Below are 54,608 nucleotides of genomic sequence, written 5' to 3' on the forward strand. Positions count from 1 at the left end.
AGCGGCGGACTCATCACTCTGTTGGCGCTCATCGCGGCCTTCGCCCTCGCCTTCACCGAGCGCTATCCGCGCGACCTGTTCGTCCTGATCGTCGGACTGAACCGCTGGGTCCTGCGCGTCGCCGCCTACGCGAGCCTCATGACGGACGCCTACCCGCCCTTCCGCCTCGACCAGGGCGGTACGGAGACCGCCGGGACCGAACGCGCCGCGGACAGCAGCTGACGGTCACGTCGCCCGGCGTCGGGTCACTGGGGTCGCAGGGACATGTACGGGCCCGGGCCGGCGGACGTTCTCGGGTTGTTCCCCCACCGCGGGTGCGAGGGACTGCGGGTTCGCGCCGTACCGGGCGGCGACGGACGGTTCCTGGGCCGGCCCGGTGGTGGTGGCCCGGACCTGGTGACGGTGGGCGTCGAGATCGTTGGGGGTGGCCGGCCGATGGATCCACGACACCGGTCAGCGGGCGGCGCCGAGTTCCGTTCCGATGTGGTGCGCCCATTCCCGGATACGTTCCGGATTGCGGAAGTCGCCGCCCTTTCCACGACTCACCAGGTGCCGGACGACCGGGTCCGACGTCTCGGCGGACATGGATCCACCGAAGGTCATGTGCCCGCGAGCACCGAGCTTCCTCATCCGCCGGGCCACTCCTCGTACGGGCGGGACGACCGCGTCGAAGCCGTCCTCCCGGAGCGTCCGGCCGATCTCTTCGGCGATTCCGGCGGTCGCGCCGGCCTTGCTGCCGTAGGCGACCAGGACGCGCTTGGGGTTCATGATCGGGCTCCCTGGGCCGGCCTGGCGGTCCGCTTCACCTGAATGGTCCGTACGGCGTTGGTCTCCTCCTCATCGGGCATCGGGACACGGATGGCGAGGATGCCGTCCGCGTACGACGCCTCGACGTCGTCGGCGGGGATCGTGGCCGGGAGGCGCACGGTCCTGCGGAACGATCCGTAGCGGAACTCCGAGTGCTCCTTGTCCTCCTTGGTCTCGCTGTGCTCCGCGCTCACCGTGATGAGGTTGTCGTCGACGGTGATCGAGATGTCCTCGTCCGGGTCCATGCCCGGCAGCTCGGCTCGCAGCACGTACACGCCGTCGCCGCTGGTCATCTCGACCGGGATGGAGTGGGCGGCCGACGCGGGTCGCCACCCGGGCACGCCGGGGAACTCCCGGTTGAACCAGTCGTTGAAATCGGGGAAGAGGCTGCGCCTGCGTTCCACCTTGCCTCCGGCCATTGTTCTGCTCCTCGTGTACAGGGCCCAGGCCGGTCGCCGTGGACCCGAGTCGTGCGGACAGGCGGCGGATCGGGTCGTGGAGCCCGGTCCGACTCCCTAGCCCCATCGTCCGCCCGCGAGGTCGCGTGGCGCAGTGGCCAAGGGGGCTGTCCGATGGGGCCGAACGGGCCGCACCGGGAGGGGACCGACCGGCCCATGGCCCCGCAGCTCTTTCGGTGGTGTCAGCGGCCGATCCTGTCGGTCGTACCGGAACGGGACCGGTCAGCCCAACCTGGATCGCCGATCCGACGCTCACGCTGCGGGAGGGGGACGGACGGCACGCAGGCGCGCCTCTCGCAGGCTCGCCTCCTCGACCGCGAAGGCGACCGCGGCCCGTGAGGACTCGCTTCCGTCCACGCCGACAACGAGGGTCGGTGGGTGCACGGCGGTGTGCTCAGGTGCGCGGACCACGACGACGGGAGAGCGGGCCCGCGCCGTGAGCGGGACGACCACGGAGCTCTCACCGAATATCTCGCCCGCCCTGCCGAGACGACGCGAGCCGACGACGACGAGTGCGGAGTGCTCCGCCATGTCGCGCAGCACGGTCGCCGGCACACCGTTCACACGTTCCGTCACGGTCCGCAGACCGTGGTGCAGTTTCCGGACGAGGTCCTCCGCGTTCACGATCGCCGACTCCGCGCGGATACGCAGGGGCCAGCGCGGCGAACGCGTCCCCGTCGGCCGACCGCGCTCGCCGACACCGCGTCCCAGTTTGATCGGCTCGATCAACCGAGGAAGCTCAGCCGCACCTGACGCTCCGGGTTGTCCTTGTTCGTGTCGACGAGACAGATCGACTGCCAGGTGCCCAGCTCCAGGCGGCCGCCCAGGACCGGGAGGGTCGCGTGGGGTGGGACCAGGGCGGGGAGGACGTGGTCGCGGCCGTGGCCCGGGGAGCCGTGGCGGTGTTGCCAGCGGTCGTCGGCCGGGAGGAGGTGGTGGAGCGCCGTCAGGAGGTCGGTGTCGCTGCCCGCGCCGGTTTCGAGGATGGCCAGGCCGGCCGTGGCGTGGGGGACGAAGAGGTTGAGGAGGCCGTCCTGGGCCGGGGCGGTCTCGGTGAGGAAGTCCGCGCAGGCTCGGGTCAGGTCGGTGACCGTCTCCGAGGAGCCGGTGGTGAGCGTCAGGACGCGGGTGCTGAAGGTCGACATGGGGCCATCCTGCCGCTCACAGCGCGGGACGGCGCGTCCACGCTCCGAGACGGCGTTGACCGCCACCGGAACGAGTCGCTACGTTCGCGCCATGTTGCGTACAGCCCTGCTCACCACGCGCGGTCACATCGACCTGCTGCGGGTGGCCTCCGCCGCGTGTCGTCGCGGCTGCTGACGCCCTCTCACACCCTGAGTTCTCCGCGCTGACCCCCCTCGTCGCCCGCCGTTTCCGGCGCGTGCGCGGGCGCTGACGCGTACTCATTCGTCTCCCCTCCCTTTTCCTCCCTGCGGAGTGACCTCATGACGGTCGGCCATGCCCCGCCCGCTTCACTGCCGGACATATCCCCTGTTTCGCCACTTGAGGAGGTGACCCCCGACGCTCGCGGCGGTTCCGGGTGGCTCGCGCGCACGCCGCGCTGGTTGCGGCGGGCCGTCGGGCCCCTGCTGTTGCTCGTCACCTGGCAGGTGCTCAGTTCGGCCGGCGTTCTGCCCGCCGACGTGCTCGCCTCCCCCGGGACCATCGCCCGCGCCGGTGGAGAGCTGATCGCCGACGGCACCCTGCCGCACGCCATGGGCGTCTCGCTCCAACGCGTCGCCGTCGGGCTGCTGTTGGGCGGCACGATCGGGGTGTCGCTCGCGCTGGTCTCGGGGCTCTCGCGGCTCGGCGAGGATCTCGTCGACGCGACCGTGCAGATGCTGCGGACCGTCCCCTGGGTGGGGCTCATCCCGCTGTTCATCATCTGGCTGGGCATCGGTGAGGCGCCCAAGGTGGCGCTCATCGCGCTCGGTGTCGCCTTCCATCTGTATCTGAACGTGTACGCCGGCATCCGGGGCGTCGACGCCCAACTGGTCGAGGCCGGGGAGTCGTTGGGGCTCAAACGCTGGGGGCTGATCCGGCACGTGGTGCTGCCCGGGGCGCTGCCGGGCGCCATGACCGGGCTGCGGTACTCCCTCGCGACCGCGTGGCTCGCGCTCGTCTTCGGGGAGTCGATCAACGCCGACGCCGGCATCGGCTTCCTGATGAACCAGGCGCGGGAGTTCTTCCGTACCGACGTCATCGTCGTCTGCCTCGTCGTCTACGCCTTCCTCGGCCTGCTGGCCGACGCCGTCGTCCGTACTCTCGAAAGGCTGCTGCTGCAATGGCGACCGACCTTCACCGGGCAGTGACCGTCGAGGGGCTGACCCGCTCCTTCGACGGCCGTCCCGTCATCGACGACCTCGATCTGACCCTGCGGGCGGGCGAGTTCACCGCGCTCCTCGGACACAGCGGCTGCGGCAAGTCCACGTTGCTTCGGGTCCTCGCGGGGCTCGACCGGGAGATCTCCGGGACCGTCCTCGTGCCCCGGCGCCGGGCGGTCGCCTTCCAGGCGCCCCGTCTGATGCCGTGGAAGCGGGTGTGGCGCAACGTGCTCCTCGGGCTGCCCGGCAGGCCCGAACGGTCCGTCGCCGAAAGGGCGTTGGAAGAGGTCGGGCTCAGCCATCGCTCGGGCGCCTGGCCCAAGACCCTGTCCGGCGGTGAGGCCCAGCGCGCCTCGCTCGCCCGCGCCCTCGTCCGGGAACCCGACCTCCTGCTGCTCGACGAGCCGTTCGGGGCCCTCGACGCGCTCACCCGAATCAAGGCCCAGCGTCTGGTAGCCGAGTTGTGGCAGCGGCGTGGGTGCGCGGTCCTCCTCGTGACGCACGACGTCGACGAGGCGCTACTCCTCGCCGACCGCGCCCTGGTGATGCGGGACGGCGTCATCGCGTACGACACGCCCGTCGCCCTCGACCGCCCCCGCGCCGCCGGCGACCCCGCCTTCGCAGCCCTGCGCTCCCGTCTCCTCGCCGAGCTCGGCGTCGAGGCCGAGCTCCCCGCCGTCCACCAAGCCGCCTGACCTCCGCGACCCGAGAGACCCGAGAGACCTCCATGAAGCGCTCACTCCTGCCCGCCGTCCTCCTCCTTCCCCTCGCGCTGCTCGCCTCCGCCTGCTCCTCCCCCTCGTCAGCCGACTCGGGATCCAACTCCGACGGCAAGGGCTCCGTCGTCCTCAACGTCGGCGACCAGAAGGGTGGTTCGGAGGCCGTCCTGCGGGCGGCCGGCGAACTCGACGATCTGCCCTACCGCATCCAGTGGTCGACCTTCACCTCCGGACCACCGCTCCTGGAGGCGGTCAACGCCAAGGCCGTCGACATCGGTTCGGTCGGCAACACCCCGCCCGTGTTCGCCGCCGGCGCCGACTCGAAGATCACCGTGGTCGCCGCCACGCACAGCGACTCGGCCGGCGAGGCGATCCTCGTGCCGAAGGATTCGCCGATCCGCACCCCCAAGGAGCTGAAGGGCCGTACGGTCGCCGTCGCCCAAGGCAGCTCCGCCCACTACCAGTTGGTCGCCTCGCTCAAGCAGGCGGGGCTCACGCTCGACGACATCAAGGTGACCCTGCTCCAGCCCGCCGACGCGCTCGCCGCGTTCACCAGCGGCAAGGTCGACGCGTGGGCCGTCTGGGACCCGTACACCTCGCAGGTCCTCGCCAACGGCAAGGCGCGGATCCTGACCGACGGCCGGGGCGTGGTCAACGGGCTCGGATTCTCGGTCGCCTCGCCCGCCGCGCTCGCCGACAAGGAGAAGGCCGCCGCGATCGGCGACTTCATCGACCGGCTGCGGCGCGCCCAGGACTGGGTCTACGACCACCCGGACGTCTGGGCCAAGGTGTGGGCGAAGGAGACCGGGCTGCCCTACGAGGTGGCGCTCGCCGCCGTGAAGCGCAGCAGCGGCACCCGGATCGCGGTCGCGCTCGACAAGGAGGCCATCGCCTCCGAGCAGGCGATCGCCGACACCTTCGCCGAACTGAAGCTGATCCCACGGAAGTTCGACTTCGCCGACTACGTCGACACCCGCTTCAACAAGAACCTGCCGCCGTCCACCACCGCGCCGCGCGGCTACGGAAAGGGATCCACCTCATGACCGTCCATCTGCACTGGTTCCTGCCGACCGGCGGCGACGGCCGTACGCTCGTCGACCGGCACGCCTACACCGACGGCGGCATCACCCGGTCCCGTGCCGTGACCGGCGTACGCGCCCCCGACATCGACTATCTGACCCAGATCGCCAAAGCCGCCGAGCAGTTGGGCTTCGAGGCCGTCCTGACCCCGACCGGCACATGGTGCGAGGACGCCTGGCTGACGACGGCGGCGCTCGCCCAGCACACCGAGCGACTCAAGTTCCTGGTGGCGTTCCGTCCTGGCGTGATCTCGCCCGTCCTCGCGGCACAGATGGCCGCCACGTATCAGCGGATCACTCGGGGGCGGCTGCTGCTCAACGTCGTGACGGGCGGCGACTCGGTGGAGCAGCGGCGCTTCGGCGACCACCTTGACCACGACCGGCGCTATGCCCGCACGGCCGAGTTCCTGAAGGTCGTGCGCGGGGCGTGGACCGGGCAGCCGTACGACTTCGAGGGCGAGCACTACCAGGTGGAGGGCGCGCTGACCGCCCTGCCGCCGGACCCCCTGCCGGAGATCTTCTTCGGTGGCTCGTCGGCGGCGGCCGGGCCGGTCGCGGCGGAGCACGCGGACGTGTATCTGACCTGGGGCGAGCCGCCGTGGCAGGTCAAGGAGAAGATCGACTGGATCCGGAAGCTCGCCGAGGAGCGCGGACGCGAGGTGCGGTTCGGCATCCGGCTGCACACCATCTCCCGGGACTCCGCACGCGAGGCGTGGACGGTGGCGGACCGGCTGCTGTCCGACCTCGACGCGGAGACGATCGCGGCCGCGCAGCAGACGCTCGGCCGCAGCGAGTCGGTCGGTCAGCAGCGGATGCTGGCGCTGCACGGCGGCGGCTCGCTCGACCGGGACAAGCTGGAGATCGCGCCGAACCTGTGGGCGGGCGTCGGTCTCGTACGGGGTGGGGCCGGCACCGCGCTCGTGGGCAGCCACGCCGATGTGGCCGACCGGATCGAGGAGTACCACGACCTCGGGGTGGAGCACTTCGTGCTCTCCGGCTACCCGCATCTGGAGGAGGCGTACTGGTTCGGGGAGGGCGTGACCCCCGAACTCGCGGCGCGCGGTCTCCTGCCGAGGATCCCCGCGTCACCGCTGCTCGGCGTGCCGGCCGCCAACGGGCGCCCGGCGTCCGCGCCCGGCGGCGCCCCGCTGCTCCTGGCGGGCGGCGGGCGGTAGCGCCGAGCGGTGGACGGCGGGTGAGAGACGCGGTGCCCGGTGTCCCCTTCTGGGGTGGGGGACACCGGGCACCGCCCGCGGCAGCGACGAGGGCGGGAAGATCCTCGGCCCCTCCACGGTTAGTGGAATCGTGAACGATTTCGGGGTACGAGACGTGGACGTGGTCGTCATCGGTGCGGGCCAGGCCGGGCTCTCCGCCGCCTACCACCTGCGCCGCACCGGCCTGGTCCCCGACCGGGACTTCGTCGTCGTCGACCACGCCCCGCGCCCCGGCGGCGCCTGGCAGTTCCGCTGGCCCTCGCTCACGTACGGCAAGGTCCACGGCATGCACGCGCTGCCCGGCATGGAGCTGACCGGCGCCGACGACCGCCGGCCCTCGTCCGAGGTGATCGGCGCGTACTTCGCGGCGTACGAGGACCGCTTCGACCTGCGCGTCCACCGACCGGTGGAGGTGCGCGCCGTCCGTGAGGGCGAGGGCGGCCGGCTGCTCGTGGAGACCTCGGAGGGGACGTACGCCACCCGCTCGCTGATCAACGCGACCGGCACCTGGGACCGCCCCTTCTGGCCCCGCTACCCGGGCCAGGAGACCTTCCGCGGCCGTCAGCTGCACACCGCGAACTACCCGGGGCCCGAGGAGTTCGCAGGTCAGCGGGTGATTGTCGTGGGCGGCGGAGCGTCCGGGACCCAGCACCTGATGGAGATCGCCGAGGTCGCGGCGGAGACCACCTGGGTGACGCGGCGCGAGCCCGTCTACCGCGAGGGCCCGTTCGACGAGACGGTCGGCCGGGCGGCGGTCGCGCTGGTCGAGGAGCGGGTACGGAAGGGGCTGCCGCCGCAGAGCGTCGTCTCCGTCACGGGCCTGCCGCTCACCGACGCCATCCGCGAGGCCCGCCGAAGCGGTGTCCTCGACCGGAACCCCATGTTCGACCGCATCACCCCGACCGGTGTGGCCTGGGCCGACGGCCGGACCGTCGACGCCGACGTGATCCTCTGGGCCACCGGCTTCCGCGCCGCGATCGACCACCTGGCCCCGCTCCGCCTCCGCGAGTCGGGCGGCGGCATCCAGGTGGAGGGGACGCGGGCGGTACGGGACGAGCGCGTCCATCTCGTCGGGTACGGGCCTTCGGCCTCGACGATCGGCGCCAACCGGGCCGGGCGCGCGGCCGTCACCGAGATCCGCCGCCTCCTGGAGCGGCAGCCGGAGCCAGTGGCCGTACCGTAAGACGCGGATCAGCCCTCTCCCCTGGCCGCACGGCGAACGAGGTTGAACTCCTCGACGTTCCTCTGGTGTTCGGCGTAGTCGGCGGTGAACCGGGTGTCCCCCGGCTGCACGGTCACGAAGTACAGCCAGTCGCCCTTGGCCGGTTCGATGGCGGCCGTCATCGCCTGCTCCCCCGGGTTCCCGATCGGGGTGGGCGGGAGGCCGGTGCGCTCGTAGGTGTTGAAGGGGCTCTCGATCTTGGTGTCCGCGTGCGTGGTGTCCACGGTGGAACGGCCCAGGGCGTAGTTCAGGGTCGAGTCCATCTGGAGCGCCATGCCCCGGGCGAGCCGGTTGTAGACGACCCGGGCGACCTTGCCCATGTCCTCGGTGGTGTCGGCCTCCGCCTGGACGATGCTCGCGATGATCACCGTCTGGTGCACGCTGACGCCGTTGCGCTGGGCGCCCGCGGTGATGCGCTCGGCGCCGAAGCGCTTGCCGGCCGTCTGGACCATGTAGCGGAGCAGGCTCTCCGGGGTGGTCGCCGACACGACCGGATAGGTCGCGGGGAAGAGGTACCCCTCGGGGTTTCCCGCGGCGGCGCCCGGCAGACCCAGGGGGGTGGCCGGGGTGTCGGCGGCCTTGCGGGTGGTGCCCGCGGCGAGGCCGAGGGAGCGGTCGACGGCTGTGTAGACCTGTCCGGCCCGCCAGCCTTCGGGGATGAGGAGGGTCCGCTGTTTCTCGGGGGCGGGCTTCTCCTGGCCGCCGAGGAGCAGCAGCAGGGGGACGGTGATCGCCGCGGCCACGGCGACGGCGGCGCCGATGAGCAGGGCGATCCGGCCGCGCCGCGTGAGCCGGGGCCGGCGACGGTGTTCGGGCTGCCAGGACCGGTACGTCATGGGCGCACGCTAACCCGGCCCGCCCACGAATCCGGGGAGCCCCGCACACGCGGCGGCGCCGCCGGCCCCCTGGGACGGGGGACCGACGGCGCCGCTTTCTCCTGCCGGGCGAACCGGGCGGAAGGGTCGGACGGAACAGCCGTCAGACGAGCCAGCCCAGGAAGTGGAAGACGCCGGCGAGCAGGTTGGTGATGACGTTCATGGTGGTGCTTCTCCTTGTGCAAAGTGGATCTGTGGGACAGTGCGCGGTCGCGGTCTGCAGCCCGTCGCTTGCGCACCGTAATCATCAGCTGCCACAAGGGAGTTGAGCAACGAATCCGGGAACGATCACACGTTCTGGGGAACAACCGCTCCCACGTTCGCGTGTTCGTCTCTGCGCACCAGGGCTGCGTACCGGCCGTCGCGGGCGAGGAGTTCCTCGTGGGTGCCGCGCTCGGCGATCCGGCCCGCGTCGAGGACCACGATCTGATCGGCGTCCCGGACGGTGGAGAGACGGTGGGCGATGGTGATCGTGGTACGTCCGGCGGAGAGGGCGTCGATGGCCTGCTGGACGGCGTGTTCGGTACGGGTGTCCAGGGCGCTGGTCGCCTCGTCGAGGATGAGCACGGGCGGGTCGCGCAGGATGGTGCGGGCGATGGCGAGGCGCTGCTTCTCGCCGCCCGAGAAGCGGTAGCCGCGCTCGCCGACGAGGGTGTCGTACCCGTCGGGCAGGCCGGCGATGTGGTCGTGGATCTGCGCGGCGCGGGCGGCCTCGTGGATCTCCTCGTCGGTGGCGTCGGGCTTGGCGAAGCGCAGGTTGTCGGCGACCGACGCGTGGAAGAGGTACGTCTCCTGGGAGACCACGCCGACCGCGCGGGCGAGGGTGTCGAAGTCGAGCTCGCGGACGTCGACGCCGTCGAGGAGGACCCGGCCGCCGGTCACGTCGTAGAGCCGGGGGACGAGGTAGCTGAGCGTGGACTTGCCGGATCCGGTGGGGCCGACCACGGCGAGGCTGCCGCCGGCCGGAACGGTCAGGTCGACGGCGTCGAGCGTGGGCCGGCCCGCGTTCTCGGGGTCGTAGCGGAAGTCCACGTTCTCGAAGGTGACCTCGCCGCTGATCTTCGGGAGCCGGACCGGGTCGGCGGGCTCGGTGATGGAGACGGGCAGGTCGAGGTATTCGAAGATCCGCTGGAAGAGCGCGAGCGAGGTCTGCATCTGGACGCCGGTGGAGAGCAGGCTCACGGTCGGCCGGAAGAGGCCCTGCTGGAGCGAGACGAAGGCGACCAGGGTGCCCAGCGAGATGGCGGGGCCGCCGGTCTGGAGGGCGAGGCCCGCGGCCCAGTAGATCAGCGCGGGCATGGCGGCCATGACGATGCCGATGGTGGACATCCGCCAGCGTCCGGCCATGGAGGAGCGCACTTCGAGGTCGACGAGGCGCTCGGACTCTTCGGCGAAGGACCTGGTCAGCGAGTCGGAGCGGCCCATGGTGCGGCCGAGGAGGATGCCGCTGACGGAGAGCGACTCGGTGACGGTCGCGGCCATGACGGCCATCTGCTTCTGCCGCTGCGTGGTGATCTTCTTGCGCTCGCGGCCGACGCGGCGGCTGATCCAGACGAAGACCGGCAGCAGGAGCAGCGAGACGACGGTGAGCCGCCAGTCGAGCGCGAGCATCGCGACGACGGTGGCGACGACGGCGGTGAGGTTCGAGACGAGGGAGGTGGCGGTCGAGGTGACCGTCGCCTGCATGCCGCCGATGTCGTTGGCGATCCGGGACTGAACCTCGCCGGTGCGCGTGCGGGTGAAGAAGGCAAGCGGCATCCGCTGCAGCTGGCCGTAGACCGCGGTGCGCAGGTCGTGCATCACGCGCTGGCCGACGGTGGTGGAGATCAGCGTCTGGAGCACGCCGAAGACGCTGGTCATCACGGCGGTGACGATCATGCCGAGGGCGAGCAGGCTGAGCAGCCCGGTGCGGCCCTGCGGGATCGCGACGTCGAGGATCTCCTTGAGCAGGAAAGGTGACGCCACCGACACCAGCGACGAGGCGCCGACGAGCAGGCCGACGAGCGCGAGCCGCCCGCGGTAGGGACGGAAGAGCCGCAGGATGCGCCGCGTCTGGGCGGGCTCCTTCGGCTGCGTGGCATCACGGGGCGGGGGCGTCCATTCGGACTCTTCATGGATACGCATGGGCTCCTACGACGGTGTGAGAGGTCAGGACGATCAGATCATAGCTCACTGTTACCTATACTCACAATGAACCAGGTCCTGATATTGTTCCCCCATGAACAGCCCCGACGCCGACGGCCTCCTCGCCGAGCAGCTCCTCCGCCTCACCCGCCGGCTGCAGCGCAGCCAGAAGCGGCTGCTCGAGCCGGTCGGCATCACCCCCGCCCAGTCCCGGCTGCTGCGCACGGTCTCGCATTACGAGCAGCCGCCCCGGATGGCCGATCTCGCCGAGCGCCTGGAGGTGGTCCCGCGGGCCGTCACTAGTCTCGTGGACGGTCTGGAGGCCGCGGGGCGGGTCCGCCGTGTGGCCGATCCGACGAACCGACGGGTCATCAGGATCGAGCTGACGGACACCGGTCGGGAGACGCTGCGCGCGTTGCGCAGCGCGCGTCGCGCGGCCGCAGAGGACATTCTTGCTCCATTGACCGTCGACCAGCGCGAGGTGCTCGGAGGTCTGCTGTCCGCTCTGGTCGACCACGTGCCGGAGCGCCGCTGCTGACCGCTCGGGTGCCGGGAGCGCCGAGGGGAGCCGTGACATGCCACTGCTGGAGCCGAACCCGCAGGCCCTGCGCCCCGGTACGGAGCGCACTCCCGCCCCCGACCGGGTTCCCGACCTCCAGTCCCGGGGCACCCCGCGCCGACTGCGGGAGGAGCTGGTCGCGCTCCTCGGCCCCGAGAAGGTCCTCTCGAAGATCTCCGACCTCGTGCGGTACGCCTCCGACGCCAGCCCCTACCGCTTCGTGCCGCAGGTCGTCGTGGTCGCGGAGGACATCGACGACATCTCCGCCGTCCTGTCGTACGCCCACGGCAAGGGCCGCGAGGTGGTGTTCCGGGCGGCCGGGACCAGTCTGAACGGGCAGGCGCAGGGCGAGGACATCCTCGTCGACGTGCGGCGGCACTGGGTCGGTGTCGAGGTCCTCGACGACGGCGCCCGCGCCCGGATCCGCCCCGGCACCACCGTCGTCCGGGCCAACGCGGCCCTCGCCCGGTACGGCCGGGTCCTCGGCCCCGACCCGGCGAGCGCCGTCGCCTGTACGATCGGCGGGGTCGTCGCCAACAACGCCTCGGGCATGACGGCGGGGACGACCAGGAACTCGTACCGTACGGTCTCCTCCCTCACCGTCGTCCTGCCGAGCGGGACCGTCGTGGACACCGGCGACCCGGCCGCCGACGAGGAGCTCGCCCGCGCCGAGCCCCGCCTCTGCGCGGGGCTGCTGGAGCTGAAGGCCGAGATCGAGGCGGACGCGGAGCTGGTGGACCGGATCCGCGCCAAGTACGCCATCAAGAACACCAACGGCTACCGCCTGGACGCCTTCCTGGACGGCGCGACGCCGGTGGAGATCCTGCGCGGGCTCATGGTCGGCTCGGAGGGCACGTTCGGCTTCATCTCCGAGGTCGTCTTCGACACGCTCCCGTTGGACCGCCAGGTCTCCACGGCGCTGCTCTTCTTCCCCTCGCTGACCGCCGCTGCCGCCGCCGTGCCGCGCTTCAACGAGGCCGGGGCGCTCGCGGTCGAGCTGATGGACGGCAACACGCTGCGGGCCTCGGTCAGCGTCGCGGGCGTGCCCACCGACTGGGCGGAGCTGCCCAAGGAGACGACGGCGCTCCTGGTGGAGTTCCGCGCCCCGGACACCGCGGCGCAGGAGGCGTACGAGCGGGCGGCCGCCGCCGTTCTCGCGGAGCTCGAGCTCGTCGCGCCCGTCGCGTCGGTGGACAACGCGCTCACCCGCGACCCCGGCAGGATCGCCGGGTACTGGAAGGCCCGCAAGGCGTTCGTGACGGCGGTGGGCGGCTCCCGGCCCTCCGGTACGACGCTGATCACGGAGGACTTCGCCGTGCCGCCGGCCCGGCTCGCCGAGGCCTGCGCCGACCTCCTGGAGCTGCAGTCCCGGCACGGCTTCGACGCGGCCGTGGCCGGTCACGCCGCCCACGGCAATCTGCACTTCCTGCTGGCCTTCGACGCCGGCGACCCGGCGGACGTGGAGCGGTACGCCGCGTTCATGGACGAGTTCTGCAAGCTGACGGTCGAGCGGTTCGACGGCTCGCTCAAGGCCGAGCACGCGACCGGCCGCAACATCGCCCCGTTCCTGGAGCTGGAGTGGGGGCCGAGGGCGACGGAGCTGATGTGGCGGATCAAGGAGCTCGTCGACCCCGACGGGGTGCTGGCCCCGCGGATCGTCCTCGACCGCGACCCGCAGGCCCATCTCCGGGGCCTGAAGACGATCCCGCGGGTCGAGGACATCGCCGACCCGTGCATCGAGTGCGGCTTCTGCGAACCGACGTGTCCCAGCCAGGATCTGACGACGACTCCGCGGCAGCGCATCGTGCTGCGCCGGGAGGTGATGCGCCAGGCCGACGGCTCCGCCGTCGAGGCGAACCTCCTGGAGGCGTACGGCTACGACGCCGTGGACACCTGCGCCGGCGACTCCACCTGCAAGCTGGCCTGCCCGGTCGGGATCGACACCGGGGCGCTGATGAAGGAGTTCCGCCATCAGCGGCACTCGACGCGCGAGGAGCGGATCGCGGCGCTCGCGGCCAGGAACTTCCGGGCCGTGGAGGCCTCGGCGCGGCTCGCCGTCGCGGCGGCCGACCGGATCGGCGACCGGATCCTGGGGGCGGCGACCGGTCTGGCGCGCAAGGTGGTCCGGCCCGATCTCGTACCGGAGTGGCTGCCGGAGATCCCGGGCGCGGCCGGCCGCCGGCTCCCCCGGACGCACCGCCCGGCGGCCGTCGCCGTGTACTACCCGGCCTGTGTGAACCGGATCTTCGGTGGCCCTCAGGGGCGGCGGGGGCCGTCGCTGCCGGAGGCGGTGGTGGCGCTCTCCGGCCGGGCGGGCCGGCCGGTGTGGATCCCGGACGACGTGGCCGGTACGTGCTGCGCGACGATCTGGCACTCCAAGGGGTACGAGCGGGGCAACGAGGTGATGGCCAACCGGATCGTGGAGGCGGCCTGGGGCTGGACGGCGGGCGGGCGGCTGCCGCTGGTGGTCGACGCGTCCTCGTGCACGCTCGGCATCGCCGATGAGGTGGTGCCGTATCTCACGGACGACAACCGGGAGTTGCACGCGGCGCTGACCGTCGTCGACTCCCTGGTCTGGGCGGCGGACGAGCTGCTGCCCCGGCTCGACGTGCGTCGCACGGTGGAGTCGGCGGTGGTGCACCCGACCTGCTCGATGCGGCATCTGGGGGACGAGGAGCAGCTGACGGCGCTCGCGCGGGCGTGCGCCGAGGAGGTCGTCGTACCGGCCGACGCGGGCTGCTGCGCCTTCGCGGGCGACCGGGGCATGCTGCATCCGGAGCTGACGGCCTCGGCGACCGCCCGTGAGGCGGCCGAGGTGACGGCGCGTCCGTTCGCTCTCCATCTGTCGGCCAACCGGATGTGCGAGATCGGCATGGACCGGGCGACGGGCCGGAGCTATCAGTCGGCCCTGCTCGCCCTGGAGCGCGCGACGCGTCCCTGACGGCGCGTCACCCTTTTGCCGACGGATGACGAGGTCCCTTGCCCCATGTGGGTGAGGGACCCTTGTCGTCCGCATGGTCCGGCGACGCGGAATGGAAGAGTCCAACCACCCGTCGCAAGAGTCCAATCCGCACCCTTGCGCACCACCAGTCCCTGCGGCCAGGGTCCTGAGCGGGATTCATGAGCCAGCCGTGCACACAGCTACTGGAGGTTCCATGAACGACAACGCACCGCAGCCGCCGAGCCGCCGCTCCGTTCTGCGGACCACGGCCGGGGTCGCGGGAGCGGGCATCGGCCTCGGCGCCCTGGGCACCGGAAGCGCCGAGGCCGCCGCGCCGGAGACGGCCACCGCCGCCGCGCAGCCCGCCGGGCAGACCGCCGGGACGCCCCGTCGCAGAGGCGCCACCATGGCGAACGTCCCCTTCACCAAGCGCTCCACGGTCCGGGTCGGGATCGTCGGCCTCGGCAACCGGGGCGACAGCGTGATCGATCTCTTCCTCGTCCTCCCCGGGGTGCGGGTGGTCGCGGTCTGCGACCCGGTCCGCGACAAGACGGAGCGCGCCGCCGCCAAGGTCGTCGCCGCCGGACAGCCGTCGCCGGCCGTGTACACCAACGGCGAGGACGACTACGAGAACCTCTGCAAGCGCACGGACATCGACTTCGTCTATGTGGCGACGCCGTGGGAGCTCCACTTCGAGATGGCGAAGGCCGCCCTGCTGAACGGCAAGCACGTCGGCGTGGAGTGTCCGGTCGCGATGACGCTCAAGGACCTGTGGGAGCTGGTCGACCTCTCCGAGCAGACCCGCCGCCACTGCATGCAGCTGGAGAACTGCTGCTACGGCCGCAACGAGATGCGCGTCCTGCGGATGGCGCACGCGGGCAGGTTCGGCGAGCTGCTGCACGGTGCGGGGGCGTACAACCACGATCTGCGCGAGCTGATGTTCTCGTCGACGTACTACGAGGGCCCGTGGCGCCGGCTCTGGCACACCCGGCTGCGCGGCGACCTGTACCCGAACCACGGCTTCGGTCCGGTCGCCAACTACATGGACGTCAACCGGGGCGACCGGGTGGTCAGCATCAGCAGCTTCGGCACCCCGGCGCTCGGGCTCGCCGACTACCGGGCGAAGCACATGCCGGCGGGCGACCCTAGCTGGAAGGAGTCGTACATCGGCGCCGACCGGACGATCAGCCTGGTCCAGACGGCGAAGGGTCGCGTGATCCGCCTGGAGCACGATGTCTCGACCCCGCACCCGTACAGCAGGATCAACAGCCTGGGCGGCACGCTGGGCGTGTTCGAGGACTATCCGGAGCGGATCTATCTGGAGCCGGACCACCAGGGGCACCAGTGGGGCGACTTCGCGGCGTACGCGCAGGAGTTCGACCACTGGCTCTGGAAGGAGCACGCCAATCCGCCGGGCGGTCACGGCGGGATGGACTACATGATGATCTACCGGCTGATGCAGTGCATGCGGCTCGGTCTGGTCCCCGACTTCGACGTCTACGACGCGGCCACCTGGACGGCCCCAGTGCCGCTCAGCCACGACTCGATCAAGGCCAACGGCGCGCCGCAGGCGATCCCCGACTTCACCCGCGGCGAGTGGACGAAGGCCCGTTCCGGTATGGACTCGGTGAAGCCCGCCTAGGACGACGAGGGCCGCACCCGCTCCGGGAGCGGGTGCGGCCGTCTCTGCCGCGGGGAGGCGACAGATCAGGGGGTACGGCCGGTCACGCCGTGTGCAGGGTCAGCCCGTAGCGGCCCAGGATCTCGTTGACCGGCTGGAACCAGGTGTTGCCGCCCGAGGAGCAGTTGCCCCAGCCGCCGGACGTCACGCCCTGGGCCTGGTCGCCGGTGATGAACGAGCCACCCGAGTCGCCGCCCTCGGCGCAGACGTCGGTGCGAGTCATCTGATGGACCGCGCCCACGTCGTAGTTGACGGTCTCGTTCTTGCCGAGCACCGTGCCGCAGTGCCACTTGGTCGTGGAGCCGGAGCGGCAGATGGAGGAGCCGACCGGGGCCTCCCACGAGCCGCGCACCAGCCGGTCCGAGGTCTGCCCCCAGCCGAGCACGACGGGCACGGTCCACCAGCCGTAGCCGGTGCTCACCCACGCCATGTCGTCGCCGGGGAACGAGGAGCCCTGGAACCAGCCCATGTCGGAGCCGTCCCAGCCGCGCACGAAGGTGCCGGGGGTGCCGCAGTGCCCGGCCGTGACGAAGCCGCCGTACACCGAGAAGCCGATGGAGCAGCGGTACTGGTGGGTGTAGTACGGGTCTCCGCCGACGGTCCCGGCGGCGAAGGTGGTCGGCGTCGCGTTCACCGTCTCGACCCGTACGGGTCCGGCGGCGCGGGCGCGGTCGAGGAAGGCCTTGACGTCGGCCTTGCCGGCCCGGTCGGCGGCGACCTGGACGACGACCTGGTTGGTGCGCACGTCGACGTGCCAACTGCCCACGGCGGCGGGTGCCTTGAGGCGGTCGATGCGGCGCTTGACCGCGTCGAGCCGGGCGGCGGAGTGGGTGACGACCCGGGCGTCGGCGCCGGTCTTCCGTACGGCCTCGGCCTTCTGGCGGTTCGTCACAGCGACGGTGAGCCTGCCGCTGTCGGCGTCGAACCAGGTGCCGGCGAAGTCGGCGCCCGCCGCCCGTTCGGCCGAGGGCTGGACGGCGAACGCCGCCTTCTCCTGGGCGAGGCGGGTGCGCGCCTGCTGTTCGGTGAGGCCGAGGTCGCGCTGCATGGCGGCGATCAGTCCGGGTGAGGCATCGGGGTCGGGGGCCGCGGCGGCGGCGGTCGAGGGGGCGAGCGCGGCGCCGCCCCAGGTGGCGACGAGGAGGAGGGCGGAGAGGACGGTCCGTATGCCGGTTCTCCCGGCGCGGCCGGTTCCACTGGTTCGTCTCACAGTCGTGAACCCTTCTGCTGTTCCTGTGGCGTGGGGTGGGAACATCAGGTGCTCATGGCGGTGCCGAGAACTCTCCGAGTGGCGCGTTGAGAGCGCTCTCTGGAGGGAGAGAGTAGGGGCTCCGCCGATGGCTGCACAGGGGTCCGTGGCGAAAACGAGGGCGGCCGCGCGAGAGCCGGGAGGGTCTGGCCGACCTTGGCCTGTTCTGTACCTCGATGCGGAAAATCGGTTGCCGAGGGCCGTCGCCCGGCGCGAACCTTGCACGGTTTCAGCCATCCCCCGACACATCGGAATCCCGGGACGCCATGCAGATTCGCGATCTACCGTACGCCGACCCAGGGGTCCCCGATGTCCGCTCGGGCACCCGGTTCCTCCTCTGGCTCGGCCGCCGTCAACTGGGCGGTCAGGTGAAGGCACTTCTGTGGGGTCTGCTCCTGCAGCTCTCCATCGTCGGCCTCTCCCTCGCCGTCGGCCTCGCCGTGCAGGCCGTCGTGGACCGCGACGGCGGACGGCTCGCGCTCGTGGGCGGGCTGCTCGCCGTGCTCGGCGCGGGCATCGCGGTCGGCGACATGATGCTGCACCGCGTCGCCGTGACGAACTGGATCACCGCCGCCGCCCGCGTCCAGCAGCTCCTCTCGCGCAAGACCGCCGAACTCGGCTCGGTCCTCACCCGGCGGGTCGCCGCCGGTGAGGTCGTGGCCGTCTCCACCGGCGACGTCGAGAAGATCGGCTGGTTCGTCGAGGCGCTGTCCCGGTTCGCCGCCGCCGCGCTGACCGTGGTCCTGGTCTGCGTGGGCCTCGTGGTCTACCAACCCGCCCTCGGCGTGGTCGTCGCGGTCGGCGTGCCGGTGCTGATGCTGGCCGTCCTGCCACTCCTCCCCCGCGCCACGCGCAGGGCCGACGTCCAGCGCGAGAAGGCGGGCCGGGCGACCGAGCTGGCCTCCGACACCGTGGCAGGGCTGCGGGTGCTGCGGGGCATCGGCGGCGAGGAGCTGTTCCTCGGCCGCTACCGCGCCGCCTCCCAGGAGGTCCGGCGCGCGGCCGTCCGCAGCGCCCGGATGTGGGCCCTGATCGCGGCCGTCCAGGTCCTGCTCCCCGGTCTGCTCATGGTGGGCGTGCTCGCCTACGGGGCGCGGCTCGCGCTCGACGGGCGGATCGCGGTCGGTGAACTGGTCACGGTCTACGGCGCGGTGGCGCTGATGCTCCATCCGCTGCGGCACTTCGAGGAGATCGCCATGGCGTACTCCTTCTCCCGGCCCTCCGCCAAGCGCGCGGCCCGGGTCCTCGGACTCGCCCGGACCAGTACGACGACGGCGCCCGTGGACGGGCACGGCGAGGCGACGGGCGACCTGTACGACCCGGTGACCGGTCTGCTCGCGCCCGCCGGCCGCTTCACCGCCGTCGTCTGCGGCGACCCGGACGCGGCCGGCCGGCTCGCGGACCGGCTCGGCGGCCACCCGACGGAGCCGGGCGAGGGCCACACCTCGGTCCTGCTCGGCGGGGTGCCGCTCGACGAACTGGACCTGGACACCGCCCGTACGGCCGTCCTGGTCCAGGACAAGGACCCGGTCCTGCTCTCCGGCACGCTCCACGAGCTCCTCGACGTGCCCTCCTCGGGCAAGGTCACGCCCGACGACGCCCTCGCGGCGGCGCAGTGCGGGGACGTCCTGGACGCGCTCGCGCAGGCGTCCGTGGACACCGACGGCGACCCGATGCGGACGCGGATCACCGAGCGCGGCCGGTCCCTCTCCGGTGGCCAGCGCCAGCGCCTCGCGCTGGCCCGCTCCCTGGTGACGGACCCGGAGGTGCTGGTGCTCGACGAGCCGACCTCGGCGGTCGACTCGCACACCGAGGCGCGCGTCGCCGCCGGGGTGCACGGGCTGCGCGAGGGGCGTACGACGGTGGTCCTGGCGTCCTCGCCGCTGCTGCTGGACCGGGCGGACCGGGTGGCTCTGGTCCACGACGACGAGGTGGTGGCCGTCGGCACCCACCGCGAGCTGCTGCGGACCGAACCGCGCTACCGGGCCGTCGTCACCCGCGAGACGGACGACGAACAGGCCCTGGAGAAACAGGTGTTGGAGACGAACCTCGAAGACGAGAAGCTCGAGGCCGAGCTGGAAGGAGAGTCGGCATGATCGGCCTGGCGCCACCGGCGTACGACCCGGCGGCCCCCACGTCGGCGACGACCCTGCCCGTGGGCACGACGGCGACCGTGCGCGGCTACGTACGCGAGCTGCTGCGCCGCCACCGTACGGCGTTCGCCCTGCTCGTCGGCGTGAACGCGATCGCGGTGACCGCCTCGATGGTGGGCCCGTACCTCCTCGGCACGGTCGTCGAGCGGCTCTCGGAGGGGTCGCGCGAGCTCCACCTGACGCGCACGGTCGCCCTGTTCGTGGCCGCTCTCCTCGTCCAGACCCTCTTCGTGCGGCTGGTCCGGCTGCGCGGCGCGATGCTGGGCGAGGAGATGCTCGCCGACCTGCGCGAGGACTTCCTCGTCCGGTCGGTCGGGCTGCCGCCCGGCGTCCTGGAGCGGGCCGGGACCGGTGATCTGCTGTCCCGTATCACCACGGACATCGACCGGCTCGCCAACGCCATGCGGGAGGCCGTCCCCCAGTTGGCGATCGGTGTCGTCTGGGTCGGTCTGCTGGTCGGCGGTCTCCTCGTCACCGCGCCCCCGCTCGCCGTGGCGATCGTGATCGCGGCCCCGCTGCTCGTCGTCGGCTGCCGCTGGTACTTCCGGCGGGCGCCGTCGGCGTACCGCTCGGAGGCCGCCGGATACGCGGCGGTCGCCTCGGTCCTCGCCGAGACGGTCGACGCGGGCCGCACGGTCGAGGCGCACCGCCTGGGCGGCCGGCGGGTGGGTCTGTCGAACCGGCGGATCCGCGAGTGGACGGCGTGGGAGCGGTACACCCTCTTCCTGCGTTCGGTGCTGTTCCCGGTCGTCAACCTCACCCACACCCTCGTCCTGTCGGGCGTCCTGCTGCTAGGCGGGGTGTTCGTGCTCCAGGGCTGGATCGACGTCGGTCAGCTGACCACGGGCGCGCTGCTGGCCCAGATGCTGGTCGATCCGGTCGGGATCATCCTGCGCTGGTACGACGAGCTGCAGGTGGCCCAGGTGTCGCTGGCCCGGCTCGTGGGCGTCCACGAGATCGAGCCGGACGCGGGCGACGAGGCCGTGCGCCCCGAGGGCCGGGACGTCCGGGCCGACGAGGTGCGCTTCGGCTACCGCGAGGGCGTCGACGTGCTGCACCAGGTGTCGATGGACCTCGCCCCCGGCACCCGGCTCGCGCTCGTCGGCCCCTCGGGCGCCGGCAAGTCGACGCTCGGCCGGCTGCTCGCGGGCATCTACGCCCCACGCACCGGTTCGGTGACGCTCGGCGCGGCCGAGCTGGCGAGCATGCCGGCCGAGCGGATCCGCGAGCACGTGGCCCTGGTCAACCAGGAGCACCACGTCTTCGTCGGCTCGCTCCGCGACAACCTGCTGCTCGCGCGGACGGGCGCGGAGGACGGCGAGCTGTGGGCGGCGCTCGGCGCGGTCGACGCGGACGGCTGGGCGCGGGCCCTGGAGGAGGGCCTGGACACCGAGGTCGGCTCGGGCGGGCTCGCGCTCACCCCGGCGCAGGCCCAGCAGATCGCCCTGGCCCGCCTTGTCCTCGCGGACCCGCACACGCTGGTCCTGGACGAGGCGACCTCGCTCCTCGACCCGAGGGCGGCCCGTCATCTGGAGCGCTCGCTGGCCCGGGTCCTGGACGGCCGTACGGTCGTCGCGATCGCCCACCGGCTGCACACGGCGCACGACGCGGACGTGATCGCGGTGGTGGAGGAGGGCCGGATCAGCGAGCTGGGCAGCCACGACGAGCTGGTCGCGGCGGACGGCGCGTACGCGGCGCTGTGGAGGTCGTGGCACGGGTGACATGCGTGTGGGCCCGCCCCGGGAGGGGCGGGCCCACACGTTTCACGGTCCTACAGATATCCGAGCGCCGAGGCCCCGCCCACGCCGCCGAGCAGCATGAACGCCGGCATCAGCACCTTCAGCTCGACCCAGCTGCCCGCGCGGAACCGCATGCCCTTCGGCGGGCCGACCGGGTACCAGCGCTTGCGCCCCACCGGGATCGGCCACAGGATCGGGCAGCCGGAGACGGTCAGGGCGTCGCCGATGTCGTGCACGAGGGCGCCGAGGACGATCGGCAGGCCCAGCCACAGGTACTCCTGCCCGGGCGCGGTGAAGAGCCAGTCGGCGCCGTTGCCCGGCTGGTCGAGGACGCCCGCGAGGATCCAGGCGCTGGTGGCGCCCAGCAGCCAGACCAGGATGTCGCTGGACATCCGGGCGGCCCGCCACAGCAGACCTTCCACGGCGAGCACGACGTGGACGAAGAGGATGGCGAGGACCGCCCAGCGGCCGCCGGTGATGGCCAGGACCGAGGTTCCGGCGCCGATGAGGACCGCCCAGAGCCAGGTGTGGGTGAGCGTGCGGTGCCCGCCGGAGCGGCGGGGGTCGGCGGTGGAGCGGGTCGCCTTGTAGACCGCGTACGAGAGCTTGTCGACGATCTCGCACAGGCCCTTGGAGACCGGGCCGAAGGCGCGCGAGATGGTCGCGGACTTGTGGTCGAGGTCGGGCGCGAGGGCCGCGCCCGCGCAGATGAGCGCTCCGACGACGACAACCGGCCACGGCATGGGGTGGCCGGCGGCGGCCGCGGCCGCTCCGACGCCCAGCCAGGCCGCCGCTCCGGACAGCGAGTGCGCCGGTCCCATCATGGTTGTCCCCGCCCCATTCCTCCGGTGCCGGCGCTCAGTTGACGACCGGTCGACGGGTCAGCGTATCGTCCGTGATCTTCCGGCCGGTGGCCGGTTCCCTCATCCGGGCGGAATCCAGGCAAGATGGGGGCGTGACCCTTATCGATCAGCTGCCGCCGAACGCCGACCCCGACGCCCTCTTCGAGGCTTTCTCCTCCTGGGCGGAGGGCCGGGGCATCACGCTCTACCCGGCCCAGGAAGAGGCGCTGATCGAGGTGGTCTCCGGGGCGAACGTGATCTTGTCCACGCCCACCGGTTCGGGAAAGTCGCTGGTCGCGGCGGGTGCGCACTTCACGGCGCTGGCCAATGACCAGGTCACCTTCTACACCGCGCCGATCAAGGCGCTGGTGTCGGAGAAGTTCTTCGAGCTGTGCAAGCTCTTCGGCACCGAGAACGTGGGCATGCTGACCGGCGACGCGTCCGTGAACGCCGACGCGCCCGTCATCTGCTGCACGGCCGAGGTCCTCGCCTCGATCGCGCTGCGGGACGGCAAGCACGCCGACATCGGCCAGGTCGTCATGGACGAGTTCCACTTCTACGCGGAGCCGGACCGAGGCTGGGCCTGGCAGATCCCGATCCTGGAACTCCCGCAGGCGCAGTTCGTCCTGATGTCGGCGACGCTCGGCGACGTGTCGATGTTCGAGAAGGACCTGACCCGGCGCACGGGCCGGCCCACCTCGGTGGTCCGCTCCGCGACGCGGCCGGTGCCGCTATCGTACGAGTACGAGCTCACGCCCATCACGGACACGCTGACCGAGCTCCTGGAGACCAAGCAGGCGCCGGTCTACATCGTCCACTTCACGCAGGCGCAGGCCGTCGAGCGGGCGCAGTCGCTGATGAGCATCAACATGTGCTCGCGCGAGGAGAAGGACAAGATCGCCGAGCTGATCGGCAACTTCCGCTTCACCACCAAGTTCGGCCAGAACCTGTCGCGTTACGTCCGGCACGGCATCGGCGTGCACCACGCGGGCATGCTGCCGAAGTACCGGCGCCTGGTGGAGAAGCTGGCGCAGGCGGGTCTGCTGAAGGTGATCTGCGGTACGGACACACTCGGCGTGGGCGTCAACGTCCCCATCCGTACGGTGCTGTTCACCGCGCTCACCAAGTACGACGGCAACCGGGTGCGGACGCTGCGCGCGCGGGAGTTCCACCAGATCGCGGGCCGGGCCGGCCGGGCGGGCTTCGACACGGCCGGGTTCGTGGTCGCGCAGGCGCCCGAGCACGTCATCGAGAACGAGAAGGCGCTGGCCAAGGCGGGCGACGACCCGAAGAAGCGCCGCAAGGTGGTGCGCAAGAAGGCCCCGGAGGGCTTCGTCGCCTGGAGCGACACCACCTTCGAGAAGCTGATCGCCGCCGACCCCGAGCCGCTGACCTCCCGCTTCAAGGTCACCAACATCATGCTGCTCTCCGTGATCGCCCGCCCGGGCAACGCCTTCGACGCGATGCGCAAGCTGCTCGAGGACAACCACGAGCCGCGCAAGGCGCAACTGCGGCACATCCGCCGGGCCATCGCGATCTACCGCTCGCTGCTCGACGGCGGTGTGGTGGAGCAGCTGGCCACCCCGGACGCCGAGGGCCGCACGATCCGGCTCACGGTCGACCTCCAGCAGGACTTCGCGCTGAACCAGCCGCTGTCGACGTTCGCGCTGGCCGCGTTCGACCTGCTCGACCCCGAATCCCCCTCGTACGCCCTGGACATGGTCTCGGTCGTCGAGTCGACGCTCGACGACCCGCGCCAGATCCTGGCCGCCATGCAGAACAAGGCACGCGGCGAGGCCGTCGGGCAGATGAAGGCGGACGGGGTCGAGTACGAGGAGCGCATGGAGCGGCTCCAGGACATCTCGTACCCGAAGCCGCTGGACGAGCTGCTCTGGCACGCGTACGACGTGTACCGGAAGTCGCACCCGTGGGTGGGCGACCACCCGGTGTCGCCGAAGTCCGTCATCCGTGACATGTACGAACGGGCGCTGTCCTTCACGGAGTTCACCTCCTGGTACGAGCTGGCCCGGACCGAGGGCATCGTGCTGCGCTATCTGGCGAGCGCGTACAAGGCGCTCGACCACACGATCCCGGACGACCTCAAGACCGAGGACCTCCAGGACCTGATCGAGTGGCTGGGCGAGATGGTGCGCCAGGTCGACTCCTCGCTGCTCGACGAGTGGGAGCAGCTGGCGAACCCGGAGATCCAGACGGCCGAGGAGGCGCAGGAGAAGGCCGACCAGGTCAAGCCGGTCACGGCGAACGCGCGCGCCTTCCGGGTCCTGGTGCGCAACGCGATGTTCCGCCGGGTGGAGCTGGCGGCCCTGGACAACGTGGACGCGCTGGGCGAGCTCGACGCCGAGTCCGGCTGGGACGCGGACGCGTGGGGCGACGCGATGGACGCGTACTGGGACGAGTACGACGACCTGGGCACCGGCCCGGACGCGCGCGGCCCGAAGCTGCTGAACATCGAGGAGGACGCGGCGCACGGGCTGTGGCGCGTCCGGCAGACCTTCGCCGACCCGAACGGCGACCATGACTGGGGCATCAGCGCGGAGGTGGATCTCGCGGCCTCCGACGAGGAGGGCCGCGCGGTCGTCCGCGTGACGTCCGTCGGACAGCTGTAGAAGGAGCAGACAGGTGACCAATCCCGCCGAGAGCCTCGTCGACCTGCTCGATCTGGAGCGGATCGAGGACAACATCTTCCGTGGCCAGAGCCCGCAGGAGTCGCTGCAGCGGGTCTTCGGCGGCCAGGTCGCCGGGCAGGCCCTGGTGGCCGCCGGGCGGACCACGGAGGGCGACCGGCCGGTGCACTCGCTGCACTCGTACTTCCTGCGGCCCGGCCGGCCCGGCGTACCGATCGTCTACCAGGTGGAGCGGGTGCGGGACGGTCGTTCGTTCACGACCCGCCGGGTCACGGCGGTCCAGCAGGGCCGGACGATCTTCAACCTGACCGCCTCCTTCCATCTGCCGGAGGAGGCGGGCTTCGAGCACCAGCTGCCGCCCCGGCACATGACGGACCCGGAGACGCTGCCGAGGCTCGCCGACGAGATCCGGGACCACCTGGGCGTGCTGCCGGAGGCGCTGGAGCGGATGGCCCGGCGCCAGCCCTTCGACATCCGCTACGTGGACCGGCTGCGCTGGACGAAGGACGAGGTCACCGGCGCGGACCCGCGCAGCGCCGTGTGGATGCGCGCGGTGGGCCCGCTCGGCGACGACCCGCTGGTCCACACCTGCGCGCTGACGTACGCCTCCGACATGACGCTCCTGGACGCGGTCCGCATCCCGGTCGAGCCGCTGTGGGGGCCGCGCGGCTTCGACATGGCGTCCCTGGACCACGCGATGTGGTTCCACCGCCCGTTCCGCGCGGACGAGTGGTTCCTCTACGACCAGGAGTCCCCGATCGCGACGGGCGGCCGTGGACTGGCCCGGGGCCGGATCTACGACCGCGAGGGCCGGCTGCTGGTGTCGGTGGTCCAGGAGGGGCTGTTCCGGAAGCTGTGACCAGGGGGTCGTAGGGTGAACGCAGCCCAGTACCGCGTCTCGACGAGGAGCCGACCATGAGCCTGTACGACATCCCCCTGCGCACCCTGACCGGTGACCCGACCTCGCTCGCCGACTACCGCGACCAGGCCGTCCTGGTCGTCAACGTGGCCTCCAAGTGCGGTCTGACGCCGCAGTACGCAGGGCTCGAGCGGCTGCAGAAGGAGTACGGGGAGCGCGGCTTCACGGTGCTCGGTGTGCCGTGCAACCAGTTCCTCGGCCAGGAGCCGGGCAGCGCGGAGGAGATCCAGACCTTCTGCTCCACGTCGTACGGCGTGACGTTCCCGCTCCTGGAGAAGACCGATGTGAACGGCGCAGACCGGCACCCGCTCTACGCGGAGCTGACCCAGGTCGCGGACGCGGAGGGCGAGTCCGGGGACGTGCAGTGGAACTTCGAGAAGTTCCTGATCGGCCGCGACGGGCAGGTCACGCGCTTCCGTCCGCGCACCGAGCCGGAGGCCCCCGAGGTCGTCGCCGCCATCGAGGCGCTGCTGTCCGCCTGATGGGTCGATCGGACATGTCCACCGCGCTCGACCCGGCCGGCCCGCTGTGGGACGGCACCGTCTCCCGCCTCCGCACGGCGGGCTGCGTGTTCGCGGAGGACGAGGCGGAGCTGCTCTTCGCCACCGCCGAGGACGCCGCCGCACTCGACGCGATGATCGAGCGGCGGGCCGGCGGCCTGCCCATCGAGCACGTCGTGGGCTGGGCGGCCTTCGCCGGGCTGCGCGTCGATGTCGACGCGGGCGTGTTCGTGCCCCGGCGGCGTACGGAGTTCCTCGTCGAGCAGGCCGTGGCCCTGGCCGGGCCCGGGGCGCTCTGTGTCGACCTGTGCTGCGGGTCGGGCGCGGCCGGGGCGGTGCTGCTCTCGGCCGTGCCGGGCGCCGAGGTGTACGCCTCGGACATCGAGCCCGCCGCCGTGCGCTGCGCACGGCGCAACATCGAGCCGCGCGGCGGCCGGGTCTTCGAGGGCGACCTGTTCGCCCCGCTCCCGGCCGGGCTGCGCGGCCGGGTCGAGGTCCTGGTCGCCAACGTGCCGTACGTACCGACCGAGGACATCGGGCTGCTGCCGCCCGAGGCGCGCGAGCACGAGCCGCTGGTCGCGCTCGACGGCGGCGCGGACGGGCTCGACGTGCTGCGCAGGGTGGCGGCGGAGGCCGCCGACTGGCTGGCGCCCGGCGGCCACCTGCTGGTCGAGACGTCCGAGCAGCAGGCGGCCCGCGCGGTCGAGGCGGTCGCCGGGCACGGCCTGGCGCCCCGGGTGATCACCTCGGAGGAGCTGTACGCGACGGTGGTCGTCGCGACCCGCCCGTAGCGCCCGGCCCGACAGCCCTACGTGGCGCGGCGGGTGAGACGGCAGCGCGCCGGGCCCGCGGCGCGGAGGGTGACGGCGGAGTCGACCGGTACCTCGGTGTCGATCGCCTCCAGGTCGTAGCTCTGCAGGATCATCGCGAGCGCGATGACCGACTCCAGCATCGAGAAGTGCTGGCCGATGCAGGCGCGGGGGCCGCCGCCGAACGGGAACCAGGCGTAGCGGGGGCGGGCCGCCTCGGCCTCGGGCGTGAAGCGGTCGGGGTCGAAGCGCTCCGCGTCCTCCCAGTACGCGGGGTGCCGGTGGGTGACCCACGGGGCGACGATCACGTCGGCGCCGGCCGGGATGGTGTGCCCGTCGATCTCGATCGCGGCGACCGCGCGGCGGCCGATGACCGGTCCGGCCGGGAAGAGCCGCATGGCCTCCTTGAGGACCTGGGTGAGGAAGGGCAGGGCGTCGAGGTCGGCGGCGCCCGGAGTACGGCCGGCCAGGACGCGGTCGACCTCCTCGTGGGCGCGCTTGAGCTGGTCGGGGTGGCGGGCCAGCAGGTGGAGGGCGAAGCCGAGCGAGGTGGCGGTGGTCTCGTGGCCCGCGAGCAGGAACACGAGGACCTGCTCGCGCAGTTCCTGGGCGTCGAAGCTGCCGTCCTCGGCGCTCTCGGCCTCGGCGAGGAGGGTCAGCAGGTCCTGCGCCTCGTCGCCCCCGGCGGCCGCCCCGCCGGCCTCGCGCCGCTCGGCGATGATCCGGTCGCAGACGGCGTACAGCTCCGCGTGCGCGGCGGCGGCACGCTTGTTGCCGGGGGTGGGCCAGTCGCGGGGGACGTTGAGGGGCGAGAAGCCGCGGCGCAGGACGTAGTCGCCCATGACCGGGAAGGCGCGCTCGACGATGGCGACGGCGGCCTCGACGTCCGTGCCGAAGAGGATGCGGGCGACGGCGCGGAGCGCGAGCCGGGCCATCTCGTCGAGGACGTCGACGGTGGAGTCGGGCGCGGTGCGCCACTCCTCGGTGAGGGTCGCGGCCTCGACGGCGATCGCCTCGGCGTAGCTGTCGACGCGGCGGCGGGTGAAGAGCGGCTGGACGAGTCGGCGCTGGCGCAGATAGTCCTCGTCCTGGCTGGTCAGCAGGCCGTTTCCGAAGGACTCGCGGAGCTCCTGGTAGAAGGCGTTGTCCTTGCGGAAGTTGGCGGACTGGGTGGCGAGGACCTGCTGGGCCCCCTCCGCGGAGAAGATGCCGTAGATGACGGCGCGCACCCCCGGCGGTCCTGCCGTGATCCGGACGACGTCTCCGTGGGCGCGCTGGGCGTTCAGGAACGTGCCGAGCGAGTCGTTCTTGAGGTCGAGCATCGAGCCGAGCAGCGGAAGCCCCGCCGGTCCCGGGATGGCTGTCGTGGTCGTAGCCATGGGTACGTTCCCCCTTGATCGTCACCGGCGGCGATTGTCCCGCAGCTCGGGCCGACTGTCAGTGGGGTCGTGGAGACTCGTCCCATGGAACCGATCGAGATGACGATGCAGATCACCATCGACTGCGCGGAGCCCCAACGCCTCGTCCCCTTCTGGGCGGAGGCCCTGCGCTACGTACCGCAGCCGCCGCCCGAGGGGTACGCGACCTGGCGCGCGTACTGGGAGGCGCTCGGGGTGCCCGACGAGGAGCTGCCCGAGGGGGCCGGCGACCTGCCCGAGTCGATCGTGGACCCGAAGGGGATCGGGCCGAGGGTCTGGTTCCAGCAGGTCCCGGAGCCGAAGACGGTCAAGAACCGGGTGCACCTGGACCTGAAGGTCGGCGGCGGCCGCGAGGTCCCGCTCGCGCTGCGGCGCGAGCGCGTGGACGGCGAGGTCGCGCGTCTGACGGCCCTGGGCGCGACGATCCTGTACACGATGGACGAGCCCGACGGCATGGACTACTACGCGGTGGTGCTCCAGGACCCGGAGGGCAACGAGTTCTGCGTCGTGTGACCCGTCGTACCGGGCCGGCGTGCGACGACGGACCGTCGGAGAACCGGCGGCCCGTCATCGCGTACGGCTGTGGGTCAGGACAAGTACGGCGAAGGTCAGGAGTAGACGCTCGTCCAGTCGCCGCTCTGCGAGGTGGGCACCCAGGCGTTGGTGTCGCCGTAGTACGTGGCGAAGGAGCAGCCGGCGGACTTGTAGAACGTGACGGTGACCTCGCCCTTCCACCACCAGCCGCCGACCCAGGTGTCCCGGCCCGGGGTGGAGAAGCAGCCCGAGGCCACGTCGCCGTTCTGGTTGAACCCCTGGATGCGGATCGAGTAGACAGAGCCGCTGGTGTCGTGGAAGTGGATCTGCTGACCGTTCGACGCGGCGGACGCCTGGCCGGCGGTCCCCAGCACTCCGGCGAAGGCCAGGGCGGCGGCCCCGACGGTGGTGGCGGCCTTCTTGAGCACGTTCATGGTTCCCCCCAGGGATGTACGGCGATTGCTACGACCAAGATCATAACGGCCGAACCCGCCCGGAGGGAACGCACGTTCGAGGGTCGCCCTCGCTCAGCGGATCGGCATCCCGGAGAGGGTGCGGGCGATCACCAGACGCTGGATCTCGCTCGTGCCTTCGAAGATCGTGTAGATCGCCGCGTCGCGGTGCATGCGCTCCACCGGGTACTCGCGGGTGTAGCCGTTGCCGCCGAGGATCTGGATGGCCTGGCCGGTGACCTTCTTGGCGACCTCGCTCGCGTACAGCTTGGACATCGAGCCCTCGGCCGAGGTGAAGGGCTTGCCGGTGGTCGCCATCCAGGAGGCGCGCCAGACGAGGAGCCGGGCGGCGTCGATCTGGGTGCGCATGTCGGCGAGCTGGAAGGCGACGCCCTGGTTGTCGATGATCGGGCGGCCGAACTGCTCACGGGTCTTGGCGTAGTCGAGAGCGACCTCGTACGCGGCGCGGGCCGTGCCGACGGCCATCGCGCCGACGGCGGGGCGGGAGGCCTCGAAGGTGGCCATGGCCGCGTTCTTCACGCGCTCACCCCCACCGGCCTTCGCCTTCTCACGGGCCCGGGCGAGGCGCTCGTCCAGCTTCTCCTTGCCGCCGAGCAGGCAGTGGCCGGGGATCCGGACATTCTCGAGGACGACCTCGGCGGTGTGCGAGGCGCGGATGCCGTGCTTCTGGAACTTCTGCCCCTGGGAGAGGCCCGGGGTGTTCGGCGGCACGATGAAGGAGGCGTGGCCCTTGGAGCCGAGCTCGGGGTCCACGGCCGCGACGACGACGTGGACGTTGGCGATGCCGCCGTTGGTCGCCCAGGTCTTGGTGCCGTTGAGGACCCACTCGTCCTTGGCCTCGTCGTAGACGGCCCGGGTGCGCATCGCGGCCACGTCGGAGCCCGCGTCGGGCTCGGAGGAGCAGAAGGCGGCGACCTTGACGTCGTCGACGTCGCCGTACATCTGCGGGATCCAGGTGCCGATCTGCTCCTCGGTACCGTTGGCGAGGACGCCGACGGCGGCGAGGCCGGTGCCGACGATGGAGAGGGCGATCCCTGCGTCGCCCCAGAAGAGCTCCTCCATCGCCATCGGGATGCCGAGGCCGGTCGGGTCGAAGAACTGCTGGGCATAGAAATCGAGAGAGTAGATGCCGATCTTGGCGGCTTCCTGGATGATCGGCCAGGGAGTCTCCTCACGCTCGTCCCACTCGGCGGCGGCGGGGCGCATCACGTCCTCGGCGAATCCGTGCAGCCAGTCACGGACCTGCTTCTGGTCGTCATTGAGATCGAGCGTGAACTCGGTCATGTTCCCTCCCAGCAGTGCGTTACTTGCGGTAACAGCAGTGTGTTACTCACGGGTAGGCCCTGTCAACCTGCGACGGAGCACTCCGGGCGGCGCGGCACCGGGTGCCGCTCGGGTGTTACGTTGCGACAGCCTCAGGGAATTCGCACGGGCGGGGAGACGCGCTATGGAGACCACACACCGGACCACCGAACAGCAGAAGCCGGCCGATCAGCGGCGCCGTGAACTGCTGGAGGCGGCGGACCGGGTCGTGCTCCGGGACGGCCCCAAGGCCTCGATGAACGCCATCGCGGCGGAGGCGGGCATCACCAAGCCCATCCTCTACCGGCACTTCGGCGACAAGGGCGGGCTCTACCGGGCGCTCGCGACCCGGCACACCGACGCGCTGCTCGCCGCGCTGCGGGCGGCGCTCGACGCGCCGGCCGACCGGCGCAGGCGGGTCGAGTCCACGCTCGACACCTACCTCGCCTCGATCGAGGCGCTGCCGCAGGTCTACCGCTTCCTGATGCACCCGGCCGAGGAGACGCACCAGGCCGAGCAGGGCTTCGACGTGGGCCGCCACTCGGCGCCGGTGCTGCGGCGGATGGGCGAGGAGCTCGGCCAGGTCATCGCCGAGCGCATCGACCTCGGCCCGGTCGGCGACGCCCAGGCCCGGATCTGGGGCCACGGCATCGTCGGCATGATGCACGCGGCCGGCGACTGGTGGCTCGGCGAACGCCCGTGCTCCCGCGCCGAGTTGGTCCAGGCCCTGGCGGACCTCCTGTGGGGCCGCCTGGCGGAGGCCGGCGACAAGGACGGGGCGCCGGGGTTCTAGGCGGTGCCAGGGCCCGCGAGCCCGGCATGATCCAAACGAGAGGCCCTAGAAGCCGTCAGCCCGGCCTGATCGGCGAGACGCCCCCTAGGACCTGGCCAGGACCTCCGCGACCTCCGCGCCGCGCCCCCACGGCTCCTTCCGGATCGCGCGGCGCAGGCGCGAGCCGCGCCACCCCGTCACGTGGTCCGCGTACACCCCACCCTCCAGGTGGTCCGTCTCGTGCTGGAGGCAGCGGGCGAAGAAGCCCGTGCCCTCGACGCGTGCCGGGGTGCCGTCCAGGAGCACGCCCTCGACGACCGCGCGGTCGTAGCGCGGCGTGGGGGCCTCCAGGCCCGGCAGGGACAGGCAACCCTCGGCGCCCCGGATCACGTCGCCGTCCGCCTCCACCAGGCGCGGGTTGACCAGGTGCCCGAGGTGGCGCACCTCGTCGTCGTCCGGGCAGTCGTACACGAAGACCCGCAGGCCCACGCCCACCTGGTTGGCCGCGAGGCCGACGCCGTTCGCCGCGTACATCGTGGCGAACATGTCCTCGACAAGGCGCTCAAGCTCGGGACCGAAGTCGACGACGGGTTCACAGGGGGTGTGCAGCACCGGTTCGCCGAGCAGGGTCATCGCTCGGACGTGGCCGGAACTGCCGGGGATCGGCCGGTTTCGCATGGGCGTAAGGGTACGGTCCGCTGTGACCTCGTCGTTTCGGCGCGGGGTCCAGCGGTGCCGCAGTTCGGGTCGCTGGCCGGATCTCGATAGGCTGAGCCCGGACCGACGCAAGGAGGAACAAGGAAGATGTCAGGACACCCCGGTAATCCAGAGCCGTTGTCGCCGCGCGCCAAGCTGGCCGTGACGGCGGGCAAGGCCGCGGCCGCGGTGTCGCGGGCAGCCGGACGCGGCAGCGGATCCGTGATCGGCGGCCGGGTGGCGCTCAAGCTCGACCCCGATCTGCTGGCGCGGCTCGCCCAGCATCTGGACGTCGTCCTGGTCTCGGCGACCAACGGCAAGACGACCACGACCCGGCTGATCGCCGAGGCGCTGCGGGCCAGCGGGCCCGTCGTCTCCAACGCGCTCGGCGCGAACATGCCCGCAGGCATCACCTCGGCCCTGGCCGGCGGCTCGGACGCCAAGTACGGCGTGATCGAGGTCGACGAGAAGTACCTCGCCGGAGTCGCCCGGGACACCACGCCCAAGGCGATCGCGCTGCTCAACCTCTCCCGCGACCAGCTGGACCGCGCCGCCGAGACCCGGATGCTCGCCGAGAAGTGGCGCGAGGGTCTGAGCGGTACGAAGGCCGTCGTCATCGCCAACGCCGACGACCCGCTGATCGTCTGGGCCGCCTCCTCCTCCCCCAACGTCGTGTGGGTCGCCGCCGGCCAGGAGTGGAAGGACGACGCCTGGTCGTGCCCCTCCTGCGGCGGTGTGATGCAGCGCCCCGGCGACGACTGGTTCTGCGGCGAGTGCGGATTCCGCCGCCCGGCGCCGAGTTGGGCGCTCAACGGCGACCACGTGCTCGACCCGCACGGTTCCGCCTGGCCGATCCACCTCCAGCTGCCCGGCCGCGCCAACAAGGCCAACGCCGCCACCTCGGCCGCCGTCGCCGCCGTCTTCGGCGTCCCGCCGCAGGTCGCCCTTGAGCGCATGTACCAGGTGCAGGCCGTGGCCGGCCGCTACGACGTCGTGAGCTTCCAGAACCGTGAGCTGCGGCTGCTCCTCGCGAAGAACCCGGCCGGCTGGCTCGAAACGTTTTCCCTCATCGACCAGCCGCCGACGCCGGTGATCCTCTCCGTCAACGCGCGCGGCGCCGACGGCACGGACACCTCCTGGCTGTGGGACGTGGACTACGGGCGGCTCGCCGGCCACCCGATCATGGTCCTCGGCGACCGCAAGCTCGACCTGGCGGTCCGCCTGGAGGTCGCGGGCGTGGACTTCCGCGTCTGCGAGTCCCTCGACGAGGCGGTCCAGCTGGCCCCGCCCGGTCAGATCGAGCTGATCGCCAACTACACCGCCTTCCAGGACGTCCGCCGCCGCGTCGGCAACTGACCCGTAGAGGACTTGCAGCATGAGTGACAGCAGCCTGCGCCTGGTCTGGGTCTACCCGGACCTGCTCAGCACGTACGGCGACCAGGGCAACGCCCTCGTCGTCGAGCGCCGCGCCCGCCAGCGCGGTCTGGACGTCCAGCGCGTCGACGTCCGCAGCGACCAGCCGGTGCCGACCTCCGGCGACATCTACCTGATCGGTGGCGGCGAGGACCGGCCGCAGCGGCTCGCGGCCGAGCGGCTGCGCCGCGACGGCGGCCTGGAGCGCGCCGCGTCCAACGGCGCGATCATCTTCTCGGTCTGCGCCGGCTACCAGATCCTGGGCCACGAGTTCATCAACGACCTCGGCGAGCGCGAGCCCGGCCTCGGTCTGATCGACGTGATCTCCACCCGGGGCGAGGGCGACCGGTGCGTCGGCGACGTCCTCGCGGACATCGACCCGCGCCTCGGCCTGCCCCAGCTCACCGGGTTCGAGAACCACCAGGGCATCACCCACCTCGGCCCGACGGCCCGCCCGTTCGCCCGGACGATCCTGGGCCGGGGCAACGGCACCGGCGACGGCACCGAGGGCGCGTACAACGACACGGTCTTCGGCACGTACATGCACGGCCCGGTCATGGCCCGCAACCCGCAGATCGCGGACCTACTCCTGAAGCTGGCCCTCGATGTGAACGCGCTGCCGCCGACCGACGACCGGTGGTACGAGGCGCTGCGCGCCGAGCGCATCGCGGCGGCGACCCAGCCCGCCTGACCCTCGGGCGGAGTGCACGTCTGAGCGCCCCTACGCCCATGGGATTCGTAAGTAAATACGGTGTCCAATCTGCGGACATCGGGTTCGGCCCCGCCTCCCAGCACCGATAGGGTGGCGGGGATCCAACCGGACGACGTGGTCCGGGAGTCGGCCCACGTTGCAAAGGTATTTGGGCTATGCGCATTGGTGTGCTCACCTCCGGGGGCGACTGCCCCGGTCTGAACGCCGTCATCCGTTCCGTCGTGCACCGTGCCGTCGTCGACCACGGGGATGAGGTCATCGGCTTCCACGACGGCTGGAAGGGCCTCCTGGAATGCGACTACCGCAAGCTCGACCTTGACGCGGTCGCCGGCATCCTCGCCCGCGGCGGCACCATCCTCGGCTCCTCCCGGGTCCAGCCCGCGCACCTGGTGGACGGCGTCGAGCGCGCCCGCGGCCACGTCGCCGACCTGGGCCTGGACGCGATCATCCCGATCGGCGGCGAGGGCACCCTGAAGGCGGCCAACCTGCTCTCGCAGGCCGGCCTTCCGATCGTCGGCGTCCCGAAGACCATCGACAACGACATCTCCTCGACGGACGTCACCTTCGGCTTCGACACCGCCGTCGGCGTGGCGACCGAGGCCCTCGACCGGCTGAAGACCACCGCCGAGTCCCACCAGCGCGTCCTCATCGTCGAGGTCATGGGCCGACACACCGGCTGGATCGCCCTGCACTCCGGCATGGCCGCCGGCGCGCACGCGATCGTCGTGCCGGAGCGCCCCTTCGACATCGACGAGCTGACCGCCCGGGTCGGCGCCCGCTTCGAGGCCGGCAAGCGGTTCGCGATCGTGGTCGTCGCCGAGGGCGCCAAGCCGCGCGAGGGCTCGATGAACTTCGAGGTCGGCGCCAAGGACCAGTACGGGCACGAGCGCTTCACCGGCATCGCCAACCAGCTCTCCGTGGAGCTGGAGCGGAGGCTCGGCAAGGAGGCCCGCCCGGTGATACTCGGCCACGTCCAGCGCGGCGGCACGCCGACCGCGTACGACCGGGTGCTCGCCACCCGCTTCGGCTGGCACGCGGTGGAGGCGGCGCACCGCGGCGAGTTCGGCATGCTGACCTCGCTGCGCGGCACGGAGATCGAGATGGTTCCGCTGGCCCAGGCCGTGGAGACCCTGAAGACCGTTCCGTCCGAGCGCTACGCCGAGGCCGAGACCGTGCTCTGACCGCGCGTACGCCTCCGTACCGACACCACGAACCGCCCCCGGTCGCAGCCGCGAACGGGGGCGGTTCTAGTCTGGTGCGGACAACAAGCGCGAATCGGGCTCCAGGAGTACACAGATGGATCACAGCGGGCACGGCATGACGATGGATCTGCCGCCGTTCACGCTGGGACGGGGGCTCGAGTTCTCGCCCGACCCGTTCTTCCTCATCGCCTGCGTCGTCGGGCTCGCGCTGTACGGCTGGGGTGTCGCGCGGCTGCGCGGGCGCGGTGACAGCTGGCAGCTGAACCGGACGATCTTCTTCACCCTGGGCGTCCTGAGCATCGCGCTGATGATGTGCACCAAGCTCAACGACTACGGCATGGTCATGTTCAGCGTGCACATGGTGCAGCACATGGTCATCTCGATGCTCTCGCCGATCCTGCTGCTGCTCGGCGCCCCCGTGACGCTCGCGCTGCGCGCGCTGCCGGTCGCGCCCCGGGGCGACAAGGGCCCGCGCGAGCTGCTCCTGATGCTGCTGCACAGCCGCTACATGCGGATCATCACGCACCCCGCGTTCACGATCCCGCTCTTCATCGCGAGCCTGTACGGCTTCTACTTCACCCCGCTCTTCGACACCCTGATGGGTTCGAAGATCGGCCACATCGCGATGATGGTGCACTTCCTCGCCGTCGGCCTGGTCTTCTTCTGGCCGATCATGGGCATCGACCCGGGGCCGCACCGCCCCGGCTATGTGATGCGGATGCTGGAGCTCTTCGCGGGCATGCCGTTCCACGCCTTCTTCGGCATCGCCCTGATGATGGGCAGCGAGCCGATGATCAAGGCGTACGCGAACCCGCCGGCCTCGCTCGGGATCGACGCGCTCGCCGACCAGAACGCGGCGGGCGGCATCGCCTGGGCGTTCAGCGAGATCCCGTCGGTCCTGGTGCTGATCGCGCTGGTCTACCAGTGGTACCACTCCGAGCAGCGGCAGGCCGTCCGCAAGGACCGGGCCGCCGACCGGGACGGGGACAAGGAGCTGGAGGCGTACAACGCCTATCTGGCCTCGCTCCAGAGCCGCGGGCGGTAGACGGGCAGGAGATCGTCGCACGGGAGTAGCATTCGCCCGCCCCAGGGGTCACGATGAGCGTGAAGGCCCTGTCGGGAGGAGGCGGGCAGATGTCCGGTCCCACGAAGGCGATGAGCGTGATCACCGTCGCGGCCCTGGTGCTGACGACGGCGTACACGGTGGCACTCGGCAGCAGCGGCTGGCTCTGGTTCGGCGTCGTGGTGCTCATCGTGGTCACCATCGGCATGGCGGCCGCCGACAGCTCCGTACCGACGGGCGCACGCCGCCCAGGCCCCGGCAGGCCCGGTCCGCAGCCTTAGGGCCTGATCCAAACGACAGGCCCTAAGGGCGGGGGGCCAGGACGACCCAGGTGGGGCCGGGGGCGAAGTTCAGGGGGGCGCCGTCCGGGGTGGTGAAGGCCGTGCCGTTCGTCGCGGTGGGGCGGCTCCAGCGGGCCTCGTGGGCGCGGCCGTCGCGCAGCACGAGCGCGCTGCCGCTGCCGACCGTCTCGGTGTACGGGGAGACGCTGCCGAGCACGTCGTGGAAGCGGGACGACCGTATGGTCACGTACTGCACCACGACCGTCGACGCCGTGACCGGGCCTTCGTCGGTGGTACGGGCGGCCCTGCCGTCCATCGCGACCCGCCAGCCCTTGTCCGCCGGGGACCAGGTGAAGGTGTAGCGGGAGGCGGGGAAGCGCACGGTCCGTTCGTTGACCTGTTCGCCGCCCGCGGGGGCCGGGCCGAAGCGGAAGCCGATGTCCTTGGCGTTCTCCGCGTCGGGGGCCGCGGCCAGGGCGCGCCCGGGCAGGACGTACAGGTTGTGGGGCGCGGCCCTGCCCCGGTCGCGGAGGTAGGCGCCTGGGGCGTCCTCGGGCGGCAGGGCGTCCAGCGGGGCGGCCTTGAGCAGGGGTTTCAGGGCGGTCTGGGAGCCGGAGTAGGCGAGCGCGGGGTTGCCGAACTGGCGGAGCAGCTCGATGTCGGACTCGCGGGCGCTGCGTACCGGGCCTATCCGGTCCGGCAGGTCGCCGGAGTAGACGGCGAGCAGCCGGGTCTGGCCGCCCTCGACCTGCTCGACGTAGACCAGCTCGGCCGCGCCGAGGCCGGTGTGCGGGCGGGCCGGGGGCACGTTGTCGATCTTGACGGCGAGGACCGGGGCGGGGCGCGCCGGGAGTCCCGTGAAGGGCGAGATGCCCTGCGGGGCGGGGGTCGTCGGCGTGGGGGGCGGGGTCGGGGCCGTCGGCGTGGGCGTCGGGGTCGGTTCCGGGGTGCCGGAGTCGGCGCAACCGTACAACCCGGCGGTCATCACCGCGCACAGCAGCACGGTGACGGCTGCGCCGGGCCGTATGTGTCGCGGTGCGCGACGGCTTTCGGCGGCCATCAGGACCCACTCTCCGTCTCCAGTGTGGACCAGGGTCGCCGGAGTGGTTAGAAATAACCATCGCTCGAACGAGACGGGGGCCGTCGGTGTTCTATCACGTCCTGAAATACGTCCTGCTCGGACCGTGGCTGAGGCTGGTGTTCCGGCCGCGGATCGAGGGCCTGGAGCACATCCCGGCGGACGGCGCGGCGATCGTCGCCGGCAACCATCTGTCGTTCTCCGACCACTTTCTGATGCCGGTCGTCCTCAAGCGGCGCATCACGTTTCTCGCCAAACAGGAGTACTTCACGGGCCCCGGCCTCAAGGGCCGGCTGACCGCCGCGTTCTTCCGCAGCGCCGGGCAGATCCCGGTCGACCGCTCCGGCAAGGAGGCCGGGCAGGCGGCGATCCGCGAGGGGCTCGGGGTCCTCGCCAAGGGCGAGCTGCTCGGCATCTACCCGGAGGGCACGCGCTCGCACGACGGCCGGCTCTACAAGGGCAAGGTCGGCGTGGCGGTCATGGCGATCACGGCCGGGGTGCCGGTGATCCCCTGCGCGATGGTGGGGACCTTCGAGATCCAGCCGCCCGGGAAGGTCGTGCCCCGGGTCAAGCGGGTCACCGTCCGGTTCGGCGAACCGCTCGACTTCTCCCGGTACGCCGGGATGGAGGGCGAGAAGGCGGCGGTCCGCGCGGTGACGGACGAGATCATGTACGAGATCCTCGCGCTGTCCGGACAGGAGTACGTCGACGACTACGCGGCCAAGGTGAAGGCCGCCGAGCAGGAGGCGAAGGCCCGGACCAGCGGGTCGCGCGGAAGGTTCCCGCGCCGGGGACGCTGACGGCGGATCCGCGCACGGCGAAAGGTGCTGGGCCGGTGATCACCGTCCCCGTACCGTCTCGTCCATGGGACAAGGACACGCATTCGTGCTCGGAGCGACAGGACAGGTGGGGCGGGCGGCCGTGCGGGCGCTCGTCGCGGACGGCTGGGAGGTGACGGCGGCCTCGCGGCGCGGCGGCCGGGGCGATCAGTGGCCGGAGGAGGTCCGGTCGGTGGCCGTCGACCGTGACGAGGAGGGCGCGCTCGCCGCCGCGCTCGGCGACGGCTGTGATGTGCTGGTCGACATCGTCGCCTACCACGCGGGCCACGCACGGCAGTTGACGGCGCTCGCCGACCGGATCGGTTCGGCGGTGGTGGTCTCCAGCGGCGCGGTGTACGAGGACGACCGGGGCCGTAACTTCGACACGCAGGACGAGCCGGACGGCTTCCCCGCCTACCCGGTGCCGATCCCGGAGTCCTGGCACACGGTCGCGCCGGGGGACGTGTCGTACGGGACGCGGAAGGTGGCCCTGGAGCAGGAGTTGCTCGCGGCGGGCGCGGCGCTCCCGACGACGGTGCTGCGGGCGGGCGCGATCCACGGGCCGTACTGCCCGGGCCCGCGCGAGCTGTGGTTCGTCAAGCGGGCGCTCGACGGCAGGCCGGTGCGGATCCTCTCGTACGAGGGCTCCTCCCGGTTCCACCCGGTGCACGTGGACAATCTGGGCGAGCTGGTGCGCCTTTCGGCGGCGAAGCCGGGCACCCGGGTCTTCAACGGCGGTGACCCGGAGGCCCCGACGGTCGCGGAGATCGGAGCGGCGATCGACGCCGTCATGGGCGTGGAGAGCGAGACGGTGCTGATGGAGGGGGCGCCGGAGGACACCGTGGGGCTGAGCCCCTGGACGGCGCCCCACCCGGTCGTCTTCGACATGGGCGCGGCGGAACGGGAGTTGGGGTACCGGCCGGTGGTGTCGTACGCCGAGTCGCTGCCGGCGACGGTCGCGTATCTGTCCCGGCGGGTGGCGGAGCAGGAGTGGCGGGAGGCGTTCCCCGGTCTGGTGAAGTACGGGGTGGACTTCTTCGACTACGCGGCGGAGGACGCCTGGCTCGCCGCGCGGCGCTGAGCCCGGCACGCCGAAGGGGGAGGGGCGGGCCGCCCCTCCCCCTTCACCCCGTGACTACGGCTGGGGCGTGGCGTGCGGGGCGCACGTCACGTCGCGGCTGTCGAGCTTGCCGGTGAGGAGGTAGGCCTCCACCCGGGTGTTCAGGCACGGGTTGGCGAGGTTGGTGATGCCGTGCGAGCCGGCGTCCCGCTCGGTGATGAGACGCGAGCCCTTGAACCGCTCGTGCAGCTCGACCGCGCCCTCGTACGGCGTGGCCGCGTCGCGCTCGGACTGGGTGATGAGCACCGGCGGCAGGCCCTTGCCGGTGCGGACCTCGGTGGGCTGCTGGCGCGGGGTCGACCAGGTCGCGCAGGGCAGGTTCATCCAGGCGTTGGACCAGGTCATGAACGGGTACTTCTGGTGGAGCCGGCTGTTGTCCCGGTCCCACTTGCGCCAGCTGGTCGGCCAGGGGGCGTCGGCGCACTCGACCGCGGTGTAGACGGCGTTGCCGTTCTCCGAGGCCGCGTTGCCGGCCGTGTCGGTCGGGTCGGAGGCGGCCGCGTCGATCAGCGGCTGCGGGTCACCGGCGGCGTACGCGCTGAAGGCCTCGGCGACCGGGGCCCACATCGAGTCGTAGTAGGGCGCGTTCTGGAAGAAGCCGATGAGCTCGGCCGGGCCGACCTTGCCGCCGAGGGGGTTCTTCTTGGCGGCGGCGCGCAGCGTGTCCCACTGGCCGCGGACCTCGGCGTAGGTGTCGCCGAGGTGGTACGTGGCGTCGTGCTGGGCGACCCAGGTCATCCAGTCCTTCAGCCGGCCCTCGAAGGCGATGTCCTGGTCGAGGTTGGCCTCGTACCAGATCTTCTCCTTCGACGGGTTGACGACGCTGTCGAGCACCATGCGGCGGACGTGCGTCGGGAAGAGCGTGCCGTAGACGGCGCCGAGGTAGGTGCCGTAGGAGACGCCGACGAAGTTGAGCTTCTTCTCGCCGAGCGCGGCCCTGATGACGTCCAGGTCGCGGGCGGTGTTGCGGGTGTTGATGTACGGCAGGATGTCGCCGCTCTTCTCCGCGCAGCCCGCGGCGTACTCGGCGGCGAGCTTGCGCTGGGCGCGCTTGTCGGCCTCGCTGTCGGGGACCGGGTCGAGCTTGGGGCCCTTGACGAACTCGGCCGGGTCGACACAGGAGATGGGGGCCGAGTGGCCGACCCCGCGCGGGTCGAAGCCGACGAAGTCGTACGCCTTGGCGGCGCCCGCCCAGATGGTGTTCTTGGTGGTGACCCGCCGCGGGAAGCGCAGGCCGGAGCCGCCGGGGCCGCCCGGGTTGTAGAGCAGGGCGCCCTGGCGTTCGGCGGGGGTGCCGGTGGAGCCGATGCGGTCGACGGCGATCTTGATCTGCTTGCCGTTCGGCCGGGCGTAGTCGACGGGGACGGTGACCCAGCCGCACTGGATGGGCTTCTCCAGACCCCAGTCGGCCGGGCAGTCCTGCCAGTCGATGCCCCGGTCGGCGGCGCGCTGGGCGGCGACGGCCGTGCCGTACGCCTCCGCGTCGGGCCGGTGGCGCTGGTCGGCGCTCGCGGCCGGAGCCGCCAGCGCGCCCACCATGAGCGTGCCCGCTATCAGAGCGCCTGCCGAGCCGAGCGCTGCCGTGCGTCTCACGTGATGCCTCCCCCTGTGGGTGGTCGGTCTGTCCGGGGGATCCTTTCGTCCGGCCGGTGTACGGGAAAGGGCGTACACGCGTTTCTTTGCCGAACCAATAACCGGATACCGCTGTACCGCTGAGCGGTGACGTCACGTGGGCGCGAGGATGCCGAGGGCCTCGTCGAGGACGCGGCGCAGCCGCAGCGCGTCGGGGGCGACGGCGGTGACCAGAGCGCCGGGACCGGCGAGCGGGGCGAGCACGGCGTTCTCGGCGAGCAACCGTGACTCGACCGGCTTCTCGGCGAACGCCGGGTCCACGACGAGGAGTTGGCCCACCGAACGGTGCCCGGCGAGGACCGCTCCGCCGTCCCAGCCGCCCGGGGCGCCGGGGCCGTACGCGACCTCCTGATCGAGGAGCGGACGTCCGGCGCGGTGGACGGTGAGGCGCGAGCGGAGCGTGCCGGGCTCCTCGCCGTGACGGCCGAGGATCTGCTCCTCCCGGAGCACGAGCCGTGCGGTGGCGGCGAGTTCGACGGTCGTGCGCATCACGAGGTCGGATCCCTGGGCGCAGACCAGCTGTTCGGGCAGCCAGCGCAGCACCGCGCCGTCGCCGACCCTCAACCGCACGTCGTACGTGGCCGGTTCGGCCGAGCGACCGGGCAGGGCGACGGTCGCGGCGGACGAGTCGACCAGGAGCCGCGCCCCGTCCCGTACCTCCGCCTCGATCGCGAGACGGTCGCCGCCGAGCGGGGCGCTCATCGCGCCGACGACGGTGACGCGCGTGTACGGGCCGGTGGTCCGGGTCCTGCGGAGGGCGAGGGGGCCGTCGCCGATGAGGACCGGCAGGGTGCCGTCGGCCTCGGCGACGATCCGGGCGGTGGCGCTCAGGCTCATGCGGACCAGGCGCCGAGCTGCTCGCGGACCCAGTCGGCGATGGGGGTGACACCCTGTGCGCCGGTGAGCGAGGTGAAGGCGACGGGGAGGTCGCCGCGCTGCTCCTTGGCGTCGCGGGCCATCCGCTCCAGGTCGGAGCCGACGTACGGGGCGAGGTCGGTCTTGTTGACGACGAGCAGGTCGGCGGTGGTCACGCCGGGGCCGCCCTTGCGGGGGATGTCGTCGCCGCCGGCCACGTCGATGACGAAGATCTGGGCGTCGACCAGGCCCTTGGAGAAGGTGGCGGTCAGGTTGTCGCCGCCGGACTCGACAAGGATGAGGTCGAGCGGGCCGACCGTGTCCTCCAGCTCTTCGACGGCTTCGAGGTTGGCGGAGATGTCGTCGCGGATCGCGGTGTGCGGGCAGGCGCCGGTCTCCACGGCCTGGATCCGCTCGGGCGGCAGGACGGCGTTGCGGAGGAGGAAGTCGGCGTCCTCGCGGGTGTAGATGTCGTTGGTGACGACGGCGATCGACAGCTGGTCGCGCAGGGCGCGGCAGAGCGCGGCGACCGTCGCGGTCTTGCCGGAGCCGACGGGTCCGCCGAGCCCGATGCGCAGCGCGCGCCGGGTTCCGTCGGGGCGGTGGGCGTCGGCGGAGACGGCGCCGAGGTGGTCGTGGGAGTGGTCGAGATGCATGGGTGCCTCCGGCGGTTCGTGGGTGGTGGCGTCGGTGTCGCGTGTCGCCCGACGGGGTCGGGGGCCGACGGGTTCGGGGCCCGACGGCTGCGAGGTCGGGGCTGCTTCGGGGTCAGGGCAGCTTCTGGGGCAGCGCTGCTTCGGGGTCAGGACGCGAAGAGGCGGACGGGCCAGGACGCGTGCTGTTCGGCGGTGATGTCGAGGAGGGGCGAGGAGGCGGCCGGGAGGGCGTCGATGCCCTGGCGGGCCGCCGCGGTGGCGCGCTCGGCGACCTGGTCCATCTCGGGGGCGAGGCGGGCGAGGACGGCGGTGGCCTTGAAGGGGTCCAGGCTCAGCAGCCGTACGGCCGCGGTGGCGGGGCCGCTGACCGTCTCGTACACGACACAGTGCGCGGCGTCCTGCGGGCCGAGGCCCGCCGCGCGGGCCGCGACGCCGAGGACGATCGGCTGGTGCGCGCCGCGCGGGAACGCGGTCGCGAGCGCGTCGAGTTCGGCGCACGGCCAGGTGGCGCGGGCGGCGCGCATCATCTGCCGGCCGAGCCTGCGGGCCGCCGCCCGCAGGGCGGGCGAGGGCGTACGGGCGTCGGCGGCGGCGTCGAGCGCGTCGGGGTCGTGGCCGTGGGCGGCCGCCGCGGCGAGGCCCGCGGCGGTGAGCCCTGCCGTGTGGAGCCGGCCCCGGCAGAACGCGGCGAGGCTCACCGCGTCCGTGATCCGGCCGGCCTTGACGGCGGCCTCGGCCCCACCGGAGTGGGCGTGCCCGCCGGCGGGGAAACGCCCGTCGGCGAGTACGAGGAGCGCGGCGCGGCTGCCGAATCCGCCGGCGACCGCTGTGGTCGGCGACGCCATCAGAAGAGAAAGTAACGCTGGGCGAGGGGCAGTTCCTCGGCGGGGGCCGGGTCGACCGCTTCGCCGTCGATGGTGACGGTGAAGGTGTCGGGGTCGACCTCGACCCGGGGCAGGGCGTCGTTCTCCCGCATGTCCGCCTTGGTGACCCGCCGGGTGTTCTTGATGGCGACGAACTTCCGGTCCAGGCCGAGCCGTTCGGGGAGGTCGTCCTCGATGGCCGCCTGGGTGACGAAGTTGAGGGAGTTGCCGGCCGGCGCCTTGCCGAGCGCCCCGAACATCGGCCTGGGCAGGATCGGCTGCGGGGTGGGGATGGAGGCGTTGGCGTCGCCCATCTGCGCGTAGGCGATCTGGCCGCCCTTCAGCACGACCAGGGGCTTCACCCCGAAGAAGGCGGGCTCCCACAGCACCAGGTCGGCGAGCTTGCCGGTCTCGACCGAGCCGATCTCGTGGTCGAGGCCCTGGGCCACCGCCGGGTTGATCGTGTATTTGGCGACATAGCGACGCGCCCGGTGGTTGTCCGCGCGGCCGTCCCCCGGCAGCGCGCCCCGGCGCTTCTTCATCACGTGCGCGGTCTGCCAGGTCCGCATGATGACCTCGCCGATACGCCCCATCGCCTGCGAGTCGGAGGAGATGATCGAGATGGCGCCGAGGTCGTGCAGCACGTCCTCGGCCGCGATGGTCGAGGGCCGGATGCGGGACTCGGCGAAGGCGAGGTCCTCCGGGACGGCCGGGTTGAGGTGGTGACAGACCATCAGCATGTCGAGGTGTTCCTCGATCGTGTTGACGGTGTGCGGCCGGGTCGGGTTGGTGGAGCTGGGCAGGACGTACGGCTCGGAGACCACGGTGATGATGTCCGGCGCGTGCCCGCCGCCCGCACCCTCGGTGTGGTACGCGTGGATGGTGCGCCCGGCGATGGCCGCGAGGGTGTCGCCGACGAAGCCCGCCTCGTTCAGGGTGTCGGTGTGGATGGCGAGCTGGGCGCCGGACTCGTCGCAGACGGTCAGGCAGGCGTCGATGACGGCCGGGGTCGCTCCCCAGTCCTCGTGGATCTTGAACCCGAGCGCTCCGCCCCGCAGTTGGGAGTACATGGCCTCGCGGGACATCGTGTTGCCCTTGCCGAGCAGGCCGATGTTGACCGGAGAGTTCTCCAGCGCCGCGAACATCCCGGCGAGGTGCCAGGGGCCCGGCGTGACGGTGGTCGCCTTGGTGCCCTCGGCGGGTCCGGTGCCGCCGCCGACGAGGGTGGTGATGCCGGAGGCGAGGGCCTCGTCGATGATGGTCGGCGCGATGAAGTGGATGTGGGTGTCGACGCCGCCGGCCGTGACGATCCGGCCGTTGCCCACGATCACCTCGGTCTCCGGGCCGATGACCAGGTCCGGGTGGACCCCGTCCATGGTGTCGGGGTTGCCGGCCTTGCCGATGCCGGTGATCCGGCCGTCGCGGATGCCGATGTCGGCCTTGATCACGCCCCAGTGGTCGATGATCACGGCGCCGGTGATCACGGTGTCGGGCGCGCCCTCGGCCCGGGTCGTACGGGCCTGGCCCATCGACTCGCGGATGACCTTGCCGCCGCCGAAGACGGCTTCGTCGCCGGCGCGGCCGGGGCCGCCGGAGCGGTCCTCCTCGATCTCGACGAGCAGGTCGGTGTCGGCGAGCCGGATGCGGTCGCCGACGGTGGGGCCGAACAGGTCGGCGTAGACGGCGCGATGCAGTTCAGGCACGGTCGCCTCCGTTCGCGTCGTCGTTCGTGTCGATCGCGTCGAGGGGGCCCGCGGTCTCGCCGCGCAGGCCGGGGACGATCCGGCGGCCCGCCAGCGGGACGAGTTCGATCTCGACCGGGATGCCGGGTTCGAAGCGCACGGCCGTACCGGCGGCGATGTGCAGACGCAGGCCGCGCGCGGCGGCGCGGTCGAAGTCGAGACCGGGGTTGGCCTCGGCGAAGTGGTAGTGGGAGCCGACCTGGACGGGCCGGTCGGCGGCGTTGAGGACGGTGAGACGGGTGACCGGCCGGCCCTCGTTGAGGGCGACGGGACCTTCACCGAAAAGGATTTCTCCGGGAATCATCGGCGGCGTTCCCCCGTCACACGATCGGGTCATGGACGGTGACGAGCTTGGTGCCGTCCGGGAAGGTGGCCTCGACCTGGACGTCGTGGATCATCTCCGGGATTCCGGTCATGACGTCGTCACGGGTGAGCACCTTGCGGCCGGAGGCCATGAGCTCCGCGACGGTGCGGCCGTCGCGGGCGCCCTCCAGGATGTGGGTGGTGATCAGGGCGACGGCCTCGGGGTGGTTGAGCTTCACACCGCGGGCCCTGCGCTTCTCGGCCACGTCGGCGGCCACATGGATGAGCAGGCGTTCCTGCTCGTGCGGCGACAGTTGCACGCTTCCACCTCACAGTCGTCCACCGGGCATGTGCCCGGACAGCAGCGGACCTTACCGATCGTCAACACTCTGTTGAACTGCGGAAATGGTCCGCCCGGCCAGACATTGCACGTTAGGGCGGAAGTTTTTCCTACGCGTTAACTCGCGCTTTGCGACCGCATGGACATGAGCCCGCGCAGGCCGTCCTGGAGCACCTCGACCTCCACGTCGCCGAAGAGCGCCTGCTGGGCGATGTAGCCCTGGGCGGTGGCGATGAGGGTGCGGGCCACCCGGTCGGCGGGGACGTCCGCCGCCATCAGACCGGTCGCGCGGTAGACCTCGACGAGTTCGCCCCAAGCCTCGCGCATCCCGTTGAACCCGTCGGAGAGGGTCTGGAACAGCCGCTCGTCACGCAGGGTCTCCGACCACACCTGGAGGATGAGCCGCGCGAACGCCTGGCGGTCCGCGCCGGGGATCCGCTCCTCCAGGAAGAGCTTGAGGACCGAGCCGAGAAGGATGTCCGGCGTGGGCGGCGGCATGGTCTTCGCGGCCTCCGCGAACGCGCCGCGGATACCGGCGAACGCCTCGGCCGCGATGGCCGCGATCAGCTCGTCCTTGCCGCTGAAGTAGCGGTAGACGGCTCCGGCCGAGAGGCCCACCTCGGTCAGGACGTCCTGCATGGACGTGGCGTGGAAGCCGTTGCGGGCGAAGCAGCGCGCGGCGCCGTCGAGGATCTGACGGCGGCGGGCGTCGAGGTGTTCCTGGGAGACACGAGCCATGCCCCGAACCTAAAACGAACATTCATTCTTGACAAGCGACCCCGCCGGGGAGACAGTGAGGAGACCGTAAAACGAATGATCCTTCTCTTTGAGTTTCGCTGATCCCTCTCTTCGAATCGAGCCCCTCATGCCCGCCTCCGCCACCCGCAAGACCCTCGCGGTGCTGGTACTGATCCCGGTCGTCGTGGCCCTCGCCCTCTGGGCCTTCGCCTGGCCCGCCGCCCGGATCGCCCCGCGCGACCTGCCCATAGGCGTCGCGGGTCCGGCCACCGCCACCGCCCCGCTGGAGCAGCGCCTCGCCGAGCGCGACGGCGCCTTCGAGGTCCACCGCTACGACTCCGAGGCCGCCGCGCGCGAGGCGATCGAGGACCGGGTCGTATACGGCGCGGTGGTCGTGACTCCGCAGGGGCCCGAACTGTTGACCGCCTCCGCCGCGAGCCCGGTCGTCGCCGGGCTGCTGCGCGAGGCCGTCACCGCCCAGGTCCCGCCCGGCACGCAGCTGACGGTGACCGATGTCGTCCCGGCCCCCGCCGGCGACCCGCGCGGCAGCGCCTTCGGGGCGGGCCTCTTCCCGCTGATCCTGGCCGGTGCGGCCTCCGGCATCGTGGTGACCGTCCTCGGCCTGCGCGGCGCACGGGCGGCCGGCACTCTGCTCGGCGCCGCCGCGCTCGCGGGGATCGTCGGCACCGCACTCGCCCACAGCTGGCTCGGCGTGTTCGCGGGCGACTGGTGGGCCGAGGCCGGGGTCCTCGGCCTCACCGTGCTCGCGATCGGCTCGGCGATCGCGGGGCTCGCCGCGCTCATCGGCAAGCCGGGCATCGGCATCGGGGCGTTCCTGATGATCCTGCTGGGCAACCCGTTCTCGGGCGTGACGAGCGCACCCGAAATGCTTCCGGCCCCGGTGGGCGCGCTCGGCCAGTGGCTGCCCCCGGGCGCGGGCGGCTCCGCGCTGCGCTCGTTCGCGTTCTTCGACGGCGCGGGCGCGGGCTCGGCGCTGCTGATTCTCGGCGCGTGGTCGGTCGCCGGACTGATCGCGCTCTTGGTGGGCGGAGCCCGGAACCGCGCGGCGGCCGCCCCGCCGGCGGCCACCCCGGCGCCCGTACCGGCACCGGTGGGCTGACGCCCTCCTCGTACAGCCGCGTGCCCCCGCCGTAGCGGACGGGGGGCACGCGGCTTTTTCATGCGCCGGGGCGCCGGGGGGGCAAAGGCTTCCGCGGCGCTCAGGCTTCGGGGGCGCTCAGGCTTCGGCGGGAGCCCAGGCTCCCGGCCCGCTCACGCGCCCGGCGTGCGGTGGCGGGCCGCGATGCCGAAGCGGCCCTGTTCACCCGGAGCGGACGGGAGCGGGCGGATCTCGGAGACCGCGCTGCTCGCCAGATCCTCGGCGGTCTCGTGCTCCGCCTCGAGTTTGGCCAGGTCAGCGGCCGACACCAGCGCCACGAGCGGCTTTCCGTGACGGGTCACGACGACCCGTTCGTTGCCGTACACCACGCGGTTGATCAGGTCGGCGAACTCTGCACGTGCTTGCGTCACCGGAATCTCGTAGGCCATGCTCCTCATCTTACGGGTTGTACGTCCTGTACATTTTTTACAAGGAGGCGCCGCCATGCACGCTCGCTATGTCCTGCCCGAGTTCACCGAGCGCACCAGCTACGGGAGCCGGACCCTCGACCCGTACTCCAAGCTGCTCGAGGAACGGATCGTCTTCCTCGGCACCCCCATCGACGAGACCTCGGCCAACGACGTGATCGCGCAGCTCCTGCACCTGGAGTACGCCGATCCGGACCGGGACATCTCGCTGTACATCAACTCCCCCGGCGGCTCGATGAACGCCATGTCCGCGATCTACGACACGATGCAGGTCGTCACCTGCGACGTGGAGACCACGTGTCTCGGGCAGGCCGTCTCGACCGCCGCCGTGCTGCTCGCGGCCGGCGCGCCCGGCAAGCGGCTCGCGCTGCCCGGCGCCCGGGTGGTGCTCCAGCAGCCCGCGACGGACGAGCCGTTGCAGGGGCAGCCGAGCGATCTCGACATCCAGGCACGGGAGTTGATCCGGATGCGCGCGATGATGGCCGGGATGCTGGTCACCCACACCGGCCAGGACCTCGAGCGGATCGACGCCGACATCGACCGGACGACCGTCCTCGACGCGCCGGGCGCGACCGCCTACGGCGTGGTGGACCACGTCGTTCAGAACCGCGGGGCGTCGGGCGGCGCCGGGGGAAGGTGAGCCCGCGATGGTTCCCGAGCTGCCGCCGCTGCCCGCTCTGACGCGCGCCGAGGGCGAGTTCATCGACGCCTATCTCGAAGTCGTCGACCTGCTGGGCCGCATCAATCCATCCAGGGCTTCGCATACGTATGGGGCGCTGCGCGCGGCTCAGGCGCTGGTGGGGCGGGCCAACGCCCTGCGGGACGCGCTGACGGCGATGCATACGCGCGGCGAGAGCGAGGTGCACGCGGAGACATTGGCCCGTGCGCTCCGGGTGTTGGACGGGGAGCGTAGATCGGGCCGCGTCACCGTCCCGGAGACACCGGCGAGTTGACATTCCCCCGTGTCGTGTCGAGGTCCACTCGGAGCAGCGCGGCCGCAGAATCGCTCCCCCGTTCGGCGTAGTCGACGAATCGACATATGTGCGGGGTGAGTTGCACAACAGGTGTACACATCTGGCGGAATAGGGCGCCCCACCCCTGGTCCGGGACTCGTCGGCCAAACCTCCGACGATCACGAAACATGCCTGTCCACCCGAATGGATCAGTCGTGAGGAGCCTCACATAACGCCGTTTCGGCTCGGTTTTCGCCCGGGTTGTGGGTCAAGATCCCTCACGACGACAAGCCCCCGCCACCGCGGCGGGGCGGTCCGGGCGGACGCCGAGTCCTGCCGCTGTCCCGGATGTCTGGTCGACAGGAGTGGATCGGCAGGAGTGGAGGACCCGAGCAGTACGGGACGGCCGGCCAGTGGGGCCGTTCCTCGGGGTGAAGCCGCAGCCGCGGCCGGGCAACTTCGCCAGCCCGAACCCGACAGGTCATCCTTCACAGGCGGCTGACGAAGGGTTGCGCATGACTGCGCAGATTCATGTCCCGTCCCTGCTGTCCCGGGCCGGAGCCGTCTCGGCTCTCACCCTCGCCGCCCTCGGCGGCACGATGCTGGCGCCAGGAGCCGCATCGGAGGCCCAGGCCGCGACGTCGTACGCCGGCAACGCGCTGAACATCGCGGCTTCGAAGAAGGGATCGCCCTACAAGTACGGAGCGTCGGGACCGTCCCGGTTCGACTGCTCGGGGCTCACGCTCTACTCGTACAAGAAGGCGGGCAAGTCGCTGCCCCGTACCGCGCAGCAGCAGTACAACAAGACCCGGCACATCTCCGCGTCCAGCAGGCAGAAGGGGGACCTGGTCTTCTTCCATTCCGGTGGAAGGGTGTACCACGTGGGGATCTACGCGGGTAGCGGAAAGATCTGGCACTCGCCCAAGAAGGGTTCCTGGGTGAAGCTCGACAAGATCTGGACGTCCAAGGTCTACTACGGCCGGGTGCGCTGACGCCCGGTCGGCTCCGACGTGTGACCAAGGGGTGCGGTGGCGCCGCCGCATCCCTCGCCCCGGGGTCAGTGCCCTGGGGACACCAGCAGCGTCACTCCGAGGGCGGCGAGCATGCCGCCCGTCACCCCCTGCACGGTCCGTGCCGTCCGGGGCCGCCGCAGCCGGTGGCCGAGCCGGTCCACGCCGAGGGCCACCAGCGGGAACCAGAGCAGGGCCAGCAGCACCACGATCGACGCGAGCAGCAGCGTGCGCGGCAGCACCGCCACACCGGCCGGCACGAACTGCGGCAGCAGGCTGAGGAAGAGCACGGGCGCCTTGGGGTTGAGGACGTTTGTCAGGAAGCCCTGCCGGAAGGCCCGCCCGACCGCCCGCTCCCCCGCCACGTCCGCCGGCGTCTCGCCCGCCGTCGCGCGCAGCGCACCGCGCAACGCCTGCACGCCGAGGTAGAGGACGTACGCGCCGCCGGCGATCTGCAGCGCGCGGTACAGCACGGGTACGGCGATCAGCACGGCCGCGAGCCCGGCCACCGCGAGGGCGGTGTGCACCAGGAGCCCGCCCGCCACGCCCACCGCGCAGGCGACCCCGGCCCGGCGCGAGGCGAGAGCGCTGCGCACGACGACGGTGAAGTCCGCGCCCGGCATGGCCACCATGCCCGCCGCGACCCCGATGAAGGCGATCAGCTGTCCGTCCATGACCCCAGCGTGCCCGCCGAGAGCCTTTAGTGTGGAGACAGGATTTTATGGGCCTGCCAAAAGGAATGCTTAATGCAGGATCTGGTGCGGCTCGCGGCGCTTGTGGCCGTCGCCGAGGACGGCTCGATCACCCGGGCCGCCGCCCGGCTCGGCTACACCCCGCCCGCCCTCTCGCAGCAGCTCGCCAAGCTGGAGCGGGAGGCGGGGGCCGCGCTGCTCGTACGGCACCATCGGGGCGCGCGGCTCACTCCCGCGGGCGAACTGCTCGTCACCCGGGCGCGCCGGGTCCTGGACGAGATGGACCGGGCCCGCCATGAGCTGGCCCGGCTGAGCGGCCTGTCGGGCGGGCGGCTGCGGGTCGGCACCTTCACCACCGTGGGCATCCATCTGCTGCCGCCGGTGCTCAGCGCGTTCCGCCGGGCCCACCCGGACGTGGAGCTGACGGTCGCCGAGTACGAACCGCCGGGCGGGATCCACGCCGTGGCGGCGGGCGAGGTGGATCTCGCGCTGACCCACACGTACGAGCCGGCCGAACCGGCGCCGCTACCGCCGGGGGTCGAGCTGGAGCCGCTGCTGGTCGAGGAGTTGGTCCTGGTCACGGCGCCGGGCCACGTCCTGGCGGAGGGTTCGGGCCGGTTGCCGATCACGGAGCTCGCGGGCCAGCCACTGATCAGCAGCGCCCCGGACCACCCGCCGCGCCGGGGCGTGGAGGGCGCCCTTGCCCGCGCGGGCGCGACGCCGTCGGTGGTCTGCCGTACACCCGGCTACGCCCTGGTGTGCGCCCTGGTCAGCGCGGGCCTCGGGGTGGCGGTGGTCCCGGAGATGGTCGCGTCGATGACGGCTTCGCCCCTGGGGGTACGCGCCCTGGAGCCGACCTCGTTCCGCCGAACGATCTCGGTCGCCCACCGAGGCGAGGAGTCCGGCCCGGCAGCGGCCTCCCTACGAGCACTCCTGCGCGGCGGCTTCGCCCGGGCCTAGGGTCCGTCCTTCCAGGGACAGGCCCCATGGCCGACCCGCACCGGCCCGGTGGCCTGCGTCAGTCGAAGAGGGCGACGACTCCGCTCACCCAGATTCCGAGGACCGCGAGGGTGCCCACCAGGCAGCCGATGCCCGCCAGGACGTCGCGGACCGACCACGGCTCGGAGGGCGCCTCGTGCGGGTCCTCCAGGCTGTCCTCGTAGGAGGTGGGGTCGTCCCAGTCGACGGGGTGCCCCAGCTCTTCGGCGCAGGCGGTCCGCACCGCGACCAGTTGCCCCGTCGCGAAGGGGGTCGCAGCCGTGGTTTCGGGGCCACGCCAGGCGAGGGCCTTCATCCGCCACCCGGGAGACCCGTACCGCGCCTCGAACGCGGTGGTCTCGTCGGCGCTGCGGTCCTCTTCGAGGTACATCCAGCGGCCGGCCTCGGCGGCGTCGCCGTAGAGCCGGTACACCTCGGCCAGACGCCGGCGGAGCGTCAGGTCGTACGGGAAGGACGAGACGAGACCGCGCAAGCGCTGGCGCGCGACGGGAACGCGGCCGGCGGCCAGGTCCGCGTCGACTCGGGCAAGGGTCTCTCTCAGGGGCATGGACGCATCATCGGCTACCGCTCTGAGCTGCGTCGACCTGGTTTTTCTCAGCTCGGAGAGGCCGCGGCGGCCGGAGTCGCGGTCCAGGGGAGGTTGATCCAGACCGTCTTGCCGCCCTCGTCGGTCGGGGTGACCGAGAGGCGGCCGCCCGCCTCGGCCGTCAGGATGCGGATGATGACCATCCCGCGGCCGTTGTCCTGCTGCACCGCCGCCGGGAGCCGCTTCGGCCAGCGGGGGTGGCTGTCGGTGACGCCGATGTGGAGCTGTTCCTCGCGCTCCAGGCGGACGTCGACCGTGAAGGTGGGCGACTGGCCGAAGGTGTGCTGGACGGCGTTGGTGGCCAGCTCCGAGACGATCAGCCGGACCGTGTCGGCGGTGTCGCTGCCGCCCGCGAGCCCCCAGCCGCTGAGGACGTCGGCGACATATCTCCGGGCGGCGGACACCGAGGCGGGATCGCTCGGCAGAGTGACGGTTGCTTCCTGGTGGTCTGCCATGGCGACGCTGTCCCTTTCCCACCGGGCCCGGCCCGGTTTGCACTTCGCGTCAGACTGCCACCGATCGTGCCGCCCCGGGCGGCGATCCACCAAGATATGTGCATATTTGTCGCTCGAAGCGGTGAACTCTACGACGAGAGACCGTATTTGGGATCCATCAGTGGGAGGGCGGTGCGGTCCGCACGATCGTGGCGACGGCCTGCTCGATCTGCGCGTCCGTCAGATCCGCGCGGGCCGTGAGCCGCAGCCGCGAGATGCCGTCCGGGACGGACGGCGGCCGGAAGCAGCCGACGGCGAGCCCCTGCTCACGGCAGTGGGCCGCCCACCGCAGCGCCGCCTCCGGCGAGGGCGCGCGGACGGAGACCACCGCCGCGTCCGGGCGTACGGCGGTCAGACCGGCCGCGGTGAGCATCCGGTGCAGCGTGGTCGCGACGGTCCTGGCGCGCTCGGCGAGACCGGGTTCGTCCTGGATCAGCCGCAGACCGCTCAGGGCCGCGCCGACGGCGGCCGGGGCGAGTCCGGTGTCGAAGATGAACGTCCGGGCCGCGTTGACCAGGTGCTCGACGACCCGGGCCGGGCCGAGGACCGCTCCGCCCTGACTGCCCAGCGACTTGGAGAGCGTGAGGGTGGCGACCACGTCCGGGTCGCCCGCGAGCCCGGCGGCGTGCAGGGCGCCGCGGCCGCCGTCGCCGAGCACGCCCAGGCCGTGGGCGTCGTCCACGACCAGCCCGGCGCCGTGGGCCCGGCAGGCCTCGGCCAGTTCGGGGAGCGGGGCCCGGTCGCCGTCCACCGAGAAGACGGAGTCGGAGACCACGAGCGACCTGCGGTCCGGGTGGGCCTGGAGGGTCTTGCGTACCGCCTCGGGCTCGGCGTGCGGGACCACGGCCGTCTCGGCGCGCGAGAGCCGGCAGCCGTCCACGATCGAGGCGTGGTTGCTCGCGTCGGAGACGATCAGCGCGTCGCGGCCGCTCAGCGCGGTGAGGGCGGCGAGGTTGGCGGTGTAGCCGGAGGAGAAGACGAGGGCCGCCTCGAAGCCGCAGAACGCCGCGAGTTCGCGTTCGAGAGCCGCGTGCAATTGGGTCGTACCGGTGACCAGACGCGAGCCGGTGGACCCCGCGCCCCAGCGGCGGGCCGCTTCGGCGGCGGCCTCGGTCACCTCCGGGCGGCGGGTCAGTCCGAGGTAGTCGTTGCTCGCCAGATCGAGCGGCTCCGACTCGGCGGACCGGGGCCGCAGCGTGCGGACGAGCCCGGCCTCCGCACGGCGGCGCGCCTCCGTGTCGGTCCAGTCGAACGGGGTCCGGCGGGTGTCCTCGTCCCGGTGCATGGGGCAGATCCTTTTGTAGGCAGCGCACAGACCCTAACCGTCCGGGGCCGGGGAGAGGGTGTGGCCATCCACACACGACAAACTGGCGCGTTTGTTCAGATCCTCCTTGGCCACGAGGTGTGCCGTAAGCAA

55 protein-coding genes and 1 riboswitch (1 of these 56 running past the window's edge) are annotated in these 54,608 nt (G+C 71.9%); of the genes, 29 read left to right on the top strand and 26 right to left on the bottom strand.

Annotated elements, in window-relative coordinates; genetic code table 11:
- Nucleotides 1–222, top strand: the final stretch of a protein-coding gene (locus ACWCO8_RS09455) for a DUF4389 domain-containing protein (RefSeq protein WP_451031742.1). It extends 450 nt beyond the left edge of the window; the window shows 222 of its 672 coding nt (coding positions 451–672); the start codon falls outside the window, past its left edge; it ends in the stop codon at nt 220–222.
- Nucleotides 223–453: 231 nt separating this feature from the next.
- On the opposite strand, the gene ACWCO8_RS09460 is transcribed toward ACWCO8_RS09455, so the two are convergent.
- From ACWCO8_RS09460 to ACWCO8_RS09475, 4 genes are all read right to left on the bottom strand, one after another.
- The gene (locus tag ACWCO8_RS09460) at nt 454–768 is read right to left on the bottom strand and encodes a hypothetical protein (RefSeq protein ID WP_451031743.1); all 315 of its coding nucleotides are present in this window, start codon (nt 766–768) and stop codon (nt 454–456) included.
- A complete protein-coding gene (locus ACWCO8_RS09465; protein WP_451031744.1) occupies nt 765–1,226 on the bottom strand; it encodes an Hsp20/alpha crystallin family protein in 462 nt (153 codons plus the stop codon). Before ACWCO8_RS09465 ends, ACWCO8_RS09460 begins: the two co-directional genes overlap by 4 nt.
- 291 nt (nt 1,227–1,517) lie before the next feature.
- On the bottom strand, nt 1,518–1,994 hold the full coding sequence (locus ACWCO8_RS09470) for a hypothetical protein (protein ID WP_451031745.1): 477 nt from the start codon (nt 1,992–1,994) through the stop codon (nt 1,518–1,520).
- Entirely contained in the window at nt 1,991–2,410 is a 420-nt protein-coding gene (locus tag ACWCO8_RS09475) for a secondary thiamine-phosphate synthase enzyme YjbQ (RefSeq protein ID WP_451031746.1), read from the bottom strand. The genes ACWCO8_RS09470 and ACWCO8_RS09475 overlap by 4 nt, the downstream gene beginning before the upstream one ends.
- Before the next feature lie 300 nt (nt 2,411–2,710).
- Between ACWCO8_RS09475 and ACWCO8_RS09480 the strand changes: the two genes are divergently transcribed.
- The 5 genes from ACWCO8_RS09480 to ACWCO8_RS09500 all read left to right on the top strand — a co-directional run bounded on the left by ACWCO8_RS09480 (nt 2,711) and on the right by ACWCO8_RS09500 (nt 7,784).
- The gene (locus ACWCO8_RS09480) at nt 2,711–3,577 is read left to right on the top strand and encodes an ABC transporter permease (RefSeq protein ID WP_451031747.1); all 867 of its coding nucleotides are present in this window, start codon (nt 2,711–2,713) and stop codon (nt 3,575–3,577) included.
- Nucleotides 3,550–4,284 (top strand): ABC transporter ATP-binding protein, encoded by a 735-nt coding sequence (locus tag ACWCO8_RS09485; RefSeq protein ID WP_451031748.1) that lies wholly within the window; start codon nt 3,550–3,552, stop codon nt 4,282–4,284. The genes ACWCO8_RS09480 and ACWCO8_RS09485 overlap by 28 nt, the downstream gene beginning before the upstream one ends.
- 32 nt (nt 4,285–4,316) lie before the next feature.
- On the top strand, nt 4,317–5,351 hold the full coding sequence (locus tag ACWCO8_RS09490; protein WP_451031749.1) for an ABC transporter substrate-binding protein: 1,035 nt from the start codon (nt 4,317–4,319) through the stop codon (nt 5,349–5,351).
- Nucleotides 5,348–6,562, top strand: coding sequence for an LLM class flavin-dependent oxidoreductase (locus ACWCO8_RS09495; RefSeq protein ID WP_451031750.1), 1,215 nt, complete (start codon nt 5,348–5,350; stop codon nt 6,560–6,562). Before ACWCO8_RS09490 ends, ACWCO8_RS09495 begins: the two co-directional genes overlap by 4 nt.
- Before the next feature lie 130 nt (nt 6,563–6,692).
- Nucleotides 6,693–7,784 carry an NAD(P)-binding domain-containing protein gene (locus ACWCO8_RS09500; RefSeq protein ID WP_451031751.1) on the top strand — a complete coding sequence of 364 codons (1,092 nt, stop codon included), beginning with the start codon at nt 6,693–6,695 and terminating at the stop codon, nt 7,782–7,784.
- 8 nt (nt 7,785–7,792) lie between these two features.
- On the opposite strand, the gene mltG is transcribed toward ACWCO8_RS09500, so the two are convergent.
- Both mltG and ACWCO8_RS09510 read right to left on the bottom strand, forming a co-directional pair.
- Entirely contained in the window at nt 7,793–8,659 is an 867-nt protein-coding gene (mltG, locus tag ACWCO8_RS09505) for an endolytic transglycosylase MltG (protein WP_451031752.1), read from the bottom strand.
- A 327-nt stretch (nt 8,660–8,986) separates the two neighbouring features.
- Nucleotides 8,987–10,822, bottom strand: a complete 1,836-nt coding sequence (locus ACWCO8_RS09510) for an ABC transporter ATP-binding protein (RefSeq protein WP_451031753.1) — start codon at nt 10,820–10,822, stop codon at nt 8,987–8,989.
- A 94-nt stretch (nt 10,823–10,916) separates the two neighbouring features.
- Here ACWCO8_RS09510 and ACWCO8_RS09515 point away from each other — a divergent pair, with 94 nt between their 5' ends.
- From ACWCO8_RS09515 to ACWCO8_RS09525, 3 genes are all read left to right on the top strand, one after another.
- Nucleotides 10,917–11,360 carry a MarR family winged helix-turn-helix transcriptional regulator gene (locus ACWCO8_RS09515; RefSeq protein ID WP_451031754.1) on the top strand — a complete coding sequence of 148 codons (444 nt, stop codon included), beginning with the start codon at nt 10,917–10,919 and terminating at the stop codon, nt 11,358–11,360.
- A gap of 37 nt (nt 11,361–11,397) precedes the next feature.
- Nucleotides 11,398–14,322 (top strand): FAD-binding and (Fe-S)-binding domain-containing protein, encoded by a 2,925-nt coding sequence (locus ACWCO8_RS09520; protein ID WP_451031755.1) that lies wholly within the window; start codon nt 11,398–11,400, stop codon nt 14,320–14,322.
- 214 nt (nt 14,323–14,536) lie between these two features.
- Nucleotides 14,537–15,964 (top strand): Gfo/Idh/MocA family protein, encoded by a 1,428-nt coding sequence (locus tag ACWCO8_RS09525; protein ID WP_451031756.1) that lies wholly within the window; start codon nt 14,537–14,539, stop codon nt 15,962–15,964.
- 82 nt (nt 15,965–16,046) lie between these two features.
- Here ACWCO8_RS09525 and ACWCO8_RS09530 read toward each other — a convergent pair whose 3' ends face one another.
- Complete coding sequence (locus ACWCO8_RS09530; protein ID WP_451031757.1) at nt 16,047–17,213, bottom strand: S1 family peptidase; 1,167 nt, start codon at nt 17,211–17,213, stop codon at nt 16,047–16,049.
- 305 nt (nt 17,214–17,518) lie between these two features.
- On the opposite strand from ACWCO8_RS09530, the gene ACWCO8_RS09535 reads away from it, so the two are divergent.
- Entirely contained in the window at nt 17,519–19,348 is a 1,830-nt protein-coding gene (locus ACWCO8_RS09535; RefSeq protein ID WP_451031758.1) for an ABC transporter transmembrane domain-containing protein, read from the top strand.
- Complete coding sequence (locus tag ACWCO8_RS09540) at nt 19,345–21,126, top strand: ABC transporter ATP-binding protein (protein WP_451031759.1); 1,782 nt, start codon at nt 19,345–19,347, stop codon at nt 21,124–21,126. Before ACWCO8_RS09535 ends, ACWCO8_RS09540 begins: the two co-directional genes overlap by 4 nt.
- Nucleotides 21,127–21,176: 50 nt before the next feature.
- Here the strand turns inward: ACWCO8_RS09540 and ACWCO8_RS09545 are convergent, their stop codons facing one another.
- Nucleotides 21,177–21,968 (bottom strand): metal-dependent hydrolase, encoded by a 792-nt coding sequence (locus tag ACWCO8_RS09545; RefSeq protein ID WP_362009925.1) that lies wholly within the window; start codon nt 21,966–21,968, stop codon nt 21,177–21,179.
- A gap of 71 nt (nt 21,969–22,039) precedes the next feature.
- On the opposite strand from ACWCO8_RS09545, the gene ACWCO8_RS09550 reads away from it, so the two are divergent.
- Genes ACWCO8_RS09550 through ACWCO8_RS09565 form a run of 4 tightly spaced genes read left to right on the top strand, consistent with a single transcriptional unit; the run spans nt 22,040 to nt 26,841 of the window.
- On the top strand, nt 22,040–24,613 hold the full coding sequence (locus ACWCO8_RS09550) for a DEAD/DEAH box helicase (protein ID WP_451031760.1): 2,574 nt from the start codon (nt 22,040–22,042) through the stop codon (nt 24,611–24,613).
- A gap of 13 nt (nt 24,614–24,626) precedes the next feature.
- Nucleotides 24,627–25,490 carry an acyl-CoA thioesterase gene (locus tag ACWCO8_RS09555; protein ID WP_451031761.1) on the top strand — a complete coding sequence of 288 codons (864 nt, stop codon included), beginning with the start codon at nt 24,627–24,629 and terminating at the stop codon, nt 25,488–25,490.
- A gap of 56 nt (nt 25,491–25,546) precedes the next feature.
- The gene (locus tag ACWCO8_RS09560) at nt 25,547–26,032 is read left to right on the top strand and encodes a glutathione peroxidase (RefSeq protein ID WP_451031762.1); all 486 of its coding nucleotides are present in this window, start codon (nt 25,547–25,549) and stop codon (nt 26,030–26,032) included.
- Nucleotides 26,033–26,046: 14 nt separating this feature from the next.
- A complete protein-coding gene (locus tag ACWCO8_RS09565) occupies nt 26,047–26,841 on the top strand; it encodes a putative protein N(5)-glutamine methyltransferase (protein WP_451031763.1) in 795 nt (264 codons plus the stop codon).
- Between the two features lie 17 nt (nt 26,842–26,858).
- Here the strand turns inward: ACWCO8_RS09565 and ACWCO8_RS09570 are convergent, their stop codons facing one another.
- Nucleotides 26,859–28,238, bottom strand: a complete 1,380-nt coding sequence (locus tag ACWCO8_RS09570) for a cytochrome P450 (RefSeq protein WP_451031764.1) — start codon at nt 28,236–28,238, stop codon at nt 26,859–26,861.
- An 84-nt stretch (nt 28,239–28,322) separates the two neighbouring features.
- On the opposite strand from ACWCO8_RS09570, the gene ACWCO8_RS09575 reads away from it, so the two are divergent.
- Entirely contained in the window at nt 28,323–28,790 is a 468-nt protein-coding gene (locus ACWCO8_RS09575; protein ID WP_451031765.1) for a VOC family protein, read from the top strand.
- A gap of 95 nt (nt 28,791–28,885) precedes the next feature.
- Here ACWCO8_RS09575 and ACWCO8_RS09580 read toward each other — a convergent pair whose 3' ends face one another.
- Both ACWCO8_RS09580 and ACWCO8_RS09585 read right to left on the bottom strand, forming a co-directional pair.
- A complete protein-coding gene (locus ACWCO8_RS09580) occupies nt 28,886–29,245 on the bottom strand; it encodes a hypothetical protein (RefSeq protein WP_451031766.1) in 360 nt (119 codons plus the stop codon).
- A gap of 93 nt (nt 29,246–29,338) precedes the next feature.
- Nucleotides 29,339–30,568 (bottom strand): acyl-CoA dehydrogenase family protein, encoded by a 1,230-nt coding sequence (locus ACWCO8_RS09585; RefSeq protein ID WP_362009905.1) that lies wholly within the window; start codon nt 30,566–30,568, stop codon nt 29,339–29,341.
- 163 nt (nt 30,569–30,731) lie between these two features.
- Between ACWCO8_RS09585 and ACWCO8_RS09590 the strand changes: the two genes are divergently transcribed.
- Entirely contained in the window at nt 30,732–31,379 is a 648-nt protein-coding gene (locus ACWCO8_RS09590) for a TetR family transcriptional regulator (RefSeq protein WP_362009902.1), read from the top strand.
- Nucleotides 31,380–31,463: 84 nt separating this feature from the next.
- Here ACWCO8_RS09590 and def read toward each other — a convergent pair whose 3' ends face one another.
- Nucleotides 31,464–32,036 (bottom strand): peptide deformylase, encoded by a 573-nt coding sequence (def, locus tag ACWCO8_RS09595; RefSeq protein WP_451031767.1) that lies wholly within the window; start codon nt 32,034–32,036, stop codon nt 31,464–31,466.
- A 126-nt stretch (nt 32,037–32,162) separates the two neighbouring features.
- On the opposite strand from def, the gene ACWCO8_RS09600 reads away from it, so the two are divergent.
- From ACWCO8_RS09600 to ACWCO8_RS09620, 5 genes are all read left to right on the top strand, one after another.
- Nucleotides 32,163–33,410 (top strand): Mur ligase family protein, encoded by a 1,248-nt coding sequence (locus ACWCO8_RS09600; RefSeq protein WP_362009896.1) that lies wholly within the window; start codon nt 32,163–32,165, stop codon nt 33,408–33,410.
- Nucleotides 33,411–33,429: 19 nt separating this feature from the next.
- Nucleotides 33,430–34,158, top strand: coding sequence for a type 1 glutamine amidotransferase (locus tag ACWCO8_RS09605; protein ID WP_362009894.1), 729 nt, complete (start codon nt 33,430–33,432; stop codon nt 34,156–34,158).
- Nucleotides 34,159–34,334: 176 nt separating this feature from the next.
- On the top strand, nt 34,335–35,360 hold the full coding sequence (locus tag ACWCO8_RS09610; protein WP_362009891.1) for a 6-phosphofructokinase: 1,026 nt from the start codon (nt 34,335–34,337) through the stop codon (nt 35,358–35,360).
- A 115-nt stretch (nt 35,361–35,475) separates the two neighbouring features.
- Complete coding sequence (locus tag ACWCO8_RS09615) at nt 35,476–36,426, top strand: cytochrome c oxidase assembly protein (RefSeq protein WP_362009889.1); 951 nt, start codon at nt 35,476–35,478, stop codon at nt 36,424–36,426.
- Nucleotides 36,427–36,515: 89 nt separating this feature from the next.
- Nucleotides 36,516–36,725 carry a hypothetical protein gene (locus tag ACWCO8_RS09620; protein WP_451031768.1) on the top strand — a complete coding sequence of 70 codons (210 nt, stop codon included), beginning with the start codon at nt 36,516–36,518 and terminating at the stop codon, nt 36,723–36,725.
- Between the two features lie 22 nt (nt 36,726–36,747).
- Here ACWCO8_RS09620 and ACWCO8_RS09625 read toward each other — a convergent pair whose 3' ends face one another.
- Complete coding sequence (locus ACWCO8_RS09625; RefSeq protein WP_451031769.1) at nt 36,748–37,785, bottom strand: DUF3048 domain-containing protein; 1,038 nt, start codon at nt 37,783–37,785, stop codon at nt 36,748–36,750.
- A gap of 86 nt (nt 37,786–37,871) precedes the next feature.
- Here ACWCO8_RS09625 and ACWCO8_RS09630 point away from each other — a divergent pair, with 86 nt between their 5' ends.
- The gene (locus tag ACWCO8_RS09630) at nt 37,872–38,603 is read left to right on the top strand and encodes a lysophospholipid acyltransferase family protein (protein WP_451031770.1); all 732 of its coding nucleotides are present in this window, start codon (nt 37,872–37,874) and stop codon (nt 38,601–38,603) included.
- Between the two features lie 64 nt (nt 38,604–38,667).
- The gene (locus ACWCO8_RS09635) at nt 38,668–39,702 is read left to right on the top strand and encodes an NAD-dependent epimerase/dehydratase family protein (RefSeq protein ID WP_451031771.1); all 1,035 of its coding nucleotides are present in this window, start codon (nt 38,668–38,670) and stop codon (nt 39,700–39,702) included.
- A gap of 54 nt (nt 39,703–39,756) precedes the next feature.
- Here ACWCO8_RS09635 and ACWCO8_RS09640 read toward each other — a convergent pair whose 3' ends face one another.
- The 8 genes from ACWCO8_RS09640 to ACWCO8_RS09675 form a co-directional block, all read right to left on the bottom strand.
- On the bottom strand, nt 39,757–41,334 hold the full coding sequence (locus tag ACWCO8_RS09640; RefSeq protein ID WP_451031772.1) for an alpha/beta hydrolase: 1,578 nt from the start codon (nt 41,332–41,334) through the stop codon (nt 39,757–39,759).
- Nucleotides 41,335–41,466: 132 nt separating this feature from the next.
- Nucleotides 41,467–42,210, bottom strand: coding sequence for an urease accessory protein UreD (locus ACWCO8_RS09645; RefSeq protein ID WP_451031773.1), 744 nt, complete (start codon nt 42,208–42,210; stop codon nt 41,467–41,469).
- Nucleotides 42,207–42,884 carry an urease accessory protein UreG gene (gene ureG, locus ACWCO8_RS09650; protein ID WP_451031774.1) on the bottom strand — a complete coding sequence of 226 codons (678 nt, stop codon included), beginning with the start codon at nt 42,882–42,884 and terminating at the stop codon, nt 42,207–42,209. Before ureG ends, ACWCO8_RS09645 begins: the two co-directional genes overlap by 4 nt.
- 146 nt (nt 42,885–43,030) lie before the next feature.
- Nucleotides 43,031–43,729, bottom strand: a complete 699-nt coding sequence (locus tag ACWCO8_RS09655; protein ID WP_451031775.1) for an urease accessory protein UreF — start codon at nt 43,727–43,729, stop codon at nt 43,031–43,033.
- Nucleotides 43,729–45,450, bottom strand: coding sequence for an urease subunit alpha (locus ACWCO8_RS09660; protein ID WP_451031776.1), 1,722 nt, complete (start codon nt 45,448–45,450; stop codon nt 43,729–43,731). Before ACWCO8_RS09660 ends, ACWCO8_RS09655 begins: the two co-directional genes overlap by 1 nt.
- Nucleotides 45,443–45,793 (bottom strand): urease subunit beta, encoded by a 351-nt coding sequence (locus ACWCO8_RS09665; RefSeq protein ID WP_451031777.1) that lies wholly within the window; start codon nt 45,791–45,793, stop codon nt 45,443–45,445. The genes ACWCO8_RS09660 and ACWCO8_RS09665 overlap by 8 nt, the downstream gene beginning before the upstream one ends.
- Nucleotides 45,794–45,809: 16 nt before the next feature.
- Nucleotides 45,810–46,112: an urease subunit gamma gene (locus ACWCO8_RS09670; RefSeq protein ID WP_362009859.1), complete on the bottom strand. Its 303-nt coding sequence runs from the start codon at nt 46,110–46,112 to the stop codon at nt 45,810–45,812.
- Between the two features lie 137 nt (nt 46,113–46,249).
- Nucleotides 46,250–46,870 carry a TetR/AcrR family transcriptional regulator gene (locus ACWCO8_RS09675; protein WP_451031778.1) on the bottom strand — a complete coding sequence of 207 codons (621 nt, stop codon included), beginning with the start codon at nt 46,868–46,870 and terminating at the stop codon, nt 46,250–46,252.
- A 127-nt stretch (nt 46,871–46,997) separates the two neighbouring features.
- Here ACWCO8_RS09675 and ACWCO8_RS09680 point away from each other — a divergent pair, with 127 nt between their 5' ends.
- The gene (locus ACWCO8_RS09680) at nt 46,998–47,990 is read left to right on the top strand and encodes an ABC transporter permease (RefSeq protein WP_451031779.1); all 993 of its coding nucleotides are present in this window, start codon (nt 46,998–47,000) and stop codon (nt 47,988–47,990) included.
- Between the two features lie 152 nt (nt 47,991–48,142).
- On the opposite strand, the gene ACWCO8_RS09685 is transcribed toward ACWCO8_RS09680, so the two are convergent.
- Complete coding sequence (locus ACWCO8_RS09685; RefSeq protein ID WP_451031780.1) at nt 48,143–48,418, bottom strand: type II toxin-antitoxin system Phd/YefM family antitoxin; 276 nt, start codon at nt 48,416–48,418, stop codon at nt 48,143–48,145.
- Nucleotides 48,419–48,473: 55 nt separating this feature from the next.
- Between ACWCO8_RS09685 and ACWCO8_RS09690 the strand changes: the two genes are divergently transcribed.
- The 3 genes from ACWCO8_RS09690 to ACWCO8_RS09700 all read left to right on the top strand — a co-directional run bounded on the left by ACWCO8_RS09690 (nt 48,474) and on the right by ACWCO8_RS09700 (nt 50,402).
- Entirely contained in the window at nt 48,474–49,097 is a 624-nt protein-coding gene (locus ACWCO8_RS09690; protein ID WP_451031781.1) for an ATP-dependent Clp protease proteolytic subunit, read from the top strand.
- A gap of 7 nt (nt 49,098–49,104) precedes the next feature.
- Nucleotides 49,105–49,410 carry a hypothetical protein gene (locus tag ACWCO8_RS09695; RefSeq protein ID WP_362009845.1) on the top strand — a complete coding sequence of 102 codons (306 nt, stop codon included), beginning with the start codon at nt 49,105–49,107 and terminating at the stop codon, nt 49,408–49,410.
- 394 nt (nt 49,411–49,804) lie between these two features.
- A riboswitch (cyclic di-AMP (ydaO/yuaA leader) is annotated at nt 49,805–49,922 on the top strand.
- 3 nt (nt 49,923–49,925) lie between these two features.
- Nucleotides 49,926–50,402 carry a C40 family peptidase gene (locus ACWCO8_RS09700; RefSeq protein ID WP_362009842.1) on the top strand — a complete coding sequence of 159 codons (477 nt, stop codon included), beginning with the start codon at nt 49,926–49,928 and terminating at the stop codon, nt 50,400–50,402.
- 65 nt (nt 50,403–50,467) lie between these two features.
- Here the strand turns inward: ACWCO8_RS09700 and ACWCO8_RS09705 are convergent, their stop codons facing one another.
- A complete protein-coding gene (locus tag ACWCO8_RS09705) occupies nt 50,468–51,094 on the bottom strand; it encodes a LysE family translocator (RefSeq protein ID WP_451031782.1) in 627 nt (208 codons plus the stop codon).
- A 72-nt stretch (nt 51,095–51,166) separates the two neighbouring features.
- Here ACWCO8_RS09705 and ACWCO8_RS09710 point away from each other — a divergent pair, with 72 nt between their 5' ends.
- Nucleotides 51,167–52,072 carry a LysR family transcriptional regulator gene (locus ACWCO8_RS09710; RefSeq protein ID WP_451031783.1) on the top strand — a complete coding sequence of 302 codons (906 nt, stop codon included), beginning with the start codon at nt 51,167–51,169 and terminating at the stop codon, nt 52,070–52,072.
- A gap of 58 nt (nt 52,073–52,130) precedes the next feature.
- On the opposite strand, the gene ACWCO8_RS09715 is transcribed toward ACWCO8_RS09710, so the two are convergent.
- From ACWCO8_RS09715 to ACWCO8_RS09725, 3 genes are all read right to left on the bottom strand, one after another.
- Entirely contained in the window at nt 52,131–52,658 is a 528-nt protein-coding gene (locus tag ACWCO8_RS09715; RefSeq protein WP_451031784.1) for a DUF6584 family protein, read from the bottom strand.
- A 47-nt stretch (nt 52,659–52,705) separates the two neighbouring features.
- Complete coding sequence (locus ACWCO8_RS09720; RefSeq protein ID WP_451031785.1) at nt 52,706–53,152, bottom strand: ATP-binding protein; 447 nt, start codon at nt 53,150–53,152, stop codon at nt 52,706–52,708.
- Between the two features lie 157 nt (nt 53,153–53,309).
- Nucleotides 53,310–54,476, bottom strand: a complete 1,167-nt coding sequence (locus ACWCO8_RS09725; protein WP_451031786.1) for an 8-amino-7-oxononanoate synthase — start codon at nt 54,474–54,476, stop codon at nt 53,310–53,312.
- Between the last annotated feature and the right edge of the window lie 132 nt (nt 54,477–54,608).

It is taken from the genome of Streptomyces sp. NPDC001927, assembly GCF_053594455.1.

Bases quoted from the DNA above. Each gene is read 5' to 3' on its own strand.
- ACWCO8_RS09460 (WP_451031743.1), bottom strand. From the start codon at position 768: ATGAACCCCAAGCGCGTCCTGGTCGCCTACGGCAGCAAGGCCGGCGCG.
- ACWCO8_RS09465 (WP_451031744.1), bottom strand. From the start codon at position 1,226: ATGGCCGGAGGCAAGGTGGAACGCAGGCGCAGCCTCTTCCCCGATTTC.
- ACWCO8_RS09475 (WP_451031746.1), bottom strand. From the start codon at position 2,410: ATGTCGACCTTCAGCACCCGCGTCCTGACGCTCACCACCGGCTCCTCG.
- ACWCO8_RS09480 (WP_451031747.1), top strand. From the start codon at position 2,711: ATGACGGTCGGCCATGCCCCGCCCGCTTCACTGCCGGACATATCCCCT.
- ACWCO8_RS09485 (WP_451031748.1), top strand. From the start codon at position 3,550: ATGGCGACCGACCTTCACCGGGCAGTGACCGTCGAGGGGCTGACCCGC.
- ACWCO8_RS09490 (WP_451031749.1), top strand. From the start codon at position 4,317: ATGAAGCGCTCACTCCTGCCCGCCGTCCTCCTCCTTCCCCTCGCGCTG.
- ACWCO8_RS09495 (WP_451031750.1), top strand. From the start codon at position 5,348: ATGACCGTCCATCTGCACTGGTTCCTGCCGACCGGCGGCGACGGCCGT.
- mltG (WP_451031752.1), bottom strand. From the start codon at position 8,659: ATGACGTACCGGTCCTGGCAGCCCGAACACCGTCGCCGGCCCCGGCTC.
- ACWCO8_RS09510 (WP_451031753.1), bottom strand. From the start codon at position 10,822: ATGCGTATCCATGAAGAGTCCGAATGGACGCCCCCGCCCCGTGATGCC.
- ACWCO8_RS09515 (WP_451031754.1), top strand. From the start codon at position 10,917: ATGAACAGCCCCGACGCCGACGGCCTCCTCGCCGAGCAGCTCCTCCGC.
- ACWCO8_RS09520 (WP_451031755.1), top strand. From the start codon at position 11,398: ATGCCACTGCTGGAGCCGAACCCGCAGGCCCTGCGCCCCGGTACGGAG.
- ACWCO8_RS09525 (WP_451031756.1), top strand. From the start codon at position 14,537: ATGAACGACAACGCACCGCAGCCGCCGAGCCGCCGCTCCGTTCTGCGG.
- ACWCO8_RS09535 (WP_451031758.1), top strand. From the start codon at position 17,519: ATGCAGATTCGCGATCTACCGTACGCCGACCCAGGGGTCCCCGATGTC.
- ACWCO8_RS09540 (WP_451031759.1), top strand. From the start codon at position 19,345: ATGATCGGCCTGGCGCCACCGGCGTACGACCCGGCGGCCCCCACGTCG.
- ACWCO8_RS09545 (WP_362009925.1), bottom strand. From the start codon at position 21,968: ATGATGGGACCGGCGCACTCGCTGTCCGGAGCGGCGGCCTGGCTGGGC.
- ACWCO8_RS09560 (WP_451031762.1), top strand. From the start codon at position 25,547: ATGAGCCTGTACGACATCCCCCTGCGCACCCTGACCGGTGACCCGACC.
- ACWCO8_RS09565 (WP_451031763.1), top strand. From the start codon at position 26,047: ATGTCCACCGCGCTCGACCCGGCCGGCCCGCTGTGGGACGGCACCGTC.
- ACWCO8_RS09570 (WP_451031764.1), bottom strand. From the start codon at position 28,238: ATGGCTACGACCACGACAGCCATCCCGGGACCGGCGGGGCTTCCGCTG.
- ACWCO8_RS09575 (WP_451031765.1), top strand. From the start codon at position 28,323: ATGGAACCGATCGAGATGACGATGCAGATCACCATCGACTGCGCGGAG.
- ACWCO8_RS09580 (WP_451031766.1), bottom strand. From the start codon at position 29,245: ATGAACGTGCTCAAGAAGGCCGCCACCACCGTCGGGGCCGCCGCCCTG.
- ACWCO8_RS09585 (WP_362009905.1), bottom strand. From the start codon at position 30,568: ATGACCGAGTTCACGCTCGATCTCAATGACGACCAGAAGCAGGTCCGT.
- ACWCO8_RS09590 (WP_362009902.1), top strand. From the start codon at position 30,732: ATGGAGACCACACACCGGACCACCGAACAGCAGAAGCCGGCCGATCAG.
- def (WP_451031767.1), bottom strand. From the start codon at position 32,036: ATGCGAAACCGGCCGATCCCCGGCAGTTCCGGCCACGTCCGAGCGATG.
- ACWCO8_RS09600 (WP_362009896.1), top strand. From the start codon at position 32,163: ATGTCAGGACACCCCGGTAATCCAGAGCCGTTGTCGCCGCGCGCCAAG.
- ACWCO8_RS09605 (WP_362009894.1), top strand. From the start codon at position 33,430: ATGAGTGACAGCAGCCTGCGCCTGGTCTGGGTCTACCCGGACCTGCTC.
- ACWCO8_RS09610 (WP_362009891.1), top strand. From the start codon at position 34,335: ATGCGCATTGGTGTGCTCACCTCCGGGGGCGACTGCCCCGGTCTGAAC.
- ACWCO8_RS09615 (WP_362009889.1), top strand. From the start codon at position 35,476: ATGGATCACAGCGGGCACGGCATGACGATGGATCTGCCGCCGTTCACG.
- ACWCO8_RS09620 (WP_451031768.1), top strand. From the start codon at position 36,516: ATGTCCGGTCCCACGAAGGCGATGAGCGTGATCACCGTCGCGGCCCTG.
- ACWCO8_RS09625 (WP_451031769.1), bottom strand. From the start codon at position 37,785: ATGGCCGCCGAAAGCCGTCGCGCACCGCGACACATACGGCCCGGCGCA.
- ACWCO8_RS09635 (WP_451031771.1), top strand. From the start codon at position 38,668: ATGGGACAAGGACACGCATTCGTGCTCGGAGCGACAGGACAGGTGGGG.
- ACWCO8_RS09645 (WP_451031773.1), bottom strand. From the start codon at position 42,210: ATGAGCCTGAGCGCCACCGCCCGGATCGTCGCCGAGGCCGACGGCACC.
- ureG (WP_451031774.1), bottom strand. From the start codon at position 42,884: ATGCATCTCGACCACTCCCACGACCACCTCGGCGCCGTCTCCGCCGAC.
- ACWCO8_RS09655 (WP_451031775.1), bottom strand. From the start codon at position 43,729: ATGGCGTCGCCGACCACAGCGGTCGCCGGCGGATTCGGCAGCCGCGCC.
- ACWCO8_RS09665 (WP_451031777.1), bottom strand. From the start codon at position 45,793: ATGATTCCCGGAGAAATCCTTTTCGGTGAAGGTCCCGTCGCCCTCAAC.
- ACWCO8_RS09675 (WP_451031778.1), bottom strand. From the start codon at position 46,870: ATGGCTCGTGTCTCCCAGGAACACCTCGACGCCCGCCGCCGTCAGATC.
- ACWCO8_RS09680 (WP_451031779.1), top strand. From the start codon at position 46,998: ATGCCCGCCTCCGCCACCCGCAAGACCCTCGCGGTGCTGGTACTGATC.
- ACWCO8_RS09685 (WP_451031780.1), bottom strand. From the start codon at position 48,418: ATGGCCTACGAGATTCCGGTGACGCAAGCACGTGCAGAGTTCGCCGAC.
- ACWCO8_RS09690 (WP_451031781.1), top strand. From the start codon at position 48,474: ATGCACGCTCGCTATGTCCTGCCCGAGTTCACCGAGCGCACCAGCTAC.
- ACWCO8_RS09695 (WP_362009845.1), top strand. From the start codon at position 49,105: ATGGTTCCCGAGCTGCCGCCGCTGCCCGCTCTGACGCGCGCCGAGGGC.
- ACWCO8_RS09700 (WP_362009842.1), top strand. From the start codon at position 49,926: ATGACTGCGCAGATTCATGTCCCGTCCCTGCTGTCCCGGGCCGGAGCC.
- ACWCO8_RS09705 (WP_451031782.1), bottom strand. From the start codon at position 51,094: ATGGACGGACAGCTGATCGCCTTCATCGGGGTCGCGGCGGGCATGGTG.
- ACWCO8_RS09710 (WP_451031783.1), top strand. From the start codon at position 51,167: ATGCAGGATCTGGTGCGGCTCGCGGCGCTTGTGGCCGTCGCCGAGGAC.
- ACWCO8_RS09715 (WP_451031784.1), bottom strand. From the start codon at position 52,658: ATGCCCCTGAGAGAGACCCTTGCCCGAGTCGACGCGGACCTGGCCGCC.
- ACWCO8_RS09720 (WP_451031785.1), bottom strand. From the start codon at position 53,152: ATGGCAGACCACCAGGAAGCAACCGTCACTCTGCCGAGCGATCCCGCC.
- ACWCO8_RS09725 (WP_451031786.1), bottom strand. From the start codon at position 54,476: ATGCACCGGGACGAGGACACCCGCCGGACCCCGTTCGACTGGACCGAC.